Consider the following 56,659-nt stretch of genomic DNA (forward strand, 5'->3'; position numbering starts at 1 on the left):
CCGTAGCCGGAATGCAGGCCCTCGACGGAGAGGAGCGGCGGGCTGGCTGAGGCGGTCATGTCAGGCGGCCTGCTTGCCGAGATAGACGTCGCGGACGCGGGCATCGGCCAGCACAGCGTCCACCGTATCCTCCATGAGGATCCGGCCCTGGTTGAACACCGTCACGGTCTTGGCGATCATCCGGATGAACGGCATGTCGTGCTCCACCACGATGAGGGCGTGGGTGCGGTTGATCTCGCGGATCAGCTCCGCCGTGCGGTGGACCTCCTCGTGGGTCATGCCGGCGGCGGGCTCGTCCAGGAGGATCAGCTCGGGCTCCTGGGCCAGCACGGTAGCGATCTCGACCCATTGCCGCTGGCCGTGGGCGAGCTGGCCGACGATCCGCCCGGCGATGCCCGTGAGGTTGAGGCGCGTCAGCGTCTCGTCGACGATGCGGCGGGTACGGGCGATGGACTTGCGCCGCCCGGCCGCCACGAAGACGTTCTCGTGGACCGAGAGGCCGTTGAACACGTTGGGCACCTGCGTCTTGATGCCGACGCCGAGCCGCGCGATGGCGTGGGGCTCGGCCCCGGTGATGTCGGTGTCGCGCAGGCGGATCCGGCCCTCGGTGGGTTTGAGCTGACCGGTCAGGATCTTGAAGAAGGTGCTCTTGCCGGCGCCGTTGGGGCCGATCAGGCAGCGCAGCTCGACCTCCCCGAGGGTGAAATCGACATCGGCGACCGCGGTCACGCCGCCGAACCGCATGGTCACGCCGCGAGCCTCGACGAGGGGGCGCAGCGGCGCGCCGTGATGGCCCGTGAGCGGGCTCGGGGCGTTCATCGTGCGCTCCCCGTGGCGAACCCGTCCTGCGCCTTGGCGACCGTGCGCGGCCGCCGCTCCAGCAGGCGCAGGCCGAGGCTGCGGGCGACCGGGACGAGGCCCTGGGGCACCAGCAGAACGAAGCCGACCAGGACGAGACCGAGGCCGAGGTTGGAATCCACCGCGCTCTGGCTGCCGGCGGCGATGATCAGCGCCTGGATCAGCACCGCGCCGAGCATCGGCCCGATCAGGGTGCCGAGACCGCCGACCAGCACGTAGATGATCACCTGCGCCGACATCGGCAGGGCGAAGACCGTCGGGCTGATGAAGCCGCCCCAGTTGGCGTAGAGGCAGCCGGCGAGGCCCGCGACCCCCGCGGCGATCATGAAGGCGATGAGCTTGTAGAGGCGCGGGTCGTAGCCGATCAGCTGCGCCCGCGTCTCGTTCTCGCGGATCGCCACCACCACGCGGCCGAGGCGGCTCGCCAGGATCCCCCGCAGCAGGGCGTAGACGAGGATCAGCGCGCCCATCGCGGCGTACCAGATCCCCTCGATGTCCAGGGGCTCGTCGGGATGGCCGGGCGCATTGAGAGCGGGGATCGCCGGGATGCCGTTGAAGCCGCCGAGTTCCGCCACGCCGATCCGGTACTGGCTGCCCGAGGTGGCGTTGACCAGCTGGAACAGGATCACCGACACGGTGAGCGTGATGACGCCGATATAGGCGTCGCTGATCCGGCCGTAGAACATGAAGTAGCCGAGCAGGCCGGCAAACAGCATCGGCACCAGGATCGACAGCAGCACCGGCACGCTGCTGTCGCCCATGTTGAGGACCGCGACCGCGTAGGCGTAGCCGCCGAGCCCCAGGAAGGCGGCCTGCCCGAAGCACATCACCCCCGCGAAGCCCCAGACGAAGCCCTGCGAGAGGCCGAACATCGCGAGCGCCGCGAAGCCGGTGCATTGAACGAGGCCGAACGTATCGAGGGCGTGCGGCGCCCCGAACAGGATGGCGAGGCCGAGGGCCAGGGTCGCCAGGAATCCCGCGGCAGAGAGCCGGCGGGCGGGGGCTGCGGAGGTCATAGGCTGCGCCTCAGGTAGCGGCCGGTGATGCCTTGCGGGAGGACGCGGATCAGCAGGATCGCCGCGACGAGGAGGGCGACGTCGCCGATGACCGGCGTCGTCTTGAACGAGACGAGTTCGTTGATGACGCCGAACAGGCTGGAAGCGAGGCCGGTGCCGGTGACGATGGCGGGGCCGCCGCCGAGAACCGTGATGAAGGCGCGGGCGATGTAGGCCGCGCCCATGGCCGGGGAGACGCCCGAGATCGGGGCAAGGACCCCGCCGGCAAGGCCCGCCAGGGCGGCGCCGAGGGCGAAGGTCGCCATGTAGATGCGGTTCGGCTGCACCCCTAGCGCCGCGGCCATGCGCGGGTTCTGCATGGTCGCGCGCAGGATCAGGCCGAACTTGGTGAAGCGCAGCACCAGGAACATCGCTCCCAGCGCGGCCAGTGCCGTCGCCACGATGACGAGGCTGTAGAGGCTCGCCCCGTAGCGCCCGATGTCGAAGCTGCCGACCGGCGTCGAGACCCCGCGCACCACGTTGCCGTAGAGCGTGGTGATCAGCCCGATCAAGCCCAGGCTGATACCCCAGGTGGCGAGCATCGTGTCCATCATCCGCCCGTAGAGGAAGCGGATGACGGTGCGCTCCAGGATCAGCCCGATCACGCCGACCACGAGGGGCGGCAAGACGAGCATCGCGATCCAGATGTTGACCCCGGCGCCGCTCGCCATGACCGCCGTGTAGGCGCCGAGCATCATGAATTCGCCGTGGGCGAGATTGATGATGCGCATCATCCCGTAGATCACCCCGAGGCCGAGGGTGATCAGGACCAGGGTGGCGATGCCGGTGATGACGTTGAAGGCGAGCAGTCCGGCGAGATCCATCGCCCTCAGCCCTTCAAATCCGGTGTGAACTGCTTGTTGGTGCGCGGATTCTTGATCAGATCGCAGGCGCCGCCGGTATCGGCCGGGAACGAGTTCGGGAAGGTGGCGAGGATCTCCCACTTCCGGTCCTTCGGGCGGGCCAGATAGGTGTTGCGGATGGTGTGGTGGGTGGCGCCGTCCATCGTGACCTTTCCGGTCGGGGACTCGATCGACAGGCCGCTCTCCAGGGCGGCGATGACCTTGTCGCGCTCGATCGAGCCGGCCTTCTTCACCGCTTCGGCCCAGAACAGGATGCCTTCGTAGGTGGCGGTGTCGAGCTCGCTGAGATCCGTGACGTCGGCGCCGAACTTCGCCTGCATGCCGGCGACGAAGGCCTTGCTCGCGGGTGTGTCGAGGTCGTTGTACCAGCCGTAGCAGGTGATGATCCCGTTCGTCGTGGAGGGATCCATCGTCGTCAGTTCGTCGCCGAGCCCGAACACGCTCGACCCGACCGGAATCTTGGACTTCATGCCCGCCGCGTCCCATTGGCGATAGAAGCCCGAATGGTTGGCGCCGACCAGTGCCGAGAGGACGAGATCGGGCTGCGCCTGCTGGATGCGGCTGATCGCGGACGAGAAGTTGGTGACGTCGAGGGGGAAGAAGTCGGTGCCCAGCACCGAGCCGCCGCCGTCCTTCATAAACTTCGTCATCCAGCTCGCGGTGATGTGTCCGTAATTGTAGTCCGCCGCGATAATGTAGGCCTTCTTGCCCCAGGTCTTGAGGGCATAATCGACGATGTGGTTGACGGTCTGCGCGGGGGTCGACCCGGTGCAGAACACGTTGCGGTCGCAGACGCCGCCCTCGTACTGGGTGTTGTAGAAGTAGAGAGTCCTCGCGCGGTCGAAGATGGGCCGGATCGCCTCGCGTGAAGCCGAGGTGATTCCGCCCTGGATGACGTCGACCTTGTCCTTGAGCGCGAGCTGCTGGGCATACTGGGTGTAGAGCTGCATCGACGATTGCGTGTCGTAGGCGATGAGCTGGATCGGCCGCCCCAGCAGCCCGCCGGCCTTGTTGAGTTGCTCGACCGCGTACTCGGTGGTCTCGATCATCCGCTTGCCTTCGAGGCCCAGCGCGCCCGATCCGTCGAGCAGGCTGCCGAGCTTGATCGGTTCGGCGGCGAGGCTCTTCCGCGCGACGAACGGCATCGCGACGGTACCGGCTGCGGACGCCATCGCCAGTTTCAGCACCTTTCGACGGTCCATCGCACTCATCCCCCGAACTCCTCTCGACGTCGCGCTTCGGGTCCGGTGACCGGAAGCGGGCGGACAGGAGATTCGCAAGGTCGATGCCAATCAATCTCACAGATCGGTCAAAAATCGGAAGCGCGGCATCGGCGGAAGCGACGGGACGAGGTGCAGGCGGGGCATCGTGACAGCAGACAATCCACACAACGATCACGACGCCGCGGCAGTGAACCGGGCCACGGTGCGGTCCTACCAAGCATGGTGTCCCGTCGGAGGGTCTCGCACGCACGCCGGCCTTCAGCGACGAGAACGCTCTCCGTCCCTCTCAGGCCTCTTGATACCGACAGACCGTCCGCCGGAGCTTGAACGCGGGGACAGGGCGTCAATCGACACCCCATCCCATTGCGTCGGAGACCAGAAGTCAGCGTTCCGGATAGGCTTCCCGCGCCTTCCCGAACATGATCCGGTGGCGCATCTCGCGGAAGGTGCTCGCGACGCCGTCCTCTCGAGTGAGGAGCGAGACGGCGACCGCCACGATGAAGGACAGCGGCATACTGATGATGGCCGGGTTCTTCATCGGGACGAACCACCAGGCTCGCGAGGCGTCGGCGAGGTTCTTCCCGAGCATGTCCACCTGAACGGTGGGTGACAGCCCTATCATCAGGAGGGCGGAGAACGTCCCGACGCCGATGCTGGCGACCGCCGCCGGGGTCATGAACCGCTTCCAGGTGATGGACAGAAGCAGCGCGGGAAAGTTCGCGGAGGCCGCGACGGCGAAGGCGAGCCCGGCCATGAACGCGACGTTCTGACCCTCGAAGACGATGCCCAGGAACACCGCCAGGGCGGCGATGGCGACCGTCGCGATCCGCGCGACCGTGAGCTGCTCGGACTCGGAGGAATGCCCCTGGCGAACGACGTTGACTCAGAGGTCGTGGCAGACCGTCGCCACCCCGGACAGCGTCAGTCCTGCGACGACCGCAAGCATCGTCGCGAACGCCACGGCGCAGATGAAGCCGAAAACCCGCTTCCCCCGACCGTGAGGGCGAGTTCCAGGAAGAAGGTTAGGTCATTCCAATCGAACATGCCGCGCCCTGAGCCGATCGAAGCGTAGCTCGTTCGCTTGAGCCGCGGAAGTGGCGGGCGTCGCCACGAATGCTGGCAACCCTGGCCGAGCAGACGATCGCAGGACAGGACAGCATCCACATCATGGCGGAATCGGACCTCATGGGATCGCAGGCAAACTCGCGGGCTGACACGCTCTTCGACAATCGAAGGTGGAGCGTCCTGTGTGGAAGGCGCCCGCATTGCAAGTGACGAGTTGGGCTTCGGACGCGTTGGTCGGGTGCAGTCTTGTGTCCGGCCTGTCGATGCAGGCATTGATGTTGACCGCTGGCCCTGATGGTATCCGCGCGCTGGGTCCCACTCTGCTTTGCGGGCCATGACGCCGACGACGTATTCCGGGGTGTCCCGCCTCCCGGTCTGACCGGTTCGCCATCAAGTCTCATCGTCCGCGCAACCTGGAAAAGTCTCCTCGCCGTGCCGTCAGGCGGCAATGGCCGCCGGTGTGCGGTCGCTACCGCCGCGGGTCATGATCGCCCAGGCGACCCGTGCGGTGCGATTGGCCGCCGCAACAGTCACAACGCGGACCGGCTTGCGCTGGAGCAGCGCCGGCAGCCGCGGGTCGACCGAGGTCGGCATCGCCTTCGCGCGCCGGACCAGAGGGGTCAGGCCGATCACGAGCAGACGGCGCAGGTCGCGGTCGCCCATGCGCGAGATCCGGCCCAGGCGCTCCTTGCCGCCGCTGGAGTTCTGCAGCGGTGTCGGGCCCAGCGAGGGGGCGAACCGTCGACCATTGCGGAAGCGCTCGGGCCTACTCACCGAAGCGGCCAGCGCCGTCGCCGAGACGATGCCGAGACCGGGGATCGTCGCCAGGCGCCGCGACAGGTCACTGTCCCGATGCCAGGCCAGCAGCGCCTTCTCGAGCCGGGTGAGCGGAATCTGCACGGCGCCGATCTGATCGGCCGGCCCGGTCACCACGACGGTGGTAATCTCCAGGGGGATGGCTCCTGCAGCCGCGTGGCTGCTGCGTCGACAGCGACCACATCGTGGCACTCAGGTGCCGTCAGTCGGAGCGGGCGCCATCCACCCCATCTGCTTCCAGACGCACCGATGAAAAAGCGGACGCTGGTCGACACGCCTCGATGGTCATTACGGGCAATGTTCTGCCCGCAGCATAAAGCCTCGACCTTGCCCTCCAGCCCGCCTCCGCCGCATCCGGAAAACCGGACTACGGCATCGATGCTCCGGGCGTGCGACGCCGGAAGCTCACCACCGGCATTGTTGGGGCTGCACTCGCGTCACGAGCGGTCGCGACAGCAGCGCGCCGGCGGTCGCTTGCCTGTTCGCGGCGCTCTACGGGCTCGGAATTCTCAGTCTGGTCGAGGGTCGACGCTGTTCACACCGCCTCAACTTCGGGATGCCACGGTGAAGCCGCACGGATGGCAAGGCGCTTCGTCGAGCTTGTGTCAAACAACTGCCCAGACGGACGCTAAGCGGACATGCCTTCCACTTGGACGTTGCGAGGATCCTCCAGAGCGCGCCGGGCGATCCGATTGGCACGACATCCAACCTTGTCCGCAACGTCGCTTACGACTGCAGGCATCGTCCTTGCCGTGGTCCTCACCGGGGCCGGGATCCTCGTGGCGCAAAAGCTCTGCGACCTGGAGATCCGCAGCACCGAGCGAAGCCTTGTCAGCCTCACGACCCTGCTTTCCGAGCAGGCCGACAGGTCGATGCAGGCGATGGAGGTCATTCAGCTGGACGTGGCGAGGGAGCTTGCCAGCGCTCGATCGTCGGCCGACCGCTCGTTCGCGTCGCTTGGCTCGAGCACGGCCATGCACGACAAGCTCCGTGCCAGCGTCTCGGCCCTACCCCAGGTCAAGGAGATATCAATCATCGACCTCCAGGGCAGGACGATCAACTCCTCGATCGACCGGCCCGCAGATAAAGAATCGTCCCGTCCTTCTTTCCTCGAAGATCTCGGCCGTGATCCCTCCGAACGGACGATCATCGTCGCCGGCACGGCCCGGCCGGACGGTTCGGGCCTGGATCTGATCGTCGCCCACCGCATCGCGGACATCGATGGCCAATCCGTCGGCTACATGATTGGAGCCGTAGACCTCCGCTACTTCGAGCGGCTCTATGCCAGGGTCTCCCCCGACGAGGCCGACGTCATCTCGTTCGTCCACACGGATCTGACCATGCTGGCACGCCATCCGCGTCCGCCCGGCGCGATCGGACGCAAGGTCCCGCCGCTCAAATGGATGCGGGTCCAAGGGGCGGAACGTCCAACCTCCGGCGTGGAACGCATGACGACACCGATCGACGGGCAGGATCGGATCGTCGCGGCCCAGCTCATGGAGCATTATCCGATCATCATGGGCACGAGCCGCACCATCTCGGCGACGCTGACCCCATGGCGGGCGCAGACCCTGCCCTTGACCGCGACGGTGGCGCTGCTCGTCGGCGGCGTGTTTTTCATCGTCAGGATCGCCAAGGCGCAGCTTCGCGCCCAAGAGCGCCTCGCCTCGTCCAGCGCGGCGCAGGCTGCCGCCGAGGAAAGGGCATCGGCGGACCGCCGCCTGCGGGACGAATACGCCCGGTTCGGGACCGCATTGGATAGCATGAGCCAGGGGGTGCTGCTGCTCGACCACGAGAGCAGGCTCGTCGTCCTGAACGCCCGCATGACCGAGCTGTTCGACATCCCTCCGCTCCTACGCGAAGCGGGTAGCCCTCTCGATGTCCTGCTCCGTCAGATCATCGCCTCCATGTCGAAGGCCGAGGGAGAACGACTGTCGGATATCCTCGCCGCCAGTGTGAGGGAGAGCCGCCCGGCGGCACTGGTCTGCGATCTGACCGACGGCCGCATCGTCGGCGTGACGACCGCAACCGTGCCGAGTGGCGGCATCGTCTGCACCTTCGAGGACATCACGGAACGGCACCGCGCCCAGGCCATGATCGCCCATATGGCGCATCACGACGCGCTGACCGGGTTGCCGAACCGCGTCCTGTTGCAGGAAGCCACCGGTCGGCTGCTGGCCGAACGCGGGCGCACGCCGATGGATGGCGGCGGGGGGGCATTGCTCCTGCTCGACCTGGACGGCTTTAAACAGGTCAACGACGTTCACGGCCATCCCCTCGGCGATGCGCTGCTTCGGGCGGTCGCGGCGCGGCTCTCGGCTCTGATCGCCGCCCCCGACGTCCTGGCGCGCCTCGGCGGGGACGAGTTCGCCGTCGTGCGATTCGGGCAGGACGAAGAGGCGGATGCCGTTCGACTGGCCGAACGCATCGTCTCCGCTCTCGGAACCCCGTTCGTTATCGAGGGCGTCCACCTCTCGATCGGGACGAGCATCGGAGTGGCGCGGGCGGACGTGGCGGACGGCTCGCCCGAAACGCTACTGCGCAACGCCGACATCGCCCTTTACCGGGCCAAGGCCTCCGGCAGGCGCACATGGTGCCTCTACCAACCGCAGATGGAATGCGAGAACCGTGAACGGCGGCGGCTGGAGGAGGATCTCGGCTGTGCTCTGGAGAAGGGTCAGTTCGAGCTGCACTACCAACCCATCGTCGGAGCGGCGAGCCGCGCGGTGACCGGGTACGAGGCGCTGCTGCGCTGGCGCCATCCCACGCGCGGCCTCGTCCCGCCCGCCGAGTTCATTCCGATCTGCGAGGAGACCGGCCTCATCCGCGAGATCGGCTCGTGGGTCCTACAGCGCGCCTGCGAGGACGCCGCCGGTTGGCTGCCCGGCCTGCGCGTGGCCGTGAATCTCTCGGCCGTGCAGTTCCGAGAGAAGGAACTCGTCGCCGTGGTGGAACGCGCACTCGCACGTTCGGATCTGCCGGCGAAGCTGCTGGAGCTCGAGATCACCGAAAGCGTGCTCCTTCGGGACGACCTGACGAACCTGGAGATCCTGAAGGCTTTGCATCGGATGGGCGTGTCCATCATCATGGACGATTTCGGTACGGGCTACTCTTCGTTGAACTACATGCGTTGTTTCCCGTTCGACAAGATCAAGATCGACCAGACCTTCGTTCGGAACCTGTCGAATGGCAGCCAGGGCGTCGCCGTCATGCGCGCCGCCATCGCCCTGGGTCACGCTTTGGGCATCACGGTGCTCGCCGAGGGGGTTGAAACCGTCGAGGAGCGCGATTTCCTTGTCGCTGAGGGATGCGACGAGCTGCAGGGATACCTGTTCGGTCGACCAGAACGGATCATGGACGCGCGCCGTCGCTCAGTCGACCGTCACCCGCCTGCTTCATTCCGGAACCGCCGCAGTGCATAAAAGTTGCTGCGGCGCACGTCTCAACACCGTGCAGCCCATTTGTGGGCGTTTCCTCCCTGACTTGGGCCGCTCCTTCGGGAGTGGCCTTTTTCTCATTACGTTGTTGCCGCCCTGAACGTCCGGGCGATTTGCGTACGCCTTTCACAAACCGACATTTACGGCTGGTCTCGACAATGGCTGCGGGGAAAAGCCTGGGTTGTTAAGAGTGTCCGCCAGGGTGGTAGGGCGGGATGGACGCTTCGTAATGGGCGCGGACCGGGGCTACGTCTCGGGCGAGGAGATCCAGGCCTGCGAGTCTCGACCGCGAGATCGCCGAGCGTGCTCGCGAGGACGAGATGGCGCGCAGACTGATGACCATCCCAGGTATGGGTCCGATCACCGCCACGGCGCTGATCGCCCTAGCTCCTGCAGCCGAAACCTTCGAGCTGAGCGGGCGGCTTTAAGCCGATCCGCTTTCGTAAGGGGATGTGGCGAAGCGGACAGCATGGTTGAGGCCGTGCTCCTGAAAAGCACGGCCTCGCTAGGCTCTATGCCGCCCTCACGGTGGCTAGGAAGCGCGCAACTTCAGCACTGAGGTGCTCTGACTGGCGCGACAACTCCGAGGCCGCGCCGAGGACCTGGCTCGCCGCCGCGCCCGTCTCCTCGGCCGCACCGGCAACACCCGCGATGTTGCTTGTCACCTCACCGGTGCCCTGCGCCGCCTGAGAGACATTCCTGACGATCTCCTGAGTCGCCGCACCCTGTTCCTCGACGGCTGCGGCGATCGAGGTCGCAACGCCGCTGATCTCGCGGATCCGTTCGGTGATCCCGGTGATCGACGTGACAGCTTGACCGGTCGAGGCCTGGATCTGAGCGATCTGACCCGATATCTCACCCGTCGCCTTGGCGGTCTGCTCAGCGAGCGCCTTCACCTCAGACGCCACGACCGCGAAGCCGCGCCCTGCCGCGCCGGCGCGCGCCGCCTCGATCGTCGCGTTCAGAGCCAGAAGGTTCGTCTGCCCAGCGATCGAGGAGATCATTGTGACCACATCGCCGATGCGCGACACCGCGGCGCTCAGCTCCTGAACAAGTCCGCCGGTCTGACCGGCCTCGGTAACAGCGGTCCGCGCGAGACCCGCCGAGCCGGCCACCTGCCGACCGATCTCCTGAACGGACGAACCGAGTTCCTCAGCGGCCGCAGCGACGGTGTTGACGTTCGAGGCGGCTTCCTCGGCGGCCGCGGCCACCGTGGTCGACTGGCTCGCCGTTTCCGTCGCCGTGGCGGTCATGGTCTGCGCGGTCGCCTGCAGCTCGGTCGCTGAGGACGAAACCAGGCCGATGATGTCGCCGACGGCGGCCTCAAAGCTGTCGGCCATCTGCCGCATGCCGGCCTTGCGTTGTTCCTCGGCAGCCAAACGGGCCTGGGCAGTCTCTGCTTCAAGCTGCCGGGTGCGGATCAGGTTGTCCTTGAACACCTGTACGGCGGCGGCCATCGCGCCAAGCTCGTCGCGTCGGTCGGCTCCGGGAACCGTGACAGAGGTATCGCCGGCCGCGAGCGTGCCCATCGTGGCCGTCATGCGGGTGATCGGGTGCGCGACGCGGAGGAGGCTGAACAGCGTCGCTGCAAGCGCAAGGACAAGGGCGACGACCATCGCGACGTAGGTCACGCGTGCTGTTTCGTCGACGTTGGACACGGTCGTGTCCGCCTCGTCTTGAGCACCCTTTCGATTGAGGGCCACAGCTTGTGTGATGATCTGAGACAGGCCTGAGTAGAGCCTCACGATCTCAGGCTGCGTAATCTCGGTTAGCGCCTCCGGCTGGCGGCCTGCATCCATCAGCTCGACCGCATGCTTGCCGATGGCTCCGAACTCGGTCCACTCTTGCACGAACCGATCGTGGAGAGCGCGCTCCTGGGGCGAGGAGATAAGCGCTTCATAGCGTTTGCTGACCTGTTCAGCGGCTTCGATTGCCGCCAAGTACTGCTTACGATGCTCGGCGAGTTGCTGTGTGTCACGCGTCGCGGCTACGAGCCGGTACTGGCGCACGCGAGCCTTATCGACGGCTGAGTTCAGCTCGCCGAGCGTTTGAACGGAGGGCAGCCAGTTGCCTGCGACTTCGGTCGCGCTGTGACGGATCGCGCTGAGCTTGAGCAGCGTGAGGGCACTCTCGCCGGCTATAATGACTGCCAGTAAAGCAAAAAGGCCGGCAAGCGCGGCCTTGATCGAGATACGCATCGATGATCCGGCGGATAGTGGAACGCTACGAGGCGTCCGATGGCATACCATCCAGCAAGGGTTACCACCTGCCTAAACGGCTACGGGTATCGCGCAACCGTGAGATCTGTTTCTGCCGACAGGGTCGGCTCGACTGAGGGGCCGGACGCGGTATCACAGTGTAGATCACGCTTGCTCGCTCTCGAAGAACGACACGAGCAAGCTCGGCATGCGTCTAGGCCCGCAATCCCCCTGAGCCGACTTTGTGTGGCGGCCGGCGACTGACGGATTTCAAGAAGCCCGGGACATGTCCATGACGTCCGATCTGGGTCGTTATAGGAATGGCGGCTCTCGGTGATTTTCCGCTGGTCCGCTTTCGGGCGACAAACGCTTCGAAGCGGACCTCGTTATGACGTTTGCGTTCGACCCGCCGCAATCACATCGGTCGGCGCATCATTTCGCGAACACCTCCTTGGCAGCGAACAGGCCATTGAGTGCCGCAGGAAAGCCTGCGTAGACGGCCATCTGCATAATGATCTCGGTAATTTCTTCGCGCGAGAGACCAACATTAAGGCCCGCCTCGATGTGGACCTTGAGCTGCGGGGCCGCGTTGCCCATCGCTGTCAGAGCCGCGATGGTGGCGATCTCGCGGGCGCGCAGGTCGAGGCCGGGGCGGCTGTAGATGTCGCCGAAGGGGAACTCGAGCAGGTAGGTCGCGAAGTCGGGGGCAATGTCGGCGAGCGAGGCGACGACCTTCTCTCCGGCCTCGCCGTCGATCTCAGCGAGTGCCCGTCGTCCGCGTTCGAGCCGGCTTTCGCTGCCGCTGTGGGGGAATTTCGTCATAGGCCTGTGTCCTCTCGTCCGGATCGGCGTAGCCGGTGATCTTGGTGTCGAGGACGAGGAGGCAGGCTTGCAGGTCAGCCACGTGGGCGCGGACGCGCTCGCGGTGCTGCTCCAGCATGTCCCGGCGCTCAGCCTCGGTGACGACGCCGCTCTCCCGCAAGGCTGCGTAGCGCAGCATCTCCCGGATCGGCATTCCGGTCGTCTTGAGACGGCCGAGGAACGCGATCCAAATCAGGATCGATGCGTCGTAGTCACGTTGGCTCGATTGGTCCCGGTCGGCATAGGGAAGCAGTCCGATCCGCTCGTAGTAGCGGATGGTGTGAGCGGACAGTCCCGAACGCTTCGCCAGTTCGCCAATCTTCATGAGCACCGTTCTCGCCACGACGCATCTGAGGCTAGGAGTTTGAGTGCGCTCTAAGTCACGGCCCTATTCCAGCCGCTATGTCTCGGTTCGCGCCATACCGCGAGCCAAGGTCGATGGGTTCCTGCAAAGGACCGCTTTCGGAAAAACCTAACAACGGCCTGCACGGCCGGCTTGGGTCGCTTCCGGAATAGCGGCTCGGGGTGAATTTCGGCTCTTCCGCTTCCTTTACTGAGCACGGCAAAAGCAGACGACCGGATGGGTCCCGCTCCCGACACTGCAGCGCTTGCCGGTGCGCATCGTGCAGAGGCCGGCCCGTGATACAATCGGACAAGCTGTAGTGAGCGCCTGTCTTTGGTTCGCTAAGTTGATGATTGTAAGCGCATATGCCCATCGAGTAGGCAGCTAATAAATTAAGATATCTATCTTATCGTATGCCAAATTCAACACGCTGACCGCATTCCATGTCTGCTCTCGATGCTTGGGAATTACCAACCTCTTGTGGCATTTGGTGTTGGTATTCCAATGCCACAGCTGCCTTCGTGCCGTGGCTTAGTCAGTCCTCTGTGCCGCACGAGCAACTGATTGAACAAAATCGACGCTTCGATGCAGCCTTGGAGAATATGAACCAAGGCTTGTGCATGTTCGATGCGGACCGACGTTTGTTGGTCTGGAACAAGCGATATCTGGAGATCTTCGGACTTGAGGCTGACCAGTTGCATGTCGGAATGAGCCAGCGACAGATCATCGAGATCTTGGTTGACCTCGGACGTTACGCAGCTGGCACCACGGTCGATGCTCTGAGTGAAGGCACTCGGACCTCGCTTATCGAGGGGCAGGCTACGTCAATCCTGCGGGAGCTCGCGGATGGGCGAACGGTCTCAGCGACTCACAGGGCGATGAGCGGCGGCGGGTGGGTCGCAACTTTCGAGGATGTGACTGAGCGCCGCCGCAACGAAGACCGTATCACCTACATGGCGCGGCACGACGCCCTGACCGATTTGCCCAACCGCATGGCCTTGCATGAGTTTGGCAACGGAATGCTGGGGCAGCCTATGCCGGGTCGTTCCCTCGCTGTGCTGTGTCTCGACCTTGATCGGTTCAAGCTCGTCAACGATGGGTTCGGCCACGCGGTGGGCGACCAACTTCTACGGTGTGTCGCTCAGCGGCTTCAGCGAGAAGTTCGTGAAGGAACTACCGTCGCGCGGATGGGGGGAGACGAGTTCGTCGTCCTGCACCGGGTCAAGGACCTGAAGGCGGCGGAAGCGCTGGCGCGGCGACTGATCGCGTCAGTCAGCGCGCCCTACGAGCTCGACGGATTGCGGGTTGAGATCGGTATGAGTGCCGGAATTGTGTTGTCCGGCGAGATGGATCGTGACGTCACTCAGCTTCTGCAGAACGCCGATCTGGCGCTCTACCAAGCAAAATCGGACGGGCGGGGGACGTTTCGGGTCTTCGAACCCCAGATGGACGAAAGCGCACGAGCCCGCCTCAACTTGGAGCGGGAACTGCGCGAGGCGCTGACCAATGAGCGCTTTGAGGTGCACTACCAGCCGCTCGTCAAACTCAGCAGCAACGACGTGACTGGCGTTGAAGCCCTGGTTCGGTGGCGGCACGCCGAGCGGGGCCTCGTGAGCCCTGCGGTGTTCATTCCCATCGCAGAAGAAACTGGCTTGATCGTACCGTTGGGCGAGTGGGTGTTGCGGCGGGCGTGCGAGGATGCCAAGCGATGGCCCGCTCACGTCGGGGTCGCGGTCAACGTATCGGCCCATCAGCTGCGCCAGCGCAACTTCGCGACGATGGTGTTCTCGATTCTATCAGAAAGCGGCCTCGATCCGAGTCGGCTCGAACTGGAAATCACCGAGAGCGTACTTCTGGAAGAAACCGATGCGAACCTTGAGACGCTGCACGTCTTGCGCAGTTTTGGTATCCGCATCGCCATGGACGACTTCGGCACCGGCTATTCCAGTATCAGCTACCTGCGTCGGTTCCCCTTTGATAAGATCAAGATTGATCGGTCCTTCGTGCGCGAGATCGGCGAGAAGCCCGAGGCGGCCGCGATCATTCGGGCTATTATCGGTCTCGGCCAGAGCCTCAATATGACGACCCTTGTGGAGGGTATCGAGACGGACATCCAGCGTAACGCTGTCCTCTCCGAGGGGGCTCACGAGATGCAGGGCTTTCTGTTCAGTCCTCCGCGCCCTGCCCAGGAAGTCGATGCCCTATTTAAAGTCGAGCATTCCAAGAATAAGGTGGCGTAAGTATCGCGGAAAAATTCAATTTTACCACGCGAGAGCCCGGTGCCGGATCTATGCGCCATGAGGTGACTCATTCGATTGACCAGGAACGCCGAGGCGACCCTATCGCGAGGAACGGATGGCGAAGCCCGGAGGCGTTCACGCCGAGTTCGACCTCCGCCAGCTGAAAGCTGCGTAGCGCAATTGCGAGGCCGTCGCCAAAGTCAGCCAATTCAGTGTCACTGATCCGCAACACGGCAGCGGGGGTGTCTGCTAACAGGACAGCAACGCGTGTCGCGACATGACCGCGTCGGGTCGCAACCGAAACACCGGCCTCGCGATGAAGCGGACGTCACCGTTCCGCCCGCTCACGACCGATTTCGTTGAAAAACTCGCGGTCGGCCTGGATTGAGATTTGACCCGAGGCTTGGCCGAGGGGCTCCCGCCAGACGGTCAGGCTAGATCACGGCGCGAGGCTCCCGCTTCGATGGCCGTCACGACGCGTTCACGCAGATCGGCGGACAGGGCATCCGGCTCTCCTGATCAGAAAGCCGTGCATCGAATCACATCTCCGTCCGTGCCAAAACCCCAGACGACTCAACTCGCTCGGATCGCGCTCTAGGGTGGAACCGAGCAGTTGCAGGGCTCCGCGCCAACGCAATGCACATTCCATTATACCCTCCGCTGCGTGTCCGGAGCGGATTTGGCGGAGTGTCGAGGAACTTGGCCGGAAGTGCGGAGCGTCCCCCTTCTCCGCCAGTCGTCCCCCTGAAGTGCTCTGTGGATCCGGCCGTGTCGCGGTGCGTGGTGGCCGGGGTGATGCTCTGCCGCACATCGTCGAACGGCTTGCGCCGGCTCAGATCGGGCGCCTGCGCCGGGCGGCTCCGGTGACATTCGTCACGGTCGCCGCTCGTCCGATCCGCGCCTCGGCCTGAGATCCGGAGAGGCGGCCCTCGCCACGCCCGGAGGGCCGCGCATCGGCCATGAGGCCCGCCCCGAACACCGCGGCGGGAAATGGCCGCTTCGCGCAAGCCGCCAGCTCGATCTCCCCATCAGGTCGGGCGTTCGGCGTGCGCGGGACTTCGTGGGTCGCCTCCCAGGACACATCGCCGAATACGGCGCGCGTCGCGCGGTGAGCGCAGTCCCTGTCCGGTTCGGTCAAGGAGCGCCCGCCGAGACGGGCTATGTGAGCGGAGTATCGTCCGTTCAGCGGCTGCCGAGGAGGTCGCCATGGCGTTTTCACCGTTTTCACGGGCCGGGGCCGCCCTCCTGATGCTCGCCCTTCCCAGCGGAGTCGCGGGTGCGGCCACCCGCGGGGAAGCGCAGATCCGCCTCGCGCAAGGTGGCATCGCCATCCCCAGCGAGGCGCAGCTCAACCGCCTCGAACGCGAGGCGATCACCACGCCTCCCCTCGATGTGAGCGATCCTCCGCCGGGCGTCGAACCGGGCACGCAGAGGCGGCATCGAGACCCGCAGGATCGCCGCAACGACCGCAGGCTCCCGGGGGAGGAGGGCGCCTGCGAGGCGTGCTGAACGGTTCCGGGCGGTGCATCCCCGCGACACGCCCCCGGTCCGAAATCCCGGTCCGAAGTCCCGGTGTGAGGTCACGATGCAGGATGCCAAGCCTGTCGCTGTCGATCCCGACCGGACGGGATCGGAAAGCCCGCGGCACCGCGCCAAGCCGCCCCGGCGGTGGAGCCGGGCGCTCGTGGCCGTCGCGATCCTGCTCGTGGCCGCCGGCGCGTTCGCGGTTGCGCATGTCTGGTCGCCGCACGCCAACCTGCGCATCACGCTCGGCCCCCCCGGCAGCACGGCCGAGCGGTTCATCACGGCCTTCGTGTCCGTCTCCCGGGTGCAGCATCCCCGCGTCAATCTCGACCTCGTGCGGGTCGACGACCTCGCGGGGAGCGCCAAGGCTCTGGAGGAGCGCCGGACCGATCTCGCCATCGTGCGCAGCGACGCGGGGGCACCCGCCAACGCACAGACCATCGTCATCCTGCGCCGGGACGTGGTCGCCTTGATCGTGCCCCCGCACAGCCCTGTCACCTCGGTCGCCAACCTGGCGGGCAAGACCGTCGGCCTCGTGGCCGGGCCGCTGCAAGACACCAACACGCGTGTCCTCGACATGGTGCTGAGCTACTTCAACATCCCCGCCAAGGATGTCGGCAGGGCCATTCTTCCGATCGACGCCCTGGCCCAGGCCGTCCGGCAGAAGAAGGTGGCGGCCATCCTGGCGGTCGGTCCCATGGCGCCGGGCGAGATCGTCGATGGGGTCGCCGCCGTCGCGCGCGCCACGAAGGGCACGCCGGGCATCCTCGCGCTCGACGAGGCGGAGGCGATCGGTAAGCGGTTCCCCGGCTTCGAGGCGATCGACGTGCCCGTGGGGGCGTTCCGGGCGCGTCCCGCCACGCCCAGCGAGTCGGTCACGACGCTGGCGGTTACCTATCGGTTCGCCGCCTCGGAGCTGATGCCCAACGTCGTCGCGGCCGCCATCGCCCGGTCGATCCTGACCACAAAGGCCAAGCTCACGGCCGTGACGCCGCTCGCCGTTCAGATCGAGGCGCCCGATCCGGACGACAAGAGCCCGATCCTGCCCGTCCATCCGGGGGTCGCGTCCTATCTCAGCAACGGGGACCAGAGCTTCTTCGACCAAGCCCAGCAATATCTCTATCTCGGCGGCGTGGTGATCAGCCTCGCCGGATCGCTCCTCGCCGCCGCCTCGGCGGGCTGGGCCCGGCGCCGATCGGAGGCGGAGTGGCGCCCGGTCCGGCGCCTGGTCGAGATCGCCGACGCGGCGCCCGGCGCCGACCGTACGGAGCTCGCCGCCCTGGAGGGCGAATTCCGGGCGATCGTCTCGGCGATGCTGGGCTGCACCACCGGGGCCGTCAGCACCGACTGCCTGTCGGCCTTCGCGACGGCCCTGGCCCATGCGCGCGACGCCCTCGACCGCCGGCGCGCAAGCCTTGGCCCCGAGACGGCGCTCCCGTCCGCACCGACGCTCGTGGTCGCCCATTGACGGCGGGCCCGGGCCCGGGCGGTGGCTCGGGCCGGCTGCGGCCGGCGATCGAGCGACCGAAGCCGTGAAGGCGCTCTAGCGCGCCGCCGGCGTGCGGAGGAGCAGGACGCGCAGGCGACCGCCGCCCAGCACGCGGCCGATCTCCCGGTAGGCGAAATACGGGAGCAGCGCCACGAACATCACCCAGGCGAAAGTGAGCACGCCCCGCGGGCCGCCGGCCATCTCCGGAAGAACGGTGCCCGGCGCCTTCCCGTGCCAGGCCCCCACCAGCACCTCTTCGAGTCCGTAGGCCGCCACCAGGACGGCGGTGAACAGAAGGGAGCGGTACAGGATCCCGTAGACGAGGGGGCCGCGCGTGATGCGCCGGCCGAGACGGAGGGATCCGAGCTTCGCCGCCTCGGCGATCAGCATGAATTTGGCCAGGACCAGGGCGTTGATCAGCCCGAGTGCGTAGAAGTGATAGCTCGGATAGTGCGGTATATCCTGATCGACCCGTGCGTAGATGTTGATGCTGAACAGAATCAGGGTGCCGAAAACGACGATCAGGTAGATCGCGAAGGCCAGGTAGCGCTTCGCTTCGGCGGCGGCCCGACGTCCCAGGGATCGGGACTTTGCGCGCCCGTCGGCACCCGGCAGCTCCCGCGGGGCAGGGGCAGCCGCCAACGCCTCTCGAGACGTGGCAGGGGGCATGGCTCGTTCTCCGCGGCTCCCGTGCGCCCATGGTCTGCGCGCCGGGCGCGTGGACCATGGGCCGGTTCCGCATGCGCACCCGAAGCCCCGGACCGGGCTGCCCGGTCCGGGGTCTGACAGGCCGCGGGTCAGGCCGCGAGCTTGACGGCGTGCTTGCTCTCGATCGTCCGCCGGATCAGGCGACGGGTCCGCTCGGTGAAGGCCATCTTGTCCGCCAGGCAGCTCTCCAGCAGGACGCCGACCCCGAAGTGACCGCTCACATCGGCCATGGCGACGAGGGCGACATACTCGGCGATGCGCAGATGCATCAGGTGATTGGCCTTGATCAGGATGAACAGGGCCTTGGCGGCCGGGGCCTGGATCTCGGCCAGCTCGCGCCGGAAGTCTTCGAGGAAGACTTCTTGAAGTCGACCGTTGGAGGCAATCGGTTTCTCGCCGATCAGCTGAAAGCAGCGATCGAGCGACTTGACCGTCTTCTCTTGGATGAAGGCGCGTGACTGGAGCGCCTCTTGGATGGCCGGATCCTGCGTGGCTTGGCCCAGCTCCTCGTAAATCTTCGTCGCGCGCTCCGCGTGATGCCGCGCGTCGCTCAACATGCGCACGAAAAGCTCCTTCGGTGACTTGATCGGCATGGTCATCTCCTCACGCTGCATCGTGATCAACCGAGGCATCTCTCGAATGCCGAGACCGCTTCGCGCGTCCTTGAGCGGACCGGAGGCAGCGTTCTTCCGATCGCCGGGATGTGCGGAACGCGCCGACCGCCGTGAAGCCCGATCGGTCGCGCCCTGACCGGGCACGCAAGGTCAGTTCCCTGCCTCGCCTCACCGCACCGAAGCGGAGGGCTTATTATGCAGTCGCGGCGATCCCATGCTTGATCGGGGAAGACACCGGCCGCCGGCGCGATTGACAACGGCTTCGGGCCGCCTGGGCGCCGGACGGAAGCGACGTTCAGGATGGAACGCTGCGATCCGAGCGGCGCAACGCGGCTGCGCCGGTTCACCGGCACGCGAGTCCCCGCGGATCAAGCGGCGTCGGCAGCTCGGCGTTACGGTACGGCCGAGACGCGTCCGAGGGGCCGCAGGGCTTCGTGTCCGGCGCCCCTCGGCAGGTCGTTCTCCTGAACGGAGACCATCCATGAGAACTCTGCAGATTGCGTCGGTGGCCTGTGCCGCCCTGATCATGAGCGGCATGGTGGCCGAAGCGCGTGGCTTCTACGGCGGCCGGGGGGGCTTCCGCGGCGGTGGTTTCCGCGCGGGCGGCGTCCAGGGCGTCCGGGTCGGCGGCTATCGCGGGGGGGTGGGCTATCGCGGCCGTTACGGCGCGGTCGGCCGCTACGGCGCGGTCGGCCGTTACGGCGCGGTCGGCCGATACGGCGGGGTTGGCCGATACGGATACGGATATGGCCGCTACGGCGTCCGTCCCTACGGCTACGGCCTGGGCGCGGCTGCCGTGGGCGCTGCCGCCGCCACCGGATACGGTGCCACCTACGGCCGCTGCGGACCCTACGCCTATTACGATGCCTATGCGGGCGTCTGCCGCCCGTATTGATCCTGCCGCGAGAGGGTCGAGGCCGGCAGACCCCGACCCCCAACCCCCGATCATCCGGCCCGAGCCGGCGGCCCGCCCCGGCAGAGTGGCCCCAGAATGGGTTCGGCCCAAGCCATGACCTTTCGAATCGTCGCCCCGCTCCTTCTCGCCGCCTGCCTGAGCGCACCCGCCCTGGCGCAGCCGTCCGGCTTGCAGCAGCCTGCGGCGCTCATTCACGGCAACTATTGTGGCCTCGGCAGCAATGCCCCGTTGCCGCCCGTCGATGCGCTCGATGCCGCCTGTGCGCATCATGACGCCTGCACCCCCGTCGGCGGATTGCCGTCACGGGCCTGCAATCTGCGGCTTCAATGGGAGACGGACCGCATCGCGCGCGATCTGCGGCAGCCGGACGATATCCGCGCCCTGGCGGGCTTCATCGCAGCCGGGGCCGCGATCTTGCCGTTCGACCCGAATGCCCCGGTGGCCGTGCGGATTCCGGCCTCCGTGCGCTACGACGTTCCTCCGGCTCGCGTCCATCGGGCCGTCTACCGCGCCTATTAGGGCACGACCTCCGGTTGCGTCGGCCGGACAAGGCTGCGGGGCAGCCAAGTCCGGCCGGCGCGGTTAAGTCTGGCCGGCGCGGTCAGCGGCGGAAGCCGCCCCGGAACCCGCCGACGCGCCGTCCGTAAACGGCGCGGCCCCCGTATACGCGGCCCCCCCGATACACCCGCGCACCCCGATAGACGGCACCGCCCCGGTATCCGTAGCGGGCGCCGCCGCGGTATCCGTACACGCCGCCACCCCGGGGCCCGTAGTAGCCCGGTGCGCCGGAGACGTTCAGTCGGCAGGCGCCGTAGGGGCCCCGATGAAATCCGGGCCCACAGCCGCCGGCGGCCTGCGCGGCCGCAATGCCGAGTCCGCCCGAGCCGATGGGAGGCAGGCCCAGCATGGCAGCCAGGGTGAGGGCTGCGAGCGAGATGGTCCGTGTCGCTTTCATCGGGATCTCCTGAATTCGCCGGGTGATGCCATGCAATCCGGATTCTTGTGCTCGATTGACCAATGCTGTCTGCCGTCCATGGGAAAGCGGTCGTCCGGCGATCGCGGCCTTGGCGCCCAAGGGCGGCCTGAAAGGCCGGTCCGTTCCGTCCATTCAGGAAGGGGTACGGGATCGGGCGGCCCCGGATCGGCTGCCGCATCCGGAGGCCGGCTCCCACGCCTCCAGATGCTCGGCGTCGTACCGGACCAGCGTCTGAACGCGTGCGTGAAGGCGGCGGCTTCGGAAAAGCCCAGACAGGCCGAGATCTGCGCCAGCGTCATGTTGGTATCGGCCAGGAGCTGCTGCGCCGTCTCGAACCGGATCTGGGTGGCCACCGACCGGAAGCTCGTGCCTTCGGCCCTCAGGCGGCGGCTGAGGGTGCGCCGATGCACCGCCAGATGGCGCGCGACGGCTTGGCCGGACCACGGATCCTGGATGAACTCCGCGCGGAGCAGCCGCCGCAACCGGTCCGACATCGGGAGCGGAGCTGCCGCCCCGACCTGTCGGATGCGGCCTTCGGCGATCCGGTGTGCCGTCCGATCTGCGCCCGGGACCGGTTGCTCCAGAAGGCGCGCCGGAAAGGCGAGGGCCGCCCATTCCTGATCGAACCTGACGGGCGCGCGGAAGAAGTGCCAATAGGGATCGGTCTGCTCCGGCGGTGCCCGCGGCAGCAGAAGCTCCGACGGGGACCAGCGGGCGCCGCACAGGGCGCGCACGATATTGACGACGGTGGCGAGCGCCCCCTCCGCCTGCAGGCCCACTGCCGTCGCGCCAGTCTCGTAGGGAAAGTAATGAAGCAGCGCCAAGTCGGCCTCGACGAAGAGTCGGACCGCCGAGCCGCAGGTCCAGGCCCAGGGCCGGGTCTCCAGCACATGGAGGGCGTCGCCGATGGTCGCCGCGTTCCGGATCAGGATGTTGCTGGGCCCGAGCTTGGCGAGGGCAATGCGCTGCCCCACCAGCAGGCCGAGATGGCCGCACCGCGTGCGGTTCGCCCCCAACTGGAGCACGCGGCCGAGCGCGGCGTTCGAGATCGGGCTGGCATCGTCTCCGGACGCCCAGCGATCGCAACCGGCCTCGCGCAGGATGTGGACGGGATCGGCGCCGAGTTCCCGGAGAGCGGCACGGGTCGCGCTCGCGACGCCGCCATGAACGGTTTCGACGGAGGGGGAAAGATCCGCATCCGATGGGTGGAAGAATTCGAGACTGTCACAAGAGTCTTCGCACACGAGAGCGAGGCGACTGGTCATTGCACAAATCCCATTTCTCCAATTCGGGCTCAATTCAAAATCTTGCCCTCCCGGCGGCATTGCGCTGGATCAATATTGTCAAAAAATCTGTGACATGTTTTGAATATGCAACTAAAATGCAGTATTCATGAAGGGTTTTGTCCGGGCACAGGTGGTCGATCGGCGTTTTCGCAATCGTGCGTCGGTATCTGCGGCTCCGGCCATGTCGCGCACGGCGCGGCGTGGTGCACGGCGGCGGGGAAGGCCTGGCTCCCGCCCTCTCCGGAGAACAACGCGGCCGAGATCCGGGTGACGGACCGGGAACGGCGGGCGGCCTCGCGCGGGGCGATGCCGGCCCGGCGCCGCGCCTCCACCCGCAGCCGCGCCTCGGCCCGCAGGCCATCGCGCTCACCGGCGGGACGACGGGCAAGGCGACGGACAAGGCGACGGACAAGCCGACGGGCGTGATGCAGCCCTATCCCGCCTGGAAACACCGACATCGCGGCCCGCGGGATCGACATGCGCGCGCCGGAGAACCTGCCGGGCCCAGACGCCGCCGGCCTGCGCGATGCTGGGCCGACCGGGACACCCGGCCGGCGGTCACCGGCTGCTGGGACCGCGCGCGAGCCCCGCCAGGGTGAACAGATCGATCGACAGCTTGGCGCCGACCACGAAGGCGTCGGGGATGGTCTTGCGGTAGAATGGGAACCGGGTCTGGTCCGGACCGACGATGTATTGCAGGTTCGGCGTCAGCCGGATCGCCGGATTGACCTGGATGCCGTAGTTCAGCTCCATCATCACCTGCTGCGTCGGGATCTTGCGGAACAGGCCGAGCGTGCCCTGCGCCAGGGCGATGTTGGACAGGGCGAGCCGGCTGAAGGCCTGCGTGTTGATGACGAAGCCGACCGTGTCGAACGGCCGGCCCGCGAAGGTGCCGGTCTGCAGGGCGCCGATCTCCAGGAAGTGGTCCTCGACGAGCCGGCCCGAGGTGCCGGCCATCGCGACGCCGAACAGCGTCAGGCCCTGGATCGCCTTCGGATCCGGCCGCCACACCATCTGGTCGAACCGGGCGTAGACACCCGAGCGGCCGAACCGGGTCATCGCCGGCAGGCCGGTGAGCACCGCGGGCCGCCCGGTCACGTCGCGCACCGGATCCGCGTAATCCGAGGCATCGTACCGGCCGCCGATCCCGTAATTGCGGGGCAGCACGTCGTTGGCGAAGGTGGTCGTGTAGCCGAGTTCGAACGGCACGATGGCGCCCGTCGCGCCCTCGAGCGAGAAGTCGAGGCCGTTGTCGCCCGGCTGCTGATGCCGCGGGTTCACCTCGTAGGCGCCGACATGGAAAAACGTCGTGTCGGTGAGCCACGCCCTGGCATGCGCTCCCCAGCTGGAGACCGGCCAGAAGGTGAAGTTCGAGGTCTTGAACACGAAGGTCGGGTTGCCGCAGGCTGAATTAGACTGGAAGTTGCAATAGAGCGGCGAATTCAGGAAGCTGATATTGGCGACCAAGCGGCCGGCCTCGACGTCGAGACGATTGTCGAACAGCTTCTGCTGGTAGGAGAGCAGCGTCAGCCGGGTGGTCTGGCCGCCGCCGTAGATCTCCTGCACGCTGGTGTTGTTGCCGATGACATCGTTCGACAGGCTGCGTCCGTGCCGGTTCGTCACCGCCACGTGGAATGCGCCGCCCTCGATCCCGGCGAGGCGCTGCAGGTCGCCGTCGATGCCGAGGACGAGCTGGCCGACATAAGCCGCGCCCTACCGGAGGCCGCCGACCGGGTTGATCGCCCCTTGCCCGGTGTAATTGGCCAGGAGACTGAGGCCGTTGCCGAGATCCACCGTGCCGGGCGGCAGGGTCGGCGGCGTCGCAGTCTGCCCGAGCGTGTCGGCGGCGCCGGCCGCGCTGTCGGCCCCGTCGGAGCCCGGGCCGTTCGATCGCGGCGGCGGGCGGCTGGCCCGGCGCCGCACCACCGGGCCGACGGCCTTGGCCGGCACGGCGCGGCCGGCCCCCGCCTCCTGGCTCCATCCGGGCTGCGGCAGCGCCAAGCCCAACGCGAGCGCGAGCGCGAGCGCGGCGCGCATCGCCAAACCGTTCATGACGGATCCCCCCGTGACGCTCTGTGGTGTCCGGGCCCGGTCGTGCGCCGGGCTCCGGATCGGGGCCTCAGCCTGGGCGCTTCTTGATGAGGCCCACCGTGAGCGCGGTGACCAGGGTGCCGGCGGCGAGCGCCAGGACGGCGCCCGGCAGGTTCGTGACGGCGTTCGGGATCGGCAGGACGAACAGGCCGCCATGCGGCACCTTCAGGGTCACGCCGAGGGTGAGCGCCAGGGCGCTCGCCACCGCGGACCCCGCGACCAGAGACGGGATCACCCGGAGGGGGTCGGCCGCCGCGAAGGGGATCGCCCCCTCGGTGATGAAGGCCGCCCCCAGCACGGCGGCGGCGCCGCCGGCCTCGCGCTCGGCTTGCGTGAAGCGGGCCGGGAACAGGCGGGTCGCCAAGGCGAGGCCCAGCGGCGGGGTCATCTCGCCAAGCATCGCCGCCGCCATGGGCGCGTCGACGCCGGAGGAGAGCAGGGCCGCCGCCGAGGCGTAGGCGGCCTTGTTGATCGGGCCGCCCATGTCGACCGCCATCATGCCGCTGAGGACGAGCCCGAGCACCAGGGCGCTCGCCCCCTGCATGCCCTTGAGCCAGGTCGTGAGCGCCGACCGCACCGCCGCGACCGGCACGCCGACCACGTAGATCATCAGGAGGTTGGTGATCGTGGTGGCGAGGAGCGGCAGGATCAGGACCGGCTTCAGGCCCTCGAGGTTCCTGGGCAGCCGGATATGCGTGTTGAGGAAGCGGGCGGTGTAGCCGGCGATGAACCCGGCCGCGATGCCGCCGAGGAAGCCGGCCTGGAGATTGGCCGCCAGCATGCCGCCGATCATGCCGGGGGCGATCCCGGGCCGGTCGGCGATCGAGTAGGCGATGTAGCCGGCGAGCGCCGGGACGATCAGCGCGAAGGCCGCCTTGGCGCCGATCTGCCCGAGGGCGTAGCCCAGGGTTCCCGCGTGGTCCGGCGCCATGGCGTCGATCCCGCCGACCCCGGGGGGCTCGGCGCGCGCCGGTTCGATTTCCCGGTGGTGCTGATCGACCGGGCCGGACCGCCGGGGGCCTACGACAGCGTCGTCCTCGACAACGTGGCGGCCTGCGCGACCCTCGTCGATCATCTGGCGGCCCAGGGCTACGGGCGGATCGGCGGCCTGTTTGGCTCGACGAGTTCGACCGCGCAGGAGCGCCGTGCCGGCTATCTGGAGGCGATGGGGCGGCACGGCTTGGCGCCGCAGATCCGCAGCGTGCCCCCGAACGCGGCCGCGGCGATGGCGGAGGCCACGCGCTGGTTCCAGGAGCCCGACAGGCCGGAGGCGCTCGTGGTCTCGAACGGGCTCATCCTGATGGGGGCCGTGCGGGCGGCCCGTGCCCTGAATCTCGCGCTCCCGCGGGATCTCGCGCTCGCCGGCTTCGACAACGAGCCGTGGACCGAACTCGCCGAACCGGGCCTCACCGTGATCGAGCAACCGGTCGCCGAGATCGGCACCCAGGCGATGCGCCTGTTGTTCGAGCGGATCGAGAGGCCGGATCAGCCGGTCCGGCGCGTGGTCCTCAGCGGCTGTCTCGTCCCGCGCGGTTCGACTGGGACACGGTGACGGTCTGCCTGAGCGCGCGCGCGGCGCCGCGGATCGGGGTGTCTACCGGGCGGAACACGCCACCGGTTCCGGCCGCGCGGGGCGTTGGGTCGGCGGCCCGCGCCGGGCAGCGCCCGAAGCGGGTCTTCCGGCTACCCAGGGCAAACGCCATGCGGTAGCCTCCCGCCGGGCCCGGTCCGGACGAGCGGTCCCGGTCCACCTGCCGAAGGCTTCGGCGCGCACCTCCGGATGCCGGGCCGCGACCGGCCGGATCGGCTGCGCGAAGGCTCCGACGGCCGGCACGGTCTCCGGTCGCGAAGGGCATGACCGACAGGGTGCCCGAGGCCCGGGACGACACCGCAGACATCCGCGCCTTCGAAACAGGATCCGACGATGACCGACGAACCGCACGGCCTCGATCGCGGCTTGACCAATTACGGCGATCGCGACTTCGCGCGCTACCTGCGCCGGTCCTTCGCCCGCTCCATGGGCATCTCGGTCGGACTCCTGAACAAGCCGGTGGTCGGCATCGCGATGACGCCGTCGGGCTTCAACAACTGCCACCGGGGCATGCCCGAGCTGGTGGAGGCGGTCTCCCGCGGCGTGCTGGCGGCCGGCGCCCTGCCGCGGCCCTTCCCCACCGTGTCGCTCGGCGAGGTTTTCCTCAACCCGACCAGCATGATGTATCGCAACCTGATGGCCATGGACACCGAGGAGATGATCGGGGCCCAGCCCATGGACGCGGTCGTGCTGATCGGCGGCTGCGACAAGACCGTGCCGGCCCAGCTCATGGGGGCGGCTTCCGCCGACCTGCCGGCGATCCAGCTCGTCACCGGGCCGATGTCCACCGGGCGCCACCGCGGGCAGAGGCTCGGCGCCTGCACGGATTGCCGGGGCTTCTGGGCCAAGTACCGGGCCGGCACCGTCGATGCGGAGGAGATCGCCGAAGTCGAGGGACGGCTCTCGGTCACGCAGGGCACCTGCGCGGTGATGGGCACGGCCTCGACCATGGCGTGCATCGCCGAGGCGCTGGGCCTGTCGCTGCCCGGCACCGCGGCGATCCCCGCGGTGCATTCCGACCGGCTGGTGGCCGCCGAGGAGACCGGCCGGGCCGCCGTGCGTCTCATCGGGACGAAGATCCGGCCCTCCCAGGTCATCACCGAGAAGTCGGTCGAGAACGCGATCCGGGTGCTGATGGCGGTCTCGGGCTCGACCAACGCCATCGTGCATCTCACGGCGATCGCCGGGCGGCTCGGCATCCGGGTCTCCCCCGAGCGCTTCAACCAGATCTCGGACGAGACACCGGTTCTGGTCGATCTGAAGCCCGTGGGTCAGGGGTACATGGAGGATTTCCACGCCGCCGGCGGCATGGGGGCGCTGTTGCGCGAGCTGCGGCCGCTCCTGCACCTTGACACCGTCGATGTGGAGGGCCGCACCCTCGCCGAGCGCCTGGACGAGCCCGCCGGCTGGGTCGACCGCACAGTGATCCGCCCCTTCGCCGAGCCGGTCTCGGCCGTGGGCGGGTTGGTCGCCCTGTCGGGCAGCCTCGCCCCGGACGGAGCGATCTTCAAGCGCGCGGCCGCGACCCCGGCGCTGTTCGAATCCGAGGGCCGGGCGGTGGTGTTCACCGGCCTGGAGGATCTCTCCGCCCGCATCGACGATCCCGACCTCGACGTCGAGCCGGGCGATATCCTCGTGCTGCAGAACGCCGGTCCCCACGCCGCCGGCATGCCGGAGGCCGGGTACCTGCCGATCCCGAAGAAGCTCGCCCGGGCGGGGGTGACGGACATGGTGCGGATCTCCGACGCCCGGATGTCCGGTACGGCGTTCGGCTCGATCGTCCTGCACGTGGCGCCCGAGGCGGCGGTGGGCGGACCGCTGGCGGCGGTGCGCGACGGCGACCGGATCCGCCTGTCGATCCGGGACAGGCGGGTCGACCTGCTGGTCGAGGCCGACGAGATCGCCCGCAGGCTCGCTGACCACCGGCCGCCGCCGGCCCCGGCCCGGGGCTACAAGGCCCTCTACCGCCGCACCGTCACGCAGGCCCCGCACGGCTGCGACTTCGACTTCCTGACGAAGGTCGACGCCTAGAGCTTCGTCCGATCGCGCGGCCGGCCTGCGTCGTCGGGTCGACCGTCGCGACGTCCGATCCTATCCGATCTCTCGCCTCGGTTCGGCGGTGAGGCCGTCGAAATAATCGAAGAAGACGCGGTCCGGATCGTACCTGTCGCGCAGGTCGCACAGCCTCCGCCACTTCTCGGGCGTGAAGGCCTGGGCGACGATCTCGGGCTGTTCGACCGTGTTGGTCTCGCCGATGTAGTACCCGACGTTGAACGGTTTCAAGACGGCGGTCACCGCCCGATGCCATTCGGCATTGACGGCGTCGGCATCCGCATCGTGCCACATCGTCCAGGGGCCGCCATAGATCTTGGAGGTGATCGAGCGCGCCATGTCCCGTTGCGGCCCCGGAACATGGGGCCCGCAGAAGATCGTCGTCAGGAACACCGAGATCGCCGAGGGGGCCCGCTGCCAGGCCGGCAGGATGGCCGCCATCACCGCGCCGGGGCAGTGGTCGGAATAGGTGGCTTCGACTCTGGATCGCACGCCCTCCGGGAAAAGCGCGCCGGAGGCATCGAAGAGCTGCTCGAAATCGAGGGGCGTGACCCGGGAACGCGACAGCGGCTCGACCGGCGCATCGTCCAGCGGCTGCAAGGCGCGCCGGGCCACTTCCGGATCGTCCTCGAAGGCGGTCGCGGTGACCATGCAGACCCAGCCGTTGCTGCCGGCCGCCCTGTCCGCCAGCGCGGGCGGGGCCTGGACGAGGAACAGGGTCAGCTCGACGCTGGGCGAGATCGCCGGTGCGGCTTGCCCCAGCCAGGTGCCGACAGCCGGGGCATCCGCGAGCCGATAGAAGGACTGACTGCCATGTATCGCCCTCGGCAGCGGGTGAAGTTTCAGAAAGTATTTCGTGACGATGCCGAAGAAACCCGAGCCTGCGCCGCGTGCGGCCCAGAAGAAATCCGCGTTCTCGGACTCGCTCGCCCAGATCAGCGTGCCCTCGGCCGTGACGAGTTCGATCGCCTCCAGGCTCTCGGTGCCGTATCCCCAGACCGTGGGGTTCCAGGCCATGCCGCCACCGAGGAAGTAGCCGCTGGCCTTGACCTGCGGACAATGGCCGGTCGGAAAGGCGAGCCCGTGGGCGTTGAGCGCCGTCTGGATCTCGCGATTGCTGAGGATGGGCTGGATGACCGCCCTGCGATGCTCGACATCGATCGAGAGGATCCTGTTGAGGCGTTCAAGGTCGATCAGGATGCCGCCGTTGCGCAGCGTCGGCTGGCACCAATTGTGGCCGCCGCCGCGGACGACCACCTTGAGGCCATGCGCGCGGGCGAACTTTACGGTGGCGATGATGTCGTCCTCGTCGGCCACCTTCACGATCATGCGCGGCGCCCGGTCCGGGATCAGCCGGTTCCACAGATTCCCATGAAGGGCGTCCCGGAACTGCGCATCGCCCGCGTCGATGACGGGACCCTTGCAGAGCGTCCTCAGATCCTGAGCATTCATGGCCAAGCCCTGCACGAGCAAGGAACCCGCCCGGACCGATCTGCCCGAGCGGGTTCAAGGTTGCGGTCGGTCGCCCGGCCCGACCCTCAATAGGGGACGCGGTCCGCCTTCTGGGCGTATTTCTTCCACACCTCCACGGCTTCTTCGCGCATGATCTGTTGGGTCGGGATCGAGCGCTCCCCGACATCCTTCTTGAGTTCGGCGTAGATCATGCTGTCGTCGAAGCCGCCGTATTCGAGCGCGTCCTCGACCTGAGCCGCATAGTAGACATTTTTGATCCCGGCCCAATACGCGGCCGCCATGCACATCGGGCAGGGCTCGGCGCTGGTATAGAGCGTCGCGTCCCGCAGCTTGAAGGTACCCTGCGACTTGCAGGCCTTGCGGATGGCCTCGATCTCCCCGTGCCACGTCGGATCGTTCTCGGCGACGACGCGATTGGCGCCCTCCGCGATGATCTCGCCGTCTTGGACGATCACGCAGCCGAACACGCCGCCGGCACTGTCGACCAGCGACGTCTTCTCCGACAGCGCGATCGCGCGGGCCATGAACTGTTCGTGTTTTTCGGTCATCGAATCCTCTGCATCGTCATGTTTTCAGGCCAAGTGCGACTATGATCTGCGGCGATGTTCTTGTCGATGTCCGGGGGGATGGGCGTCGATCAACGGATTTGAACTTGGTGCCGTATGATCAAGAATCCTGCCTCGGAGACCGGCATCGCCTTCGGTTCGGGACAGATGGTCTCGTGGGTCGATGAAACCGCGCAGGTTGCGAGGGGGGGCGGGATCGAGCCGCGCCCGCATCCGCCGCGATGGTTCTCGCAGATCAGGTCGTCCCGCCAAGGCCGTGCGTCCCGTGAAGCGCATGTCCGTTCGCCAATACCGGATGGTCATGATCCGACGACGATCTGACTAGACATGGCACCGGGAGACGCGTCAACGCCGTCAAGACATCCGCCGCAATTGAATTGTAAATATTCACGAATGCAATAAATATCTGAAGCATAGACGATCAGATTCGCCGGGGTCGCGGTTCCTGCAGCAGATCCGAGGCGTTGCAGTCGCGCCGTGGAGTTTGCGAAGTCGAATGGCGCTCGGTCTGAGACGCAGGAACAAGAAAAAATATTTCCGCCTCCGCCTCGTCCGTTTGGCCAGCGCGCCGCCTTTTTGTTGTCGCTCCGTCCCAGACCTGCGGCACGCGAGGCGCCGGCGCGCTGGAAAAAGTCCGGCGATTCTGGCTGCGTCCCCGAGATATAACTATCCTTTCGATGTTTTGGTTCAAAGAACGATCTATACCTGTATTGTATTATATTTACAATATTTACATTGGCCTTTTCTGCCAAGGCCTTGACTTTAACTGGTGTCGGCTTGTTGATGGGGGCATGCAGAGCGACGCCGCCGGCGGAACGGCGGCTATGCGATGCGAGACCAATCTTCGGCTGTTCCTCCTCGTCTTTCGTGGGGCGGCGGGCTTCTTCAAGTCTGCCGTGGTCGCGGTGTGATGGTCCCCGAACCGATGCTTCGATCCGCCCGGCGGTGTGGCTCGGTTTAGCGCCGAGGGCTGCACCCCGCTTCGCACGAGCGGGCGAGGGCAGGGCGTCGTGCAACGGAAGTGCGTCGGTTCATGAGCGGTGCCTCGACGTCCGTCACCATCGTGACGCAGACGACCATTCGGCCGGAGAGCGCCGACGCCTTCGCCCGATGGCAGTCCGACACCCATGCCGTCGTGGCGACCTTTCCGGGCTTCATCGAGCAGCAGCTCATCCCGCCGCGGCCGCCGCTGCAGGTGGATTGGGTCATCCTGCAGCGCTTCAGCGGCCTGGAGCAGGCGCGGGCGTGGCTGGCCTCGCCCGAGCGGCAGGCCCGGATCGAGGGCGCCACGCCCATGCTCGTGGGCCGCGACGACGTCCATATCGTCAAGGACGATGCCAGTGCAGCCCGCACGTCGCCGGTCAGCGCGGTGATCAGCACCCGCGTGAAGCCCGGCCTGGAGGCCGCCTACCTCAAGTGGGAGCAGAAGATCGCCGCCGCCCAGTCGAAGGCGCCCGGCATGCAGGGCTACCGGTTCGAGCCGGCCGTGCCGGGGGTGCAGGAGGATTACGTCGCGATCCTGCGCTTCGACGGCGAGGCGAACCTGCAAACCTGGATGGACTCGCCCGAGCGGCGGGCCCTCGTCGCCGAAGCGGCGCCGCTGACCGCGGAATTCCACACGCGGACGGTGCAGAGCGGCTTCGAGCAATGGTTCCGCACCGTCGCCCCGGCCGGAGGCCCGGCGCCCGCGGCGTGGAAGATGAACATGATCGTCGTGCTGACGCTCTACCCCACCGTGTTCCTGTGGGGGGTCCTGGTCGGCACGCCGATCCTCTCCGGGATGCTGAAGCTGGATTTCCCGGTCGCCCTGTTCATCGGCAACGTGTTCAGCGTGCTCCTCACCGCGCAGATGGTGCCCTGGACGGCTCGGCGGCTGGGCTGGTGGCTGTCGCCGGCTCCGGGGCGGCGGGCCCGGGCCAACCTTCAGGGCGCCGCGCTGCTGATCGCCGCCTACGCGATCATGATCCTTGCCTTCTGGAAGCTGTCTTGACCGGGCTCCGGTTGCTATCCCGGATGAGGCCGTTCTCCGCGGCGGGTCTGCTGATCCTGGCCTGCGGATCCGGGCCGGTCGGGCTGGCCCGGGCCGAGCCTTCGCCGGATTCGGCCACGTCCCCGGCTCCGGAGGTCGCCGGGGCGGCAGGCGGCACGCGCGTTCCCGGGGCGCGGGCTCCGGCCCGCGCGGAGCGCCAGGAGGCCGGGGTTTCCGTGGCGGCCGCCACCGTGATGGCGGCGCCGCCGCCCTCGTACCTCGGCTTCTCCGACACGGTGGTCAGCTACCGCTTCCAGGGCCCGTCGGCGGAGCCCGGGCTCTTCGTGCGGCGTCCCGACGGCACGGCGCAGGGTGGGTTCGCCCCGCGCGAGGTGCCGAAGAACGTCGTCAACGTGTTTCACGCCGACTCATGGGCTTACGGCACCAACCTCATCTCCCTCGACATCCTCACATCCGGCTCCCAGGATCCTGCGGGCGACAAGCGGCGCCCGTTCAAGGATTACGGCGCGACCGAAATCTACCTGATCTATCGCGGCGTCCTGAGCCTCAACAAAATCTTCGATACCGAGACCTTCGCGATTCCGGGCTTCGTCAAGGATGTCGGCCTGTCGTTCGGGGCCGACATCAACACCAAGGACACGTATTTCGACGCTGAGAAGCGGGCCGGCACCTTCGGCCTCAGCTTCGCCTTCGACGTGCCGGCCGGGTTCGTGAACCTGAAGGTCCAGGGCTACAAGGACTTCTCCCGCAACGGCTTTGCGGGGAACGGGCCCACGCCGGGCATCCCCGGGAATGGCGCCGTGCCGGGCTTCGATTACTCGCACTTCCGCAGTGTCGAGTTCAAGTTGACCCCGGAATTCGAGATCACCTACACGATCCCGCTGCCGTTCACCGGGCTGCCGCTGTCCCTGGCCGGCTTCAACACGATCATCCTGCCCAAGGGGCGCTACGGCACGATCAACCAGAACGACACGCAATTGGAGTTCGCCTCACAGACGAACCTTGTCCTGGATGTCGGGCAGTTGCTCGCCGGGACCCCCAACCGGGTCGAGGTCTTCGCCGGGTTCCAGTATTGGCGCAACAAGTTCGGCGCCGACCCGCGGCGCACCATCAACACCGAGGAAAAGGCGCTGATCGCGGGGGTCGCCTACCACCTGAAGTGACGGCGACGCGCGTCCCCGCTCGCGGTGCGGGGGATGGCGCCGACGTCTCGGGGCCGGCGTCCCGGAAGGCCGCGCCGCCGGGACCGGCCCCGCGCCCTCAGGTGCGCACCAGCTTGGACACGACGGCCAGCAGCTGCTCGGGCTTGAACGGCTTGGTGATCCAGCCGGTCGCCCCGGCCGCCTTCGCCTGCTGCTTGATGCCCTCGTCCGATTCCGTGCTCAGGAAGAGGATCGGAACGCCCGTGCAGGCGGGCAACGTCCGCAATTGCTTGATCATCTCCAGCCCGTTCATCACCGGCATGTTGAGATCCGTGATGACGAGGTTGAGGCTGGCGCTCTTGGCTTTCGCCAAGCCTTCGGCGCCATCGCCGGCCTCGATCACCGTGTGGCCGGCCGGGCCGAGGACGACCTTGATCATCTGCCGGATGCTGGGCGAGTCGTCGACGGCGAGGACAGTGGCCATGACAAGGATTCCGTTCTTGTGCTTGAAGCGTGGGCCTAGCGGAGTGCCTGGCCGGGGAGGGCGATCGCAGCGCGCTGGAACGCGCCGCTGACCGCTGGCGGCACATTGGCCAGCGCGATCTCCGTGGCTTGACGCTGTGCCGCCTTGTCCGCCGCGAGCACGATCTGGACGAAGGTGATGTCCGCGCGCTCGACCGCCGCGCAGTCCAGGGTGACGCGCGTCGCGCCGGCGAGGGCCGTCGCCAAAACGCCCTGCAGCGACCGGACCGTCCGGATGGTGCAGTCGGATTCGAGCGTGAGGACGGAAGCCTCGGACATGCGGGTTCAGGCCCTCGACGACAGGATTGGGCGCCGCTGCGCCTCTCCGGCGGAGACAACACCGCGGCGGGTAAATTCTTTCTGACCGACGGCAGACCAATCCACCGCTGTTGCCGCCGCCGCCGGACGCTGCACAGCTGAAATTCGATTCAGCATGGAACGGAATTCAAGCGTCAATACAGAAATCTGTTGTCTCGCTCTTGCGCTTCATTGCCGGTGATAACGCTTTCTTTAACGGCGATCCTTACCGTCGGGCCGACGCCGTCCATCGGTTTGCGGCTTGACCGGCGCGCGACGGTCGACGCCGAGAGATCCGACATCTGATGTCCTTCCAAGCTGCCCACGACATTCTCAGGCAGGTCCCGGCCCGCTTCCGGCGGGCCGACGGACGGCGCGGATCCGGCGCAGTGCCCGGCGCGGTGTCCGGCTCCGCGCTCGCGCCGCCGGATCGTCCCGAGACGATGGCATCCCCTGCCGCCGATACGTCGCCGGCGCCGCAGATCGAGATCCCGGCCGACCCGGCGGCCGCCACGCGGTCGGCCGATCTGCTCCAGGCCTGGCTCGGCCTCTCGGCGCAGCAGCGGGGGCTCCTGGACGCCCTCATCGCCGAGCTCGGGATCGTCTCCGCGGATGTAGAGGCGAATGTCCACGGCCTGTCCAACCGCTTTCAGAACATCGCGGCCTCGACCTGCGAGCAGTCGGAGATCGTGCGCGGCCTCGTCGCCTCGGTTCAGACCGTACGGATCGACGACAAGACCCTGGACCTCGGAGATGTCGCCGCCGGCCTCGGCGAGACGCTCGCCGCGCTGATCGCGCGGATCACGCTGATGTCCTCCCGCGGGACGACCCTCGCGCAGGGGCTGGCGGGGGCGCTCGACGGCCTGTCGTCGGTCGAGGGCAGCGTGGCGGAGATCGAGAAGATCAACCGCCAGACCAACCTGCTTGCCCTGAACGCCAAGATCGAGGCCGCCCGGGCCGGCAGCAGCGGCGCGGCCTTCGCGGTGGTCGCCGACGAGGTGCGCGGCCTCGCCACGACCATCAACGCCCTGTCGGACGTGATCAAGCAGCAGATTGGCACCATGGCGGCCGACCTGCGCAGCAGCCACGCCCTGCTGGGCGACATCGCGGCGATCGACATGTCCGAGGAGAGCCGCACCGCCGAGCTGCGCGTCCGCATGGTGATGCGGGCCCTCGTCGAGCAGAACGCCCAGGTCGCCGGCGTCCTGCGCCAGACCGCCGAGACGACGCAGGCCATCACCGAGGACGTGTCGGCGGCGATCGTGGCGATGCAGTTCCAGGACCGGGCCAAGCAGCGCATCGAGAACGTCGAAGGCCTGCTGCGCGCGGCCGGTGCGGAACTCGGCCGTCTCTCCGGAGCGAGCGCGGGCGACGGCGCGGTGCCGGATTCCAGCGCCGACCCGGCCTGGATCGAGGCGGCGATCGCGCGCTGCACCCTCGGCGAGGTCCGGGCGCGCCTGACGGAGCGACTGCTCGGGGTCGCCCCGGTCGCGCAGCGCCCGGCCGCCGACGATCTGGACGGCATCGACCTGTTCTGAACCCGAGCGCGCCGCCAGGCGCGGTCCGCGGGCAATCCGGTCCGGTCCGGCCCGGTCGGCGGTTGCGCCGCGGCCGGGGCTTCGGCGCCGGATCTGCCGCGATCGGCCCCACGTCTCATCCCCGTCTCTCCACCGGCCGCACCCAGCAGGGCCGCGGCCCCCATCCGCATGGGATGCACGACGAGAGCCCGTGCCGGACCGACCGGCGCAGGATGCCGGATACGGCGATCCTGTGATCCACGGCTCACGCGATCTCAGTGTCCGATAATCAAATACTCTGGGCGATGGGCGGATATACTGTCCGTCAGACATCTAAACCTCGGCGTTAACCGAAAATTTTTAGTCGGATTATATACAACCGGCGAAATCGAGCGGCGGATGATCGTCGTTTCGCGTCGCCGTGAGGGTGCGGCGCGACTCGGCAATCCAGCCGAACGCTTGAGTTCAAAGACATTCGCCCGGTGACAAAGTCGAAGTCTTCGCGTTCGCTCGAAGCCGGGCGGTTCATTCTGCATCTGTGTCTAGCGTGAGCGGGTCCGACCGTCCCATGACTGCTCTCGATCCCGCCGACGTCTTCCGGGCCGAAGCCGCCGAGCTTCTGGCCTGCCTGGAGACGACCCTGCTCGACCTCGGCGACAGGCCCGAGGACCGCGCCCTGATCGACACCGCCTTCCGCGCCCTGCACACCATCAAGGGCTCGGGCGCCATGTTCGGCTTCGAGCAGGTCGCCGCCTTCACCCACGACTTCGAGACCGCCTTCGACCGCGTCCGTCGCGGCGAGGTTCCGGTCGGCCACGACCTCGTCAACGTCTCCCTCTCGGCCAAGGACTATATCCGCGGCCTCATCGAGGAGCCCGAGGCCAGCGCGCCCATCATCGGCGAGGCCATCCTGGCCGAACTCGAGCAGCTCCTCGGCACCACCGGCCGCCCCGCCGCCGCGCCGTTGGCCCCCCATCCGGAGCCGGTCGCCGATCCCATCCCGATGGTGGAGGGCGGCTGGCAGATCGGCATCGCCTTCGCGCCCGACGTGCTGCGCAACGGTACCAATCCCCTGGCGCTCCTCGACGAACTGCGCGACCTCGGCGCCTGCACGATCGTGCCGCGCCTCGACGCGCTGCCCGAACTGCCGGGCCTCGATCCCGAGAGCCTCGCCATCGGCTGGGACGTCACGCTGCGCGCGGCCGTGACCCGCGAGGCGATCGAGGATGTCTTCCTGTTCGTGCGGGACGAGATGACCCTGACCCTGGTCCCGATCTCGCCGGCGCAGCCGGACGCCGCACCCGAACCGGGCGAGGCCGCGCCCGGGCCGTTTGCGCCGCCGACCGTCACGGCTCCGGCGGCGGGTCTCGCCGCCATCGCCTCCGTCGAAGCCCCACCCGTCGCGCCGCCGGCGATCGCGCCCGCGGCCCCGACCGCTGAGCGGAGCCCGGCGCGGCGGGCCGAGGAGCGGCCGGCCAGCAGCGTGCGGGTCGAGGCGGAGCGGCTCGACGAGCTGATGGACCGGGTCGGCGAACTGGTCATCGCCCAGGCCCGGCTGAGCCAGCTCGCCGGCCTGAGCGCCGATCCCGGCCTCAAGGGCATCGCGGAGGAGATCGAGCGCCTGTCGGCGCGGCTGCGCGACACCACGATGAGCATCCGCATGGTCGCCATCGGCGCGCTGTTCGGCCGTTTCCGCCGCCTGATCCACGATCTCTCGCGCGATCTCGGCAAGCCGGTGGAGTTCGTCACCGGCGGCGAGGACACCGAACTCGACAAGACCGTGATCGAGCGGCTGGCCGACCCGCTCGTCCACCTGATCCGCAACGCCATCGACCACGGCATCGAGGCGCCCGGGCGCCGGGCCGCCGCCGCCAAGGCCGCGACCGGGCGTATCACGCTGACCGCCGAGCATGTCGGCGCCCAGGTGCTGGTGAGCGTGCGCGACGACGGCGCCGGGCTCGACGCGGCACGCATCCGCGCCAAGGCCGAGGAGAAGGGCCTGTGCGCGCCCGGCGCGGTGCTCACCGACCAGCAGGTCTACCAGTTCCTGTTCGCGCCGGGCTTCTCGACCGCCCAGGAGATCTCGGCCCTGTCGGGGCGCGGGGTCGGCATGGACGTCGTCAAGAAGACGATCGAGAGCCTGCGCGGCACGATCGACATCGCGACCGAGCCGGGGGGCGGCACGACGGTCGCCCTGCGCCTGCCGCTGACGCTGGCGATCATCGAGGGATTGCTGATCCGGGTGGGGGAGGGGCGCTACGTCATCCCCCTGGCGGCGGTGGAGGAATGCGTCGAGCTGCCCGCCGGCGAGCGCGGCGGGCGCGGGCGGGACTTCCTGAACATCCGGGGCGCGCTGGTGCCGTTCCTGCGGCTGCGCAGCCTGTTCGGGGCCGCGGGCGAGCCGGAGCTGCACCAGAAGGTGATCATCGTCGCGGCGGGCGAGGCCCGGGTCGGGCTGGTGGCGGACCAGATCATCGGCAACCACCAGACGGTGATCAAGTCGCTGTCGAAGCTGCACGCGGACGTGGCGACGTTCTCGGGGGCGACGATCCTGGGCGACGGCACGGCGGCGCTGATCATCGATGTCGGCCGGCTGGTGAGCGGCGGCGGCGCCGAGGGCGCGCGCGCGTATCAGGAGGTGGCGTGATGAGCGGCGGCGTGACGAGCGGTTCTCTCAGAACCGGACCGCAGGCGGGGTCGCGGGGCGGCCAGCAGGTGGTGATGTTCCGGATCGGAACGGAGAGCTTCGCGCTGGATGCCGGGATGGTGCGCGAGATCATCGATCCGATCCCGGCGACGCGGGTGGCGGGGGCGCGGCCGCATATCGACCGGATCGTGAACGTGCGCGGCAACGTCATCCCCCTGGCCGACATCCGCGAGCGGTTCGGGATGCCGGCGGCGGCGGACAGCCCGGACACGCGCTTCCTAGTGCTGGAGGTTGCGGTGGGGGGCGATCCGGTGGTGGTCGCGCTGGTGGCCGACAAGGTGTTCGCGGTGACGGAGATCGATCCAGCGAGCTGCCAGGCGGTGCCGCCGGTCGGCACGACGTGGCGCCCTGAATACATCCGGTCGATCGTCAAGGCGAGGGATGAATTCATCATCGTCCCCGAACTCGAGCAGATCCTCAACTGAAGTCTTGTGGCTGTCCTGTCCAAGTGTTGCGTGCGTGGGGTGAGTACGATGCGTTTCTCGATCAAGGCCAAGCTCGCAGGCGGTTTCGGCGCCGTCCTGCTCCTGACCGCCGCGGCCGGCGGCGTCGGCTATCAGAAGTTGATGTCTTCCGAGGAGTCGATGAAGTTCGTCATCAGCCGCGCCGAGCTGCAGGCCCTCGTGCTGGACGCGAAGGGCCACGCGATCAATGGCGTCAGCAACGTGCGGGCGGCGGTGATCAGCACCGATGACGCCCAGATGACGGAGTTCAGCAAGCGCGCTGCGGACAACCGCAACGACGCCGTGGCGGGCTTGGCCAAGGCGAAGGGCTACATCGTCGCGGATGAGGGCAAGCGGCTGCTGGATGACCTGTCCGACAAGTACGAGAAGCAGCGCGCCCTGGCCGGGAAGATCATCGATCTGACGAAGCAGAATTCCGGCGTCAGGACCTGGGCCGAGATCAACACGACGGGTCGGCCGGCGACGGCGGCGCTCCGTTCGGAACTCGACACCTTGGCCAAGGGCCGCTCGGGCGAGACATCGGGTGACGACTTGGCCAAGTCTGCGGCCGCCTTCCAGATCCGCATGGAGCGGGCCTGGGGACAGCTTCAATCGGCGACCGGTGCGACGACCCTCGAGGTGCTGGAGCAGCGGGTGAACGCGGCCAAGCAGGTGCGGGATGAGGTCGCGCACGCCATGGACGACCTCCTGCGCGCGAGCGCCGCGCAGGGCATCTCGACCGAGGGGGTGCGCCAGAAATACGCCGCCTGGTCGGCCTCGTTCCAGAAGGCGCTGGCGACCATCGAGACGGGGGCCGCCGTCAAGGCCGCCGACCTCGCCTCCGGCGAATACGCGACGCTGAGCCTCGCGGCGAACCGGGCCTTCGACGCGCTGGCCGAATTCCAGAACCGCCGCATGATCGACGCAGTCGGCAGGGCCAAGGCCGATGCGAGCGAGGGCCAGACGATCCTGCTCGCCACCGTTGCGGCGGCGCTCCTCCTCGGCCTCGGCATCGCCACCTGGCTCGCCTTCTCGATCTCCCGTGGCCTCGGCCGCGCCGTGACCCTCGCCGACGCGGTGGCAATGGGCGACCTGAGCCAGACCGCGAAGGTCACCTCCAACGACGAGCTCGGCGACCTGGTGGGGGCCATGGGCCGCATGACCGAGAACCTGAACGCGACGGCCGCGCTCGCCAACGCCATCGCCCAGGGCGACCTCAGGGTCGAGGCCCGGCCGCTCTCCGACAAGGACACGATGGGCATCGCCCTGCAGACCATGCTGACGAAGCTGCGCGCCGTCGTGGCCGAGGCGAGCGCGGCGGCGAGCAACGTGTCGGCGGGGTCCCAGGAGCTGTCGGCCTCGGCCGAGCAGCTGTCGCAGGGCTCGACCGAGCAGGCGGCCTCGACCGAGGAGGCCTCGGCCTCGATGGAGGAGATGGCCGCCAACGTGAAGCAGAACGCCGAGAACGCCAGCCAGACCGAGACGATCGCCCGGCAATCGGCCCAGGACGCGGAGGCCAGCGGGGTCGCCGTCGGCCGCGCCGTCGAGGCCATGCAGACCATCGCGCAGAAGATCACCATCGTGCAGGAGATCGCCCGCCAGACCGACCTGCTGGCCCTCAACGCCGCCGTCGAGGCGGCCCGGGCCGGCGAGCACGGCCGCGGCTTCGCGGTGGTGGCCAGCGAGGTGCGCAAGCTCGCCGAGCGCAGCCAGGCGGCCGCGGCCGAGATCGGCACGCTGTCGTCCGACACCGTCAAGGCCGCCCAGCAGGCCGGCGACATGCTCGGCAAGCTCGTGCCCGACATCAAGAAGACCGCCAGCCTGGTGGAGGAGATCACCGCCGCCTGCCGCGAGCAGGATGTCGGCTCGGGCCAGATCAATCAGGCGATCCAGCAGCTCGACAAGGTGACCCAGCAGAACGCCAGCGCCTCCGAGCAGGTCTCGGCCACCTCCGAGGAACTGGCCACCCAGGCCGAGAAGCTGCAGGCGACGATCGCCTACTTCCGCATCACCGAGGCGGCCGCACCGGTCGGGCCTCTGGCCGGTGTCGATCAGGCGGTGACGCGGCTGCGCGCGACCGCGACGCGGATGGGCGCGCCCTCGGCGGCGATCCGCTCGCCGAGCCCGAAGCGGGCGGTGGGGCGCAACCCGGCCGCGGCCGGGGGCTTCGCCCTCGACATGGGCGAGGGCGACGCGCAGGACGCCGCCTTCACCCGCGTCGCCTGACACCTCGCCCGACAGGTCATCCGACAGGTCGCCCGACCTGTCGGGCGAGGCCCGGATCCGCGCGGCGCTCGTCCCCGCGCGGATCCCGCCGTCGGCGCACGTCGCAGTCCATCCGGAGACCCTGCATGTCCAGTGTGTGGCAGTACCTGACCCTCGGTCTCGGCGCCGAGATCTTCGGGATCGACGTCGAGCACGTCCACGAGATCCTGGACTATCGGGTCCCGGCGGCCCTGCCGCAGGCGCCGGCCTTCCTGCTCGGCATGATCGACGTGCGCGGGCAGAGCTACCCGGTGGTGGACCTGCGCACCAAGCTCGGCCTGCCGCCCGTGGCGCGCACGCCGGCGACCCGGATCATCCTGCTCAACGTGCCGATGCCGGGCCGGGCGCTGCGGGTCGGGTTCGTGGCCGACCGGGTGATCGAGGTGACGGAACTCGACGGGACCGAGATGGAGGCGGCCCCCGAGGTCGGCGGCCGCTGGAACGCGCGCTACATCGCCGGGATCGGCCGCCGGGGCGAGGCGTTCGTGGTGGTGTTCGACCTCGTCGCGCTCATGGACGGCGACGGGCCCGCGCTCGCCGCGTCGCCCCAGGCCGCCTGAGCGGACCCGGGACCATGGAGACCGATCCGGGTCACCTGAGCGACCGGCATTTCCGCTCGGTTGCCGACCTCGTCCAGCACCATGCCGGCATCCAGCTGCCGCCGGCCAAGCGCACCATGGTCGAGGGCCGGCTGCGCAAGCGCATGCGCGCCCTCGATCTTCCGACCCTCGAGGCCTATGGCCGCCACCTGTTCGAGGCGGGCCATCTCGCGGACGAGTTCCCGCACCTCGTCGACTGCGTGACGACGAACAAGACCGACTTCTTCCGCGAGCCCGCGCATTTCGATCTGCTGCGCACGACGATCGTCCCGCGGCTGGCGGCGCGGGGCGACCGGCCGCTGCTCAAGGTCTGGAGCGCGGCGGCTTCGACCGGGGCGGAGGCCTATACGCTGGCGATGGTCCTGCAGGACATGGCCGCCGACCGGTTCCGCTACGCCATCCTCGGGACCGACATCTCCTCGGAGGTGCTCGACCGCGCCCGGACGGCGATCTACCCGGAGGAGATGCTGGAGGCGGTGCCGCCGGACCTGCGGCGGCGCTACGTGATGGTCGCGCGCGATCCGGCCCGGCGCGAGGGGCGGATCGTGCCCGAGCTGCGCGCCCGGGTGCGGTTCCAGCGGCTCAACCTGATGGACGAAAGCTACCCGATCGACCGGGACGTCGACCTCGTCTTCTGCCGCAATGTGCTGATCTACTTCGACAAGCCGACCCAGAAGGCCGTGGTCGCACGCCTGGCCGGGCACCTGCGCCCCGGCGGATACCTGATCGTCGGCCATTCCGAATCGATGGCGGGCGTCGGCGTGGCGGGCCTCGACCAGATGTCCTCGACCGTCTTCAGCAAGCTGAGGGATTCCGGCCGGTGAATGCGTCGAGACCGATCCGCGTCCTCATCGTCGACGACTCGGCCTCCGTCCGCCAGACCCTGTGCGGCATCCTGGAGACGGCGCCCGACATCGCGGTCCTGGGTACCGCGGCCGATCCGTTCATCGCCGCCCGCCGGATCCAGGAGGAGATCCCGGACGTCATCATCCTCGATCTCGAGATGCCGCGCATGGACGGCCTGACCTTCCTGCGCAAGATCATGGCGCAGAAGCCGCTCCCGGTGATCGTCTGCTCGACCCTGACCGAGGCGGGTTCCCGGATCCTGTTCGAGGTGCTGGAGGCGGGCGCCGTCGACGTACTGCCGAAGCCGCGGGTCGACACCCGCCAGTTCCTGCTCGAATCCACGGTGCGGGTCTGCGACGCGGTGCGCGCGGCCGCCCGGGCCAAGCTGCGCGGCAGCCGGCCGCCGCGACAGCTCGTCGAAGCGAAGCTCTCGGCCGATGTCGTCCTGCCGCCGCCCGTGCCCGGACGCGTCGTTGTCGAGACCGATCGGATCGTCTGCATCGGCGCGTCGACGGGCGGGACGGAAGCCCTGCGCGACGTGCTCGAGGTGCTGCCCGCCGAGTCCCCCGGCCTCGTCATCGTGCAGCACATGCCGGAGCACTTCACGGCGGCCTTCGCCAAGCGCCTGAACGGGCTCTGCGCGATCACCGTCAAGGAGGCGGAGGACGGCGATCCGGTGCTGCGGGGCCGGGCCCTGATCGCCCCGGGCGGGCGGCACCTCATGGTCGAGCGCCGAGGCGGCAGCTACGCGGTGTCGGTGAAGGACGGTCCGCTCGTCGCGCGCCATCGCCCGTCCGTCGATGTGCTGTTCCGGTCGGCCGCCCGGGCGGCGGCCGCGAACGCGTTGGGCATCCTGATGACCGGCATGGGCGACGACGGCGCCAACGGCCTGCTGGAGATGCGCCGGGCCGGGGCGCAGACCGTGGCGCAGGACGAGGCGAGTTGCGTGGTGTTCGGGATGCCCAAGGAGGCGATCGATCGCGGCGCGGCCGCCAAGGTCCTGCCGCTCGAGCAGATGCCCGGGGAGATCCGGCGGTTCGGCCTGACCGTGGCGGGGCCGCGCTGAGGCCGGTGTGACCGCCGGCCTCGGGCTCAGGACTGGTCGCGACGCTCGGACTTCGCCTCGGATCTCGCCCGGCGCGCCCGCGTGCGGCTGTGTTGCGGAGGCGATCCGCGCAGCGCCCCGGCGGGAGCCGTCTTCACGGAGCGGGCCGGAGGCGGCCCCATATCCCCGCCGCGGCGCGCACCCGCTTTCGCGCGCTTCGTACTCCGCCCGCTCGACGTTGCGATGCTGCCTGCGCGGATGCCGGCCTCCTGTGTCCGGGCATCCAGCAGGTCCTGAACACCGGGCGGATGATCGGGCACGGGAAACAGGCTGGCCAGCCCGTCGGCGACGCCTCTGAGCACGGCATCCGCCTGCTCTTGATCTTCCCTGCCCTGTACGACGATGAAACTCATCTGCGCACCCGGATCGTTGGTTCAGATCCTAAACTCGACGGGATGCGAAGGGTTGCTCAGGCCGTTGTGAAGTCGTCCGGTGATGTCGGACATCGGCGCTTCATGAACGCGATGTAATCAACTTGCGGTCGTGTCGCGAAGAGTGCCGAATCATTGGGCAGGCCCGTGGCAGGGCTTCGCGACCTCTCGCGGCGACCTCTCGCGGCGGCCGCTTCGGCGCCGGCAGGGTCGGGGCCGGCCCGGCGCAGGACGGGGCCAGGCTGTGCCCGTGCGCCACGTCCCCAGGGCGCCGCGTGCCGGCACCTCCGTCACCACGCGGCGCGGAAAGCCCGGCCGGCTCACGCGGCGTAGCGGTCGAGCGCCAGATCGTCGCTCGCGATCTCCGGGGCCCGGCCGGACACGAGGTCGGCGAGCAGGCGGCCCGAGCCGCAGGCCATCGTCCAGCCGAGGGTGCCGTGGCCGGTGTTGGTGAACAGGTTCGCGACCCGCGTGCCCCCGACGATCGGCGTGCCGTCCGGCGTCATCGGCCGCAGGCCGGTCCAGAACGCGGCCCGGGAGAGGTCGCCGCCCGCGGGGAACAGGTCCTGCACCGAGCGCGCGAGGGTCTCGCGGCGCGGCAGGCGCAGGGCGCTGCTGAAACCGGCGAGTTCGGCGGTGCCGCCGACGCGGATGCGGTCGCCGAGCCGGGTGATCGCCACCTTGTAGGTCTCGTCCATCACCGTCGAGACCGGGGCGGCGGCCGCATCGGTGATGGGCAGGGTCAGGGAATAGCCCTTCACCGGGTAGACCGGCAGGGCGATCCCGAGGGGGCGCAGCAGGGCCGGCGTGTAGCTGCCCAGCGCCGCCACGTAGGCCTCCGCCCGCAGGAGCTCACCGCCAGCGGTCTCCACCGCCGTCACCCGGTCGCCGGCATGGTGCAGGCGCGCGATCGCCGTCCCGTAGCGGAAGGTGACGCCGAGGCCCTCGCAGATCGCGGCGAGGCGCTGCGTGAACAGGTGCGCGTCGCCGGTCTCGTCGCCCGGCAGCCGCAGGCCGCCGACGAACACGTCCGGCACCGCCGCGAGCGCGGGCTCCGCGGCGATGCAGCCCGCCGGATCCAGCACCGTGTAGGGCACGCCGTAGGCGTCGAGGACGCGGGTGTCGTCGCCGACATGGTCGAGCTGCTTCTGCGTCCGGAAGAGCTGCAGCGTGCCCTTCTCCCGGTGGTCGTAGGCGATGCCCGTCTCGGTGCGCAGGTCCCGCAGCACGTCGCGGCTGTACTCGGCGAGCCGGACCATGCGGCCCTTGTTCCGCCGGTAGGCCTCCTCGGTGCAGTTGGCGAGCATCCGCGTGAGCCAGCCGTAGAGGCGGGGCTCCAGGCGCGGCCAGAGCACCAGGGGGCGGTGCCGCATCATCAGCCACTTGAGCGCCTTCACGGGGATCCCGGGGGCCGCCCAGGGCGCCGCGTAGCCCGGCGAGACCTGGCCGGCATTGGCGAAGCTGGTCTCCAGGCCGGCACCGGGCTGGCGCTCCAGAACGGTGACCTGATGGCCGGCCCGGGCGAGGTAATAGGCCGAGGTGACGCCGACGACGCCGCCGCCGAGGATGAGGACGTTCATGGCGGGCCCTAGGCTCCGAGATAGACGCGGTGGAAGCGGTGGCCGAGGTTGGTCAGGACCTCGTAGCCGATCGTGCCGGCCGCCGCGGCGACGGCGTCGACGTCGCGCTCCGGCCCGATGATGTCGACGAGCGCCCCCGGCCCGATCGTGCCGGGGGCCAGGTCGGTGACGTCCAGGACGAGGCTGTCCATCGAGACCCGCCCGACCACGGGCAGGCGCGTGCCGCCGAACCAGGCCGCGCCGCCCGCCGTGCTGCGGAAGAACCCGTCCGCGTAGCCGATCGCCACGGTGGCGAGGCGGCTGTCCCGGCCGACCTTCGCCGCGTGCCCGTAGCCGACGGGGGTCCCAGCCGGGACGCTGCGCGTCTGCATCACCCGCGCCCGCAGACCGATCACCGGCCGCATCGGATTCGGGGCGTCCGCCTGCGGGGCGATCCCGTAGAGGGCGGCGCCGGGGCGCACCAGGTCGAACCGGAAGTCCGGCCCGAGGAAGATCCCGGAGGAGGCCGCGAGGCTCGCGGGCACGGCCGGCAGGCGCCGCCGGACGACCTCGAAGACGGCGCGCTGCGCCGCGTTGACGGGGCTGTCCGGCTCGCCCGCACAGGCGAGGTGGCTCATCACCAGCCGCAGGTCGAGGCCTGCGAGCGCGTCCGGCGCGTCGAGGAGCGCGCAGGCTTCGTCCGGCGCGAAGCCGAACCGGGCCATGCCGGAATCGATCTGGAGGATCGCGGGCAGGCGCCGGTCCAGGCGCCGGGCGAGACCCTGCCAGCCGTCGCGCTGCGACCGGTCGTTGAGGACGGGGACGAGGTCGTGGGCCGCGCAGGCCGCCTCGCTGCCCGGGGAGGCGCCGTTGAGCACGGCGATCACGGGGCCGGGGCCGAGGATCGCCCGGAGGGCGACGCCCTCGCCGACCTGCGCCACGAAGAAATGCCGACAGCCGGCGGCGGCCAGGACCGGCGCCACCCGCTCGGCGCCGAGCCCGTAGGCGTCCGCCTTGACCACCGCCGCGCAGACGGCCGGCCCGGCATGCAACGCGAGGGCACGGTAATTGTCGGCGATGGCCCCGAGGTCGATCGTCAGGAGCGCGGCCGCGGTGCCTGCGGGACCGGCATCGGGCCGGTGATCGCGATCGATCCTGCTCATGGCGACCCCCGGGGCGGCTCCCTGATGCGCTGCCGCCAAGCTATACGGAGGATCGTCGAACAGGCGTGCGATGTGTCGAAGCGTCTTGCGACGATCGGCTGCCCGTGCAATTTTCTACGGCAATTTCGAAGATCCTTCGTAACCCGCCGTGGACGAGATCGACCGCCGCATCATCCAGGCCCTGCGCGTCGACGGCCGGATCAGCAATGCCGACCTCGCCGCCGCAATCGGCCTGTCCGCCTCCGCCTGCCACCGCCGCGTGCGCCTGCTGGAGGAATCCGGGATCATCCGGGGCTACACCGCGCTGATCGGCGGCGGCGCCGACGCGCCGGGCCTCGTGGTGCTCACGCAGTTCACCCTGGACCGCCAGACCGAGGATTACCTCAACCGCTTCGAGGCGGCCGTCCGGCGCTGTCCCGAGGTGCAGGATTGCTATCTGATGACCGGGACGGCCGATTACCTGGTCAAGCTCAAGGTGGTCGACGCGGCCGATTACGAGCGGCTGCACAAGGATGTCCTGTCGCGTCTCCCCGGCGTGGCCCGGCTGCAATCGAGCTTCGCCATCCGGACCGTCGTGGCGGCGGGCCGGCCCCTCTGATGGCCGCCGCGGATCAGGATGCGAGAGGAGCCCCGGCATGACGTCGAGTCCCGGTTCTGACACGGTAGCCCCCTGCGACCTGCGCCTGCGCGATGTCACGCTCGCCGAAGGCCGCCGGGCGACCATCGACATCCGGGACGGCCGCGTGGCCATCCTGCACGATCCCGGCGCGCCGCTGCCCCCCGCTGCACGCACGATCGACCTCGGCGGCGCCCTGGTGCTGCCGGGCTTGGCGGACGGGCACGTCCACCTCGACAAGTGCCTGCTCGGCCTCGCGTGGCGCCCCCACCGGGCGCAGGGATCCGTCCGCGCGATCATCGCGGACGAGAAGGCCTTCCGCCGGACCACGCGGGTGCCGCTCGCCGCGCAGGGCGCCGAGGCCCTCCTCGAACGCATGCTCCGCGGCGGCACGACGAGCCTGCGGACCCATGTCGACATCGACGACGTCACGCGGCTCGACCACCTCGCCCAGATCCTCGACCTGCGGGCGCGCTGGTCCGACCGGATGCAGATCCAGATCGTCGCCTTCCCGCAGAGCGGGATCCTGGGATGCCCGCCGGTCGCGGATGACCTGGACGAGGCCCTGCGGATGGGCGCCGATCTCGTCGGCGGCCTCGATCCCGTCGGCATCGACGGCGATCGCGACGGTCACCTGGACATCGTCTTCGCCCTGGCCGAGCGTCACGGAAGGGGTATCGACATCCACCTTCACGACGGCGGCGAAGCCGGCCTCGACACGATCGCGGCGATCGCGGCCCGCACGGCGGCGGCCGGCCTCGGCGGGCGGGTCACGATAAGCCACGCCTTCGCCCTCGCGGAAGCCGACGATCTCCAACTCGGCCGGATCGCGGAAGGCCTGAACCGGGCCGGCGTCGCGATCCTCAGCAGCGTGCCGGGCGGGCGCCGATGCCCGCCGATCCCGCGGCTGCGGGACCTCGGCGTCCCGGTCTGCTTCGGCACCGACAATGTCCGCGACTGCTGGAATCCCGCCACGGTCACCGGCATGGTCGACCGCGCCCAACTCGCCGCCTACCGGTTCGATCTCCGCACCGACGGAGAGCTCGCTGCGCTGCTCGACCCCGTCACAACCGTCCCGGCGCGGGTTCTGGAACTGGGCCCGGGCGTGGTGGCGCCGGGCGCCCGGGCCGACCTGATCGCCTTCCGCGCCGGCAGCGTGCCCCAGGTGATCGTCGAGCGCCAGGCGCCCGTGCTCGTCGTGGCGCGGGGGACCGTCGCGATCGACCGGCACGGTGCGGCCGCCGGCGGCCCGCCGCCGTGAACGACCGCGCCCTGCGCTATCTCCTCGCCGTCGTGCGCGCGGGCTCGGTCCGGGCCGCCGCCGAGGGCCTGAACGTCGCCGCCTCGGCCGTCAGTCGGCAGATCATCGAGCTGGAGGCGCAGGTCGGCGAGACGCTGCTCGAACGCCTGCCCCGGGGCGTGGTCCCCACCGAGGCCGGCCGTCTGGTCGCCGAGCACGCGCAGCGGCAGGCCGACGAGGCGGCGCTCCTCGAGGACCAGCTCAAGCGCCTGCGCGGGGTGCAGCGGGGGACGATCAGCCTGCGCTGCGGCGCCGGCTTCCTGATCGACCTCCTCGACAACGCCCTCGCGGGCTTCGCGCAGGACCATCCGGGCATCGCCTATCAGGTCGAGATCGGCACCACCGACGGCATCCTCGCGGCGATCGCGCGGGGTGAGGCGGATATCGGCCTCGTCTACAATCCGCCCGCGCATCCGGATGTCCGCGGCGTCGTCTCCGCCCGGCAGCCCTTGCTCGCCGTCCTGCCGAAGGGTCACCCCCTCGCCAATGGGTCGGCGCCGGTTCCCCTGCGCAGCTTCGCCACCGAGCCGGCCGCCCTGCTGCCGCCCGACCACGGGGTGCGCCAGCTCCTCGGCCGCGTCGAAGCGGATGGCGGGTTCCGGCTGGTGCCGCGGCTGGAGACGGCGTCCTTCGAGCTGCACCGCCGCTTCGTCATGGCGGCCATGGGGGTGGCCTTCCTGCCCCGCTTCGTGGTCGCGGCCGAATTGCGCGCCGACCTTCTGGACGCGGTGCCGTTGCGCGACGCCATCCTGTCCGAGGCGAGCGCCCACTTGGTCATCCGGGCCGGGCGACGGCTGCCCGAGGGGGCGGCCCGGCTGCTGGGCTGGCTGGCCGACCACATGGTGGCGTTCCGGCCGCCGCCGGCCTGACCGGGACCGTGCTGAATTTCCGCACGCATCGTGCAGAAATCGGTTGTTGTCGCAACGCTCGATTGCCGGAACGATAGTGCCGCATCGTGAGGACGGATCGGCATGACCATCGCAACGGTAGGGGTCGTCGGGCTCGGCAATATGGGTCTGGGCATGGCCGCGACCCTGGCCCGCAAGGGCTTCACGGTCCTGGGCTACGACCTCAGCCCGGTCCGGCGCCCGGCCGCGGAGGCCGCCGGCGTGACGACACTCAACACCCTCAACGAGGTCCTGCAAGCGGCCGACGCCCTGGTCTTCTCGCTGCCGCTGGCGCGGGACGTGGAGGCGGTGGTCACCGCGGAGGGCGGCCTCCTGTCCCGGACCGACCGCAAGGTGGTCGTGGTCGACACCTCGACCTCGGATCCCGGCACCACTCGGCGCCTGGCCGAGCGCCTCGCCGCGGCCGGCCACGCGCTCCTCGACGCGCCGGTGAGCGGCGGCCCGTCCGGCGCCGCCGAGGGGACCCTGACCATGATGGTCGGCGGGGCGGAGGCGGATTACGCCCTGGCCCGGCCGGTCTTGGAGGCCATGTCGGCCCGCGCCCCCCATGTCGGGCCCTCGGGCGCCGGCAACATCGTCAAGCTCGTCAACAACCTGCTGGTGGCCGCCCATCTCGTGACCACCGGCGAGGCCCTGCGCCTGTCGGAGGCCGCGGGCCTCTCGGCCGACGAGGCGGTCAAGGTCGTCAACACCGCCACCGGCCGCAGCGCGATCAGCGAGGTCATGGTCCCGCGCTGGGTCCAGTCCGGCACCTTCGACAGCGGCTTCTCGGCCGGCCTGATGCGCAAGGACGTGCGCCTCGCCCTGGAACTCGCCGCCGAATGCGGGATCGACCTGCCGCTCTCCGCCGAGGTGAAGCGGATCTGGCAGGCCACGCAGGACGCCATCCCCGACACGGCCGACTTCACCCGCATGGCTGATTACCGCGATCCCAAGGGAGCCCACTGATGTCCGGCACGTCGCACTCGCCCGCCGCCGACCGGGTCGCCGCCCTCCTGACCGACTTCCTGCCGGGCGGCCGCATCGGCAGCGTCGTGGCCGGCGAGGTCCTCGCCGGGACCGGCGCCGCCCTCGACCTCGTCAACCCCGCGGACGGCGGCGTGCTCGCGACCTTCGCCGATGCCGGGCCGTCGGTGGTCGAGGCCGCCATGGCGGCGGCCCGCGACGCCCAGCGCGCGTGGTGGGGGATGAGCGCCGCCGCCCGCGGCCGGGCCCTGTGGGCGGTCGCCGCCCTGGTCCGGCAGCACGCCGGGGCGCTGGCCGAGTTGGAGACCCTCTCGGCCGGCAAGCCGATCCGCGACACGCGCGGCGAGGTCGCCAAGGTCGCCGAGATGTTCGAGTATTATGCCGGCTGGTGCGACAAGCTCCACGGCGACGTCATCCCGGTGCCGAGTTCGCACCTGAACTACACCCGCCACGAGCCCTTCGGCACCGTGGTGCAGATCACCCCCTGGAACGCGCCGATCTTCACCGCCGGCTGGCAGATCGCCCCGGCCCTCTGCGCCGGCAACGCCGTGGTGCTGAAGCCCTCCGAGCTGACACCGCTGACCTCGCTGGCGCTGGGCCTGCTCTGCGACCGCGCCGAGGGGATGCCCCGCGGCCTCGTCTCGGTGCTGGCCGGCGCCGGTCCGACCACGGGGGCCGCCGCGGTGGCCCATCCCGACACCCGCCTCGTCGTGTTCGTCGGCTCGGCCGAGGCCGGCGCGCAGATTGCCGCCGCGGCGGCCCGCGCCATCGTGCCGAGCGTGCTGGAGCTCGGCGGCAAGTCGGCCAACATCGTGTTCGCCGACGCCGACCTCGACCGGGCGCTGATCGGCGCGCAGGCCGCGATCTTCGGCGGCGCCGGCCAGAGCTGCGTGGCGGGCTCCCGCCTCCTCGTGCACCGTTCGATCCACGCGTCCTTCGTGGAGCGCCTGTCCCACGCCGCCGCGCGTATCCCGGTGGGGGCGCCGACCGACCCGGCGACGCAGATCGGGCCGATCAACAACCGGCGCCAGCGCGACAAGATCGCCGGCATGGTCGAGGCCGCGGCGAGCGCCGGCGCAACCATCGCGGCCGGCGGGGCCTGCCCCGCGTCCCTGCGGGACACGGGCGGCTTCTATTTCGGCCCGACCATCGTGGACGGCGTCGCGCCGGACGCGGCGATCGCCCGGGAGGAGGTGTTCGGCCCGGTCCTCACGGTCCTGCCGTTCGACGGCGAGGACGAGGCGGTGGCGCTGGCCAACGGCACGCCCTACGGCCTCGCGGGCGCGGTCTGGACCGGCGACGGCGGCCGCGGCCACCGGGTCGCGGCGGCTTTGCGGGCCGGAACGGTGTGGGTCAACGGCTACAAGACCATCAACGTGGCCTCGCCTTTCGGCGGCTTCGGCCGCTCGGGCTTCGGCCGCTCCTCGGGCCGCGAGGCGCTGATGGCCTACACGCAGACCAAGAGCGTCTGGGTCGAGACCGCGGCCCAGCCGGCGGTGACCTTCGGCTACGTGGGCTAGGCGCCGGGCGCGGGGGGCGACGGACGGGATCAACCGACACGACCGGCGGCCAAGTCCGGCAGGCAGGGCGATGGGCAGCCCCGGAGGGGCGGGGAGGATGACGATGGCGGGCGAACTGTTTGCGACGAACACGCGGCCGGACGCGCCGCCCGTTTCCGGCGGCGGGAAGCTGACGCTGTTCCTGCTCGCCCTGGTCATCGTCATCATCGCCGAGGCGATCGGCAACGTCAGCATCCCGGTGGGAGCCGGCAAGATCGTCCTGCTGCCGCTGCTCTGGGCCCTGCTCCTCGGCGGGGCCCTGGGGCTGATGAGCCCGCGCCTCCCGGCGCCCCTGCGGCTGACGGGCGCCCTGCAGAACGCGGCCGGGGCCTATCTCCAGCCGGCGCTGCTAATCTTCATCGCCAAGCTCGGCCTGCTGGTCGGGGGCTCGCTGCCGAAGATCCTGGCCTCGGGCTGGGCGCTCGCCTTCCAGGAATTCGGCCATTTCTTCGGGACGATGGTGTTCGGCCTGCCGGTGGCGCTCCTCCTCGGCATCAAGCGCGAGGCGATCGGCGCGACCTTCTCGGTCGGCCGCGAGCCGAGCCTCGCCATCATCGGCGAGCGCTACGGCATGGATTCTCCGGAGGGCCGCGGCGTGCTGGCGGAGTACCTGACCGGCACGGTGTTCGGCGCGGTGTTCATCGCCCTGCTGGCCGGGCTGATCGCCAGCCTGGGCGTCTTCAACCCGCTGGCCCTGGCGATGGGCGCCGGCGTCGGCTCCGGCAGCATGATGGCCGCCGCCTCGGGGGCGATCGCCGCTCAGCAGACCCCCGAGGTCGCCAAGGATGTCGCGACCTTCGCGGCGGCCAGCAACCTCGTCACCACGACGATCGGCACGTACTTCACCCTGTTCCTGTCGTTGCCCTTCACGATCTGGGCCTACGGCAAGCTGGAGCCGATCCTCGGCCGCAACCGGCCGGATGCCGCCCGCCCGGCGGCGGTCGACCCGCAGGCGGAGGCACCGGTCCATCAGGAGGTGCGGATCGGCCTCGCCGAGACCGTCCTGGCCTGGATCCTGATCGGTGCCTACGGGCTCATCGGCAACTGGCTGACCTACGGCGTCGTCCCGGACGCGAAGGTCGTCGGCGGGATGGCGATCATCATCGGCACCGTGCTGGCCGGCTGGATCGTCTACCTGCTCCTCGGCCGGCGCCTGCCGGCGGTCCTGTGGGTCTCGATCATCGGCATGGCCCTGACCTATCCCGGCACGCCCTACGCCGCCGAGATCGCCGCCCTGACCGGCAAGATCAACTTCCTGGCCCTGGCCACGCCGATCCTGACCTTCGCGGGCCTCTCCGTCGCCAAGGACGTGCCCGCCTTCCGCCGCCTCGGCTGGCGGATCGTGGTGGTCTCGTTCATGGCCAATGCCGGGACGTTCCTCGGTGCGGCCCTGATCGCGCAGTTCTTCATGCATCCGCCGCTGGGGTGAACCGCCGCGCCGTCCGGCGTAGAGTGAGGCAGGGGGAACGAGGCGCTCCGGCGGCCTCTGGCATGGGTGAGAGACCACATGGGGATCGAGGCAGAGACCGTGGAGCGGATGGTCGCGTGGCGGCGCGACCTGCACACCCATCCCGAACTGGCCTACCAGGAGGTCCGCACGGCGGATCTCGTCGCCCGGGAACTGGCCGCCTGCGGCCTGTCCGTGAAGACCGGGCTCGGGCGCACGGGCGTGGTCGGGACCCTGAGCCGGGGCGACGGCCCGACCATCGGCCTGCGGGCCGACATGGACGCCCTGCCGATCCAGGAGGCGACAGGCGTCGCCTACGCCTCCCGGACGCCCGGCGTGATGCATGCCTGCGGCCATGACGGCCACGTGGCGATGCTGCTCGGCGCGGCGCGGCATCTCGCGGCCCGCACCGACCTGACCGGGACGGTCCACTTCATCTTCCAGCCTGCGGAGGAGTGCGAGGGCGGCGGGCGCGCGATGGTCGAGGACGGCCTGTTCCGGCTGTTCCCCTGCGACTCCGTCTACGGGCTGCACAATTGGCCGGGCCTGCCCCTCGGGACCTTCGCGACCCGGGTCGGCGCCATCATGGCCTCCCTCGACACGTTCGAGATCGCGGTCACCGGATTCGGCACCCATGCGGCCATGCCGGAGCGCGGCACCGACACGCTCGTGGTCGTCTCCGAGATCGTCCTCGCCCTGCAGACCATCGTCAGCCGCCGCATCGCCCCCACGGAGCCGGTCGTGCTCAGCGTCACGCAGATCCATGGCGGCGACGCCTACAACGTCATTCCCGACCACGCCGTCATCCGCGGCACGGTCCGCTGCCTGGACGAGGCGGTGCGCAAGCGCGTCGCGGAACTCATCGAGGCCATCGCCGGCGGGACCGCCGGCACGCACGGCGCCCGCGCGGAGGTGGCGTACCGGTTCGGATACCCGGCCACGGTCAACACCGCCGATGCCGTCGGCACCGCCCTCGCGGCCGCCGGGACCGTCCCGGACATCACCGCGCGCCGTGGCGATGTCGGCCCCTCCATGGCGTCGGAGGATTTCGCCTACATGCTCGAAGCCTGCCCGGGCGCCTATGCCTGGATCGGCACCGACGGGACGCGGCCGAGCCTGCCGCTCCACAATCCGGGCTACGATTTCAACGACGAGGCCCTGCCGGTCGGCGCGGCCTACTGGGCTGCACTGGCCACACACAGCCTCGGGACCTGAGTCTGCGGGACGGAAGGCGCGGCCGCGGACATCGTCGGTCCGTCCGCGGCGCATGCTCCGGAATAACGCCCGCGCAGGCCGCGCGGGCGTATCTTGAGGGCGGGTGTCAGGCCGCCATCGGCGCGTAGCGCTTGTGACCCTTCACGTCGAAGCGGTCGAGCATCATGACCTTGTCCCAGGCCTTGACGAAGTCCGCCACGAAGCGCCGCTGGCCGTCGCTGCCCGCGTAGGCGTCGGCGATCGACCGGAGCTGTGCGTTCGACCCGAAGACGAGGTCGCTGCGGGTCGCCTCGAACTTCGTCTGGCCGCTCGCACGGTCCTTGAGCGCGAAGGTCATCCCGTCCGCATCCGCCTTCTCCCAGACCAGATCGACGTCGGTCAGGTTGCGGAAGAAGTCGGTCGTCAGCACCCCGATCCGATCGGTCAGGACGCCCCGGTTCGACCCGTCGTGGTTGGCGTTGAGCGCCCGCAGGCCGCCGGTCAGGACGGTCCATTCCGGGGCCGTCAGCGTCAGCAGGTTGGCCTTGTCGAGGAACATCTCCTCCGGCGAGACGCTGCGGGTCATCTGCCCGAAGCCGTCATCGACGTAGTTGCGGAACCCGTCCACCACCGGCTTCAGCCACTCAAACATCTCGAGGTCCGTGAGCGCCTGGGTCGTGTCCACCCGGCCCGGCGTGAACGGCACCGGCGTCTCGACTCCGGCATCGCGGGCCGCCTTCTCCACGGCGACGCAGCCGCCGAGCACGATCAGGTCCGCGAGGGAGATCTTCTTCCCGTCGCTGCGCCCGCCGTTGAAGGTCGACATCACGTTGCGCAGGGCCTCGATCACCGGCGCGGCCCGGCGGTTGACGGCCCAATCCTTCTGCGGGGCGAGGGCGAGTCGGCCGCCATTGGCACCGCCGCGCTTGTCGCTGTCCCGATAGGTCGAGGCCGCCGAGAAGGCCGTGAAGGCCAGATCGGACACCGACAGGCCGGTCCCGGCGATCGCCTGCTTCAGCACGGCGATCTCGGCCTCGCCGACGAGGTCGTAGTCGCGCTCCGGCAGCGGATCCTGCCACAGGAGCCCGTCCTCGATCACCACCTCCGGGCCGAGATAGCGGTGCTTCGGACCCATGTCGCGGTGCGTGAGCTTGTACCACGCCTTGGAGAAGGCCTGGGTGAAGGCGTCGAAGTCGTTGAGGAACTTCTCGCAGACCTTGCGGTACTCGGGATCGACCTTGAGGGCGATGTCCGACGTCATCATCATCAGCGGGTGCATCTGACCCGCGACATGGGCGTCCGGCGTCTTCGGCGCGTTGGGGTCCTTCGGCGTCCACTGGAGCGCCCCGGCCGGGCTCTTGGTCTGTTCCCACTCGAACTTGAAGAGGTTCTCCAGATAGGCGTTGTCCCACTTGGTCGGATCGGGCGTCCAGCTGCCCTCGATGCCGTTGGTCATCGTGTCCTTGCCGGAGCCGGACCCCTTCGGATTGTGCCAGCCGAGGCCCATCGCCTCCATCGGCGCCATCTCGGGGGGCGGACCGATCTCCTTGGCGGGGGTCATGCCGTGGCTCTTGCCGAAGGCGTGGCCGCCCGCGATCAGCGCCACGGTCTCCTCGTCGTTCATCGCCATGCGGGTGAAGGTCACCCGGATGTCGTTGGCCGACCCCTGCGGATCGCCGTTGGCGTAGGGTCCCTCGGGGTTCACGTAGATGAGCGCCTGGTGGGAGGCGGCGAGCGGGTTCTCCAGGTCGTAGTCGGCGTCGCCGTTCTTGCCGCGCCAGCGCTTGTCGCGGTTCACCATGTCGTCGAAGCTCGAGACCGAGCCCATCTCGACCACCTCGGGGCCCCAGTAGGTGGCGTTGTCCGCCTCCCAGGCGTCGAGCCGCCCGCCGCCGAAC

Annotated in this window: 47 protein-coding genes and 4 pseudogenes (2 of these 51 only partly in view); 25 read left to right on the plus strand and 26 right to left on the minus strand. The window is 69.1% G+C overall.

Translation table 11 applies throughout. The annotated features are described in order from the left end of the window. From MCBMB27_RS20655 to MCBMB27_RS20685, 7 genes and pseudogenes are all read right to left on the minus strand, one after another. Positions 1 to 59, minus strand: the 5' portion of a protein-coding gene (locus tag MCBMB27_RS20655; protein WP_075381179.1) for an ABC transporter ATP-binding protein. 667 nt of this gene lie to the left of the window's left edge; only the first 59 of its 726 coding nucleotides appear in the window; it begins with the start codon at positions 57 to 59; its stop codon lies beyond the left edge, outside the window. 1 nt (position 60) lies between these two features. Beyond that, entirely contained in the window at positions 61 to 819 is a 759-nt protein-coding gene (locus MCBMB27_RS20660; protein ID WP_075381180.1) for an ATP-binding cassette domain-containing protein, read from the minus strand. Further along, positions 816 to 1,874, minus strand: coding sequence for an ABC transporter permease subunit (locus MCBMB27_RS20665; protein WP_043389187.1), 1,059 nt, complete (start codon positions 1,872 to 1,874; stop codon positions 816 to 818). The genes MCBMB27_RS20660 and MCBMB27_RS20665 overlap by 4 nt, the downstream gene beginning before the upstream one ends. After that, a complete protein-coding gene (locus tag MCBMB27_RS20670) occupies positions 1,871 to 2,737 on the minus strand; it encodes a branched-chain amino acid ABC transporter permease (protein ID WP_043389184.1) in 867 nt (288 codons plus the stop codon). Before MCBMB27_RS20670 ends, MCBMB27_RS20665 begins: the two co-directional genes overlap by 4 nt. Before the next feature lie 5 nt (positions 2,738 to 2,742). Next, a complete protein-coding gene (locus MCBMB27_RS20675) occupies positions 2,743 to 3,978 on the minus strand; it encodes an urea ABC transporter substrate-binding protein (RefSeq protein WP_075381181.1) in 1,236 nt (411 codons plus the stop codon). A 403-nt stretch (positions 3,979 to 4,381) separates the two neighbouring features. Continuing rightward, positions 4,382 to 5,007, minus strand: a pseudogene (locus MCBMB27_RS20680) (solute symporter family protein); the annotation flags it as partial. A 495-nt stretch (positions 5,008 to 5,502) separates the two neighbouring features. Then, positions 5,503 to 5,997, minus strand: a pseudogene (locus tag MCBMB27_RS20685) (transposase); the annotation flags it as partial. A 593-nt stretch (positions 5,998 to 6,590) separates the two neighbouring features. Between MCBMB27_RS20685 and MCBMB27_RS20690 the strand changes: the two are divergent. Together MCBMB27_RS20690 and MCBMB27_RS20695 are read left to right on the plus strand one after the other, a co-directional pair. Then, positions 6,591 to 9,302 carry a bifunctional diguanylate cyclase/phosphodiesterase gene (locus MCBMB27_RS20690; RefSeq protein ID WP_159020364.1) on the plus strand — a complete coding sequence of 904 codons (2,712 nt, stop codon included), beginning with the start codon at positions 6,591 to 6,593 and terminating at the stop codon, positions 9,300 to 9,302. 290 nt (positions 9,303 to 9,592) lie between these two features. Further along, positions 9,593 to 9,724 (plus strand): annotated as a pseudogene (locus MCBMB27_RS20695) (transposase); the annotation flags it as partial. A 105-nt stretch (positions 9,725 to 9,829) separates the two neighbouring features. On the opposite strand, the gene MCBMB27_RS20700 reads toward MCBMB27_RS20695, so the two are convergent. From MCBMB27_RS20700 to MCBMB27_RS20710, 3 genes are all read right to left on the minus strand, one after another. Then, entirely contained in the window at positions 9,830 to 11,515 is a 1,686-nt protein-coding gene (locus tag MCBMB27_RS20700; protein ID WP_075381183.1) for a methyl-accepting chemotaxis protein, read from the minus strand. 432 nt (positions 11,516 to 11,947) lie between these two features. Next, a complete protein-coding gene (locus tag MCBMB27_RS20705) occupies positions 11,948 to 12,337 on the minus strand; it encodes a carboxymuconolactone decarboxylase family protein (RefSeq protein WP_043759985.1) in 390 nt (129 codons plus the stop codon). Next, positions 12,273 to 12,701, minus strand: a complete 429-nt coding sequence (locus MCBMB27_RS20710; RefSeq protein ID WP_075381184.1) for a MerR family transcriptional regulator — start codon at positions 12,699 to 12,701, stop codon at positions 12,273 to 12,275. Before MCBMB27_RS20710 ends, MCBMB27_RS20705 begins: the two co-directional genes overlap by 65 nt. 461 nt (positions 12,702 to 13,162) lie before the next feature. Between MCBMB27_RS20710 and MCBMB27_RS20715 the strand changes: the two genes are divergently transcribed. From MCBMB27_RS20715 to MCBMB27_RS20730, 3 genes are all read left to right on the plus strand, one after another. Then, complete coding sequence (locus MCBMB27_RS20715) at positions 13,163 to 14,959, plus strand: putative bifunctional diguanylate cyclase/phosphodiesterase (protein ID WP_083683645.1); 1,797 nt, start codon at positions 13,163 to 13,165, stop codon at positions 14,957 to 14,959. Positions 14,960 to 16,165: 1,206 nt separating this feature from the next. Beyond that, on the plus strand, positions 16,166 to 16,468 hold the full coding sequence (locus tag MCBMB27_RS20725; RefSeq protein WP_075381186.1) for a hypothetical protein: 303 nt from the start codon (positions 16,166 to 16,168) through the stop codon (positions 16,466 to 16,468). 175 nt (positions 16,469 to 16,643) lie between these two features. Further along, complete coding sequence (locus tag MCBMB27_RS20730) at positions 16,644 to 17,951, plus strand: TAXI family TRAP transporter solute-binding subunit (RefSeq protein WP_236952762.1); 1,308 nt, start codon at positions 16,644 to 16,646, stop codon at positions 17,949 to 17,951. A gap of 75 nt (positions 17,952 to 18,026) precedes the next feature. Here MCBMB27_RS20730 and MCBMB27_RS20735 read toward each other — a convergent pair whose 3' ends face one another. Continuing rightward, positions 18,027 to 18,641 carry a hypothetical protein gene (locus MCBMB27_RS20735; protein ID WP_075381188.1) on the minus strand — a complete coding sequence of 205 codons (615 nt, stop codon included), beginning with the start codon at positions 18,639 to 18,641 and terminating at the stop codon, positions 18,027 to 18,029. A 128-nt stretch (positions 18,642 to 18,769) separates the two neighbouring features. Continuing rightward, positions 18,770 to 19,294 carry a DUF892 family protein gene (locus tag MCBMB27_RS20740; protein ID WP_043354056.1) on the minus strand — a complete coding sequence of 175 codons (525 nt, stop codon included), beginning with the start codon at positions 19,292 to 19,294 and terminating at the stop codon, positions 18,770 to 18,772. 481 nt (positions 19,295 to 19,775) lie between these two features. Between MCBMB27_RS20740 and MCBMB27_RS20745 the strand changes: the two genes are divergently transcribed. After that, positions 19,776 to 20,189, plus strand: coding sequence for a hypothetical protein (locus tag MCBMB27_RS20745; RefSeq protein ID WP_053610305.1), 414 nt, complete (start codon positions 19,776 to 19,778; stop codon positions 20,187 to 20,189). A 114-nt stretch (positions 20,190 to 20,303) separates the two neighbouring features. Then, positions 20,304 to 20,729 carry a hypothetical protein gene (locus MCBMB27_RS20750; RefSeq protein ID WP_075382055.1) on the plus strand — a complete coding sequence of 142 codons (426 nt, stop codon included), beginning with the start codon at positions 20,304 to 20,306 and terminating at the stop codon, positions 20,727 to 20,729. A gap of 82 nt (positions 20,730 to 20,811) precedes the next feature. Here the strand turns inward: MCBMB27_RS20750 and MCBMB27_RS20755 are convergent, their stop codons facing one another. From MCBMB27_RS20755 to MCBMB27_RS29255, 4 genes and pseudogenes are all read right to left on the minus strand, one after another. Next, a complete protein-coding gene (locus MCBMB27_RS20755) occupies positions 20,812 to 21,165 on the minus strand; it encodes a GCG_CRPN prefix-to-repeats domain-containing protein (RefSeq protein ID WP_075381189.1) in 354 nt (117 codons plus the stop codon). Further along, a complete protein-coding gene (locus MCBMB27_RS20760; protein WP_075381190.1) occupies positions 21,162 to 22,451 on the minus strand; it encodes an AraC family transcriptional regulator in 1,290 nt (429 codons plus the stop codon). Before MCBMB27_RS20760 ends, MCBMB27_RS20755 begins: the two co-directional genes overlap by 4 nt. Positions 22,452 to 23,030: 579 nt before the next feature. Beyond that, positions 23,031 to 24,524: pseudogene (locus tag MCBMB27_RS20765) on the minus strand (carbohydrate porin). Between the two features lie 67 nt (positions 24,525 to 24,591). Then, a complete protein-coding gene (locus MCBMB27_RS29255) occupies positions 24,592 to 25,494 on the minus strand; it encodes a PTS fructose transporter subunit IIC (protein ID WP_236952763.1) in 903 nt (300 codons plus the stop codon). Here MCBMB27_RS29255 and MCBMB27_RS20775 point away from each other — a divergent pair. Both MCBMB27_RS20775 and MCBMB27_RS20780 read left to right on the plus strand, forming a co-directional pair. Then, the gene (locus MCBMB27_RS20775; protein WP_236952764.1) at positions 25,480 to 26,115 is read left to right on the plus strand and encodes a LacI family DNA-binding transcriptional regulator; all 636 of its coding nucleotides are present in this window, start codon (positions 25,480 to 25,482) and stop codon (positions 26,113 to 26,115) included. The two genes, MCBMB27_RS29255 and MCBMB27_RS20775, sit on opposite strands and share 15 nt — an antisense overlap. Before the next feature lie 372 nt (positions 26,116 to 26,487). Continuing rightward, the gene (locus MCBMB27_RS20780; protein WP_075381191.1) at positions 26,488 to 28,185 is read left to right on the plus strand and encodes a dihydroxy-acid dehydratase; all 1,698 of its coding nucleotides are present in this window, start codon (positions 26,488 to 26,490) and stop codon (positions 28,183 to 28,185) included. 60 nt (positions 28,186 to 28,245) lie between these two features. Here MCBMB27_RS20780 and MCBMB27_RS20785 read toward each other — a convergent pair whose 3' ends face one another. The 3 genes from MCBMB27_RS20785 to MCBMB27_RS29750 form a co-directional block, all read right to left on the minus strand. Beyond that, positions 28,246 to 29,658: an FAD-binding oxidoreductase gene (locus tag MCBMB27_RS20785; protein WP_075382056.1), complete on the minus strand. Its 1,413-nt coding sequence runs from the start codon at positions 29,656 to 29,658 to the stop codon at positions 28,246 to 28,248. 86 nt (positions 29,659 to 29,744) lie between these two features. Continuing rightward, a complete protein-coding gene (locus tag MCBMB27_RS20790) occupies positions 29,745 to 30,227 on the minus strand; it encodes a nucleoside deaminase (protein ID WP_043354062.1) in 483 nt (160 codons plus the stop codon). Between the two features lie 317 nt (positions 30,228 to 30,544). Further along, positions 30,545 to 31,261: a hypothetical protein gene (locus MCBMB27_RS29750; protein ID WP_139231679.1), complete on the minus strand. Its 717-nt coding sequence runs from the start codon at positions 31,259 to 31,261 to the stop codon at positions 30,545 to 30,547. 17 nt (positions 31,262 to 31,278) lie between these two features. Between MCBMB27_RS29750 and MCBMB27_RS20795 the strand changes: the two genes are divergently transcribed. Continuing rightward, the gene (locus MCBMB27_RS20795; protein WP_043760000.1) at positions 31,279 to 32,235 is read left to right on the plus strand and encodes an antibiotic biosynthesis monooxygenase; all 957 of its coding nucleotides are present in this window, start codon (positions 31,279 to 31,281) and stop codon (positions 32,233 to 32,235) included. Positions 32,236 to 32,258: 23 nt separating this feature from the next. Continuing rightward, a complete protein-coding gene (locus tag MCBMB27_RS20800) occupies positions 32,259 to 33,398 on the plus strand; it encodes a hypothetical protein (RefSeq protein WP_075381192.1) in 1,140 nt (379 codons plus the stop codon). Positions 33,399 to 33,495: 97 nt separating this feature from the next. Here the strand turns inward: MCBMB27_RS20800 and MCBMB27_RS20805 are convergent, their stop codons facing one another. The 3 genes from MCBMB27_RS20805 to MCBMB27_RS29755 all read right to left on the minus strand — a co-directional run bounded on the left by MCBMB27_RS20805 (position 33,496) and on the right by MCBMB27_RS29755 (position 34,498). Beyond that, a complete protein-coding gene (locus MCBMB27_RS20805; protein WP_075381193.1) occupies positions 33,496 to 33,861 on the minus strand; it encodes a response regulator in 366 nt (121 codons plus the stop codon). A gap of 35 nt (positions 33,862 to 33,896) precedes the next feature. Continuing rightward, complete coding sequence (locus MCBMB27_RS20810) at positions 33,897 to 34,178, minus strand: STAS domain-containing protein (protein ID WP_075381194.1); 282 nt, start codon at positions 34,176 to 34,178, stop codon at positions 33,897 to 33,899. A 173-nt stretch (positions 34,179 to 34,351) separates the two neighbouring features. After that, positions 34,352 to 34,498 (minus strand): hypothetical protein, encoded by a 147-nt coding sequence (locus MCBMB27_RS29755; RefSeq protein WP_158498479.1) that lies wholly within the window; start codon positions 34,496 to 34,498, stop codon positions 34,352 to 34,354. A 141-nt stretch (positions 34,499 to 34,639) separates the two neighbouring features. Here MCBMB27_RS29755 and MCBMB27_RS30625 point away from each other — a divergent pair, with 141 nt between their 5' ends. From MCBMB27_RS30625 to MCBMB27_RS20845, 7 genes are all read left to right on the plus strand, one after another. Beyond that, complete coding sequence (locus MCBMB27_RS30625; RefSeq protein ID WP_261340790.1) at positions 34,640 to 35,734, plus strand: methyl-accepting chemotaxis protein; 1,095 nt, start codon at positions 34,640 to 34,642, stop codon at positions 35,732 to 35,734. Positions 35,735 to 36,281: 547 nt separating this feature from the next. Then, positions 36,282 to 38,360 (plus strand): chemotaxis protein CheA, encoded by a 2,079-nt coding sequence (locus MCBMB27_RS20820; RefSeq protein WP_075381196.1) that lies wholly within the window; start codon positions 36,282 to 36,284, stop codon positions 38,358 to 38,360. Next, entirely contained in the window at positions 38,360 to 38,845 is a 486-nt protein-coding gene (locus MCBMB27_RS20825) for a chemotaxis protein CheW (protein WP_075381197.1), read from the plus strand. Before MCBMB27_RS20820 ends, MCBMB27_RS20825 begins: the two co-directional genes overlap by 1 nt. Before the next feature lie 48 nt (positions 38,846 to 38,893). Next, positions 38,894 to 41,089 (plus strand): HAMP domain-containing methyl-accepting chemotaxis protein, encoded by a 2,196-nt coding sequence (locus tag MCBMB27_RS20830; RefSeq protein ID WP_043760008.1) that lies wholly within the window; start codon positions 38,894 to 38,896, stop codon positions 41,087 to 41,089. 125 nt (positions 41,090 to 41,214) lie between these two features. After that, complete coding sequence (locus MCBMB27_RS20835; RefSeq protein WP_043389119.1) at positions 41,215 to 41,688, plus strand: chemotaxis protein CheW; 474 nt, start codon at positions 41,215 to 41,217, stop codon at positions 41,686 to 41,688. 14 nt (positions 41,689 to 41,702) lie between these two features. After that, on the plus strand, positions 41,703 to 42,551 hold the full coding sequence (locus MCBMB27_RS20840) for a CheR family methyltransferase (RefSeq protein ID WP_043389116.1): 849 nt from the start codon (positions 41,703 to 41,705) through the stop codon (positions 42,549 to 42,551). Further along, positions 42,548 to 43,639 (plus strand): protein-glutamate methylesterase/protein-glutamine glutaminase, encoded by a 1,092-nt coding sequence (locus MCBMB27_RS20845; RefSeq protein WP_043389114.1) that lies wholly within the window; start codon positions 42,548 to 42,550, stop codon positions 43,637 to 43,639. The genes MCBMB27_RS20840 and MCBMB27_RS20845 overlap by 4 nt, the downstream gene beginning before the upstream one ends. A 26-nt stretch (positions 43,640 to 43,665) precedes the next feature. On the opposite strand, the gene MCBMB27_RS28925 is transcribed toward MCBMB27_RS20845, so the two are convergent. The 3 genes from MCBMB27_RS28925 to alr all read right to left on the minus strand — a co-directional run bounded on the left by MCBMB27_RS28925 (position 43,666) and on the right by alr (position 46,771). Further along, complete coding sequence (locus MCBMB27_RS28925; protein WP_083683652.1) at positions 43,666 to 44,031, minus strand: hypothetical protein; 366 nt, start codon at positions 44,029 to 44,031, stop codon at positions 43,666 to 43,668. 338 nt (positions 44,032 to 44,369) lie between these two features. After that, positions 44,370 to 45,629, minus strand: a complete 1,260-nt coding sequence (locus MCBMB27_RS20855) for a D-amino acid dehydrogenase (protein ID WP_043760009.1) — start codon at positions 45,627 to 45,629, stop codon at positions 44,370 to 44,372. An 8-nt stretch (positions 45,630 to 45,637) separates the two neighbouring features. Beyond that, positions 45,638 to 46,771 (minus strand): alanine racemase, encoded by a 1,134-nt coding sequence (gene alr, locus MCBMB27_RS20860; RefSeq protein ID WP_075381198.1) that lies wholly within the window; start codon positions 46,769 to 46,771, stop codon positions 45,638 to 45,640. Between the two features lie 148 nt (positions 46,772 to 46,919). Here alr and MCBMB27_RS20865 point away from each other — a divergent pair, with 148 nt between their 5' ends. From MCBMB27_RS20865 to MCBMB27_RS20895, 7 genes are all read left to right on the plus strand, one after another. Then, the gene (locus tag MCBMB27_RS20865) at positions 46,920 to 47,369 is read left to right on the plus strand and encodes an Lrp/AsnC family transcriptional regulator (protein WP_043354111.1); all 450 of its coding nucleotides are present in this window, start codon (positions 46,920 to 46,922) and stop codon (positions 47,367 to 47,369) included. 37 nt (positions 47,370 to 47,406) lie between these two features. Continuing rightward, the gene (locus MCBMB27_RS20870) at positions 47,407 to 48,648 is read left to right on the plus strand and encodes an amidohydrolase (RefSeq protein WP_075381199.1); all 1,242 of its coding nucleotides are present in this window, start codon (positions 47,407 to 47,409) and stop codon (positions 48,646 to 48,648) included. Beyond that, a complete protein-coding gene (locus MCBMB27_RS20875) occupies positions 48,645 to 49,556 on the plus strand; it encodes a LysR family transcriptional regulator (RefSeq protein ID WP_043354113.1) in 912 nt (303 codons plus the stop codon). Before MCBMB27_RS20870 ends, MCBMB27_RS20875 begins: the two co-directional genes overlap by 4 nt. A 102-nt stretch (positions 49,557 to 49,658) precedes the next feature. Then, on the plus strand, positions 49,659 to 50,543 hold the full coding sequence (locus tag MCBMB27_RS20880; RefSeq protein ID WP_075381200.1) for an NAD(P)-dependent oxidoreductase: 885 nt from the start codon (positions 49,659 to 49,661) through the stop codon (positions 50,541 to 50,543). Beyond that, entirely contained in the window at positions 50,543 to 52,081 is a 1,539-nt protein-coding gene (locus tag MCBMB27_RS20885; protein ID WP_043389098.1) for an aldehyde dehydrogenase family protein, read from the plus strand. Before MCBMB27_RS20880 ends, MCBMB27_RS20885 begins: the two co-directional genes overlap by 1 nt. A 103-nt stretch (positions 52,082 to 52,184) precedes the next feature. Continuing rightward, positions 52,185 to 53,549 carry a DUF3100 domain-containing protein gene (locus MCBMB27_RS20890; RefSeq protein ID WP_236952765.1) on the plus strand — a complete coding sequence of 455 codons (1,365 nt, stop codon included), beginning with the start codon at positions 52,185 to 52,187 and terminating at the stop codon, positions 53,547 to 53,549. 78 nt (positions 53,550 to 53,627) lie between these two features. Continuing rightward, positions 53,628 to 54,782 (plus strand): M20 aminoacylase family protein, encoded by a 1,155-nt coding sequence (locus MCBMB27_RS20895; protein WP_053609646.1) that lies wholly within the window; start codon positions 53,628 to 53,630, stop codon positions 54,780 to 54,782. A 106-nt stretch (positions 54,783 to 54,888) separates the two neighbouring features. Here MCBMB27_RS20895 and katG read toward each other — a convergent pair whose 3' ends face one another. Next, a protein-coding gene (katG, locus tag MCBMB27_RS20900; RefSeq protein WP_075381201.1) for a catalase/peroxidase HPI crosses the window boundary here: on the minus strand, positions 54,889 to 56,659 show its 3' portion. It continues 548 nt past the right edge of the window; only the last 1,771 of its 2,319 coding nucleotides appear in the window; its start codon lies beyond the right edge, outside the window; it ends in the stop codon at positions 54,889 to 54,891.

The organism is Methylobacterium phyllosphaerae, assembly GCF_001936175.1.
Taxonomy (GTDB): Bacteria; Pseudomonadota; Alphaproteobacteria; order Rhizobiales; family Beijerinckiaceae; genus Methylobacterium; species Methylobacterium fujisawaense.

Bases quoted from the DNA above. Each gene is read 5' to 3' on its own strand.
- MCBMB27_RS20660 (WP_075381180.1), bottom strand. From the start codon at position 819: ATGAACGCCCCGAGCCCGCTCACGGGCCATCACGGCGCGCCGCTGCGC.
- MCBMB27_RS20665 (WP_043389187.1), bottom strand. From the start codon at position 1,874: ATGACCTCCGCAGCCCCCGCCCGCCGGCTCTCTGCCGCGGGATTCCTG.
- MCBMB27_RS20670 (WP_043389184.1), bottom strand. From the start codon at position 2,737: ATGGATCTCGCCGGACTGCTCGCCTTCAACGTCATCACCGGCATCGCC.
- MCBMB27_RS20675 (WP_075381181.1), bottom strand. From the start codon at position 3,978: ATGGACCGTCGAAAGGTGCTGAAACTGGCGATGGCGTCCGCAGCCGGT.
- MCBMB27_RS20700 (WP_075381183.1), bottom strand. From the start codon at position 11,515: ATGCGTATCTCGATCAAGGCCGCGCTTGCCGGCCTTTTTGCTTTACTG.
- MCBMB27_RS20705 (WP_043759985.1), bottom strand. From the start codon at position 12,337: ATGACGAAATTCCCCCACAGCGGCAGCGAAAGCCGGCTCGAACGCGGA.
- MCBMB27_RS20710 (WP_075381184.1), bottom strand. From the start codon at position 12,701: ATGAAGATTGGCGAACTGGCGAAGCGTTCGGGACTGTCCGCTCACACC.
- MCBMB27_RS20715 (WP_083683645.1), top strand. From the start codon at position 13,163: ATGTCTGCTCTCGATGCTTGGGAATTACCAACCTCTTGTGGCATTTGG.
- MCBMB27_RS20725 (WP_075381186.1), top strand. From the start codon at position 16,166: ATGGCGTTTTCACCGTTTTCACGGGCCGGGGCCGCCCTCCTGATGCTC.
- MCBMB27_RS20735 (WP_075381188.1), bottom strand. From the start codon at position 18,641: ATGCCCCCTGCCACGTCTCGAGAGGCGTTGGCGGCTGCCCCTGCCCCG.
- MCBMB27_RS20740 (WP_043354056.1), bottom strand. From the start codon at position 19,294: ATGCAGCGTGAGGAGATGACCATGCCGATCAAGTCACCGAAGGAGCTT.
- MCBMB27_RS20745 (WP_053610305.1), top strand. From the start codon at position 19,776: ATGAGAACTCTGCAGATTGCGTCGGTGGCCTGTGCCGCCCTGATCATG.
- MCBMB27_RS20750 (WP_075382055.1), top strand. From the start codon at position 20,304: ATGACCTTTCGAATCGTCGCCCCGCTCCTTCTCGCCGCCTGCCTGAGC.
- MCBMB27_RS20755 (WP_075381189.1), bottom strand. From the start codon at position 21,165: ATGAAAGCGACACGGACCATCTCGCTCGCAGCCCTCACCCTGGCTGCC.
- MCBMB27_RS20760 (WP_075381190.1), bottom strand. From the start codon at position 22,451: ATGACCAGTCGCCTCGCTCTCGTGTGCGAAGACTCTTGTGACAGTCTC.
- MCBMB27_RS29255 (WP_236952763.1), bottom strand. From the start codon at position 25,494: ATGGCGCCGGACCACGCGGGAACCCTGGGCTACGCCCTCGGGCAGATC.
- MCBMB27_RS20780 (WP_075381191.1), top strand. From the start codon at position 26,488: ATGACCGACGAACCGCACGGCCTCGATCGCGGCTTGACCAATTACGGC.
- MCBMB27_RS20785 (WP_075382056.1), bottom strand. From the start codon at position 29,658: ATGAATGCTCAGGATCTGAGGACGCTCTGCAAGGGTCCCGTCATCGAC.
- MCBMB27_RS20790 (WP_043354062.1), bottom strand. From the start codon at position 30,227: ATGACCGAAAAACACGAACAGTTCATGGCCCGCGCGATCGCGCTGTCG.
- MCBMB27_RS20795 (WP_043760000.1), top strand. From the start codon at position 31,279: ATGAGCGGTGCCTCGACGTCCGTCACCATCGTGACGCAGACGACCATT.
- MCBMB27_RS20800 (WP_075381192.1), top strand. From the start codon at position 32,259: ATGAGGCCGTTCTCCGCGGCGGGTCTGCTGATCCTGGCCTGCGGATCC.
- MCBMB27_RS20805 (WP_075381193.1), bottom strand. From the start codon at position 33,861: ATGGCCACTGTCCTCGCCGTCGACGACTCGCCCAGCATCCGGCAGATG.
- MCBMB27_RS20810 (WP_075381194.1), bottom strand. From the start codon at position 34,178: ATGTCCGAGGCTTCCGTCCTCACGCTCGAATCCGACTGCACCATCCGG.
- MCBMB27_RS29755 (WP_158498479.1), bottom strand. From the start codon at position 34,498: ATGTCGGATCTCTCGGCGTCGACCGTCGCGCGCCGGTCAAGCCGCAAA.
- MCBMB27_RS30625 (WP_261340790.1), top strand. From the start codon at position 34,640: ATGGCATCCCCTGCCGCCGATACGTCGCCGGCGCCGCAGATCGAGATC.
- MCBMB27_RS20820 (WP_075381196.1), top strand. From the start codon at position 36,282: ATGACTGCTCTCGATCCCGCCGACGTCTTCCGGGCCGAAGCCGCCGAG.
- MCBMB27_RS20825 (WP_075381197.1), top strand. From the start codon at position 38,360: ATGAGCGGCGGCGTGACGAGCGGTTCTCTCAGAACCGGACCGCAGGCG.
- MCBMB27_RS20830 (WP_043760008.1), top strand. From the start codon at position 38,894: ATGCGTTTCTCGATCAAGGCCAAGCTCGCAGGCGGTTTCGGCGCCGTC.
- MCBMB27_RS20835 (WP_043389119.1), top strand. From the start codon at position 41,215: ATGTCCAGTGTGTGGCAGTACCTGACCCTCGGTCTCGGCGCCGAGATC.
- MCBMB27_RS20840 (WP_043389116.1), top strand. From the start codon at position 41,703: ATGGAGACCGATCCGGGTCACCTGAGCGACCGGCATTTCCGCTCGGTT.
- MCBMB27_RS28925 (WP_083683652.1), bottom strand. From the start codon at position 44,031: ATGAGTTTCATCGTCGTACAGGGCAGGGAAGATCAAGAGCAGGCGGAT.
- MCBMB27_RS20855 (WP_043760009.1), bottom strand. From the start codon at position 45,629: ATGAACGTCCTCATCCTCGGCGGCGGCGTCGTCGGCGTCACCTCGGCC.
- alr (WP_075381198.1), bottom strand. From the start codon at position 46,771: ATGAGCAGGATCGATCGCGATCACCGGCCCGATGCCGGTCCCGCAGGC.
- MCBMB27_RS20870 (WP_075381199.1), top strand. From the start codon at position 47,407: ATGACGTCGAGTCCCGGTTCTGACACGGTAGCCCCCTGCGACCTGCGC.
- MCBMB27_RS20880 (WP_075381200.1), top strand. From the start codon at position 49,659: ATGACCATCGCAACGGTAGGGGTCGTCGGGCTCGGCAATATGGGTCTG.
- MCBMB27_RS20885 (WP_043389098.1), top strand. From the start codon at position 50,543: ATGTCCGGCACGTCGCACTCGCCCGCCGCCGACCGGGTCGCCGCCCTC.
- MCBMB27_RS20890 (WP_236952765.1), top strand. From the start codon at position 52,185: ATGGCGGGCGAACTGTTTGCGACGAACACGCGGCCGGACGCGCCGCCC.
- MCBMB27_RS20895 (WP_053609646.1), top strand. From the start codon at position 53,628: ATGGGGATCGAGGCAGAGACCGTGGAGCGGATGGTCGCGTGGCGGCGC.